Here is a 57,671-nt window from a genome sequence, read left to right as displayed (position 1 = left end):
TCCATGCTTACGCTGTTGCATGTGATGGCTTTAAAAAGTTTATCCCATGCTTGCACTTCCGCTATCTGTTTGCGGAGTCCAAGAAGTGATGCTGGAACTTTGTACTTTCATTTCGTTTTTGTTTACCGTGATGGTAAATAGATAATTGTTTCCGGATGCTAATTGACTGTCCTTAAACACTAGTTTGCAATTGTACGGCTGTCCGTTCAATGTAATTTTTAAGGTGACATCTGTGGCAGCCTGTGGATAGAGTATTAGTGACGGGAGAGTTGTTCCGCTGGCAGCACTACTAACGTTTATAGCCAAGGTTTCAGGAGAAGAACCGTCTTTTGCTTTGGCTTCACCGGTAGCCGTGTTGAATGTGCCTTCCATTTTCAATCCCTCAATGGAATAAGCGGTCAAGCTGCTGATATCCGTGTCTTCTCCATTTTGGAAAGTCAGTGTCACTTGGCTCATTTTGTGTGCAAAATTGAAAGTTACCTTCGGATTTCCGTTATTTCCTGTAGCTGAGGCGAAAAGATAATCTATTTTTGACTGTACACTTTGCGGGCCATCGGTTTTCTGGTTGTCTATTTTTGTATTGTTTTCCAATATACCGGGTGCAGTGTCTTCCGTTCCGTTAAAAGGGTAATAGGCAGTGAATATCACGGTAGTCTGTGAGTCTTGAAAATAGATAGGTGCCCCAGTGAAATTGCCGGTAGTGCTTCCTGCGGTGTATTTAATGTTGGTGTAGTTTTTGGTGCCGTTGTTTGCCGTTGTGATACCGATTCCATCGCCGGTTTCCCAGGCTGTACCTGCCGCACGGCTGACTGCTGAATTTTCAATGTTGGCGGTAATTTGAGCTACTATCGGTCCGTTGTCTGTTGGATTAAGTTCATCGTTGTTGCAAGCTGTTAGGAGTAAAGTGCATCCAAGAACAATATATACGCTGCTGTATATCAATAATTTGTGGGTATTCATAATCTGATTCTTTTTATGTTTTTATTATTCTACTTTTACTGTTTTATTGCATATCTGCATCGGTCTCATAGCTGTATTCCGTCCACTTGGAGATGCTGCAATCGCCTATGCTCAGTCCGGTCTTGTTCACATTGATGGTGATGTTGTACTGTATACCGGGTTTTAGTTCGTTGGCGTTATTATTTTCCGGGATTTGGTTCAGTTCAATTGCTGCTGAGAAGTTTTGCGGATCTGTAGCTTCGCCGGTAGTCACCTTTGCGGTAAAAGTCAGAAGAGATTCCGGCGTAAAAGTTTGCGGTGTAAGTATCAGCCCGTAGGTGACTGAGTTCTTGTTGTCGTCAGTCGCTATATCAGGAGTATTATAAGACTGGTTAGCTGTATTGTTGGCGAAAGCCCATTCTGCCGATTGATTACCTGTGGTGGTAGCGGTACCCGCTTCGCGGTCGAATGTCCCTTGATGCTGATGATTCTTCAGATAACATACAGCAGCTTTTACTTCTTCGCATGTGATGTCGTTACCGGCTTTGACGGTGATAGCTATCTTGCTCATTTGATGAGTGAATCCAAAATCCACTTTCGGACTATTTTTGCTTCCTTTGCCTTGTGCCCAAAGGAAATCGAAATCTTTTTGGTTAGCCTGTTCGTCGGTGCTAAAGGCGATGGTTGTAGATGCGGTCAAAGCCTCCTTCCATGGATAATATGCCGTGAAATTCACTTCATTCATATCCTGATAATAGATTTTATCCCCAGCCTCAAATTCAAAATCGTTACCCGATCCGTTTGAGGTCTTGTAGCATACGTTGGTATATGGTTTCGTGCCGCATGTTCCCGATATACCGATTCGGTCATTGTTGTCCCACTTTGCGTTGGAGGCGCGTGTCACTCGCTGTCCGTCAATAGAAGCGGTGAAGAGGGCAGTTCCGTCATTGCTGCTTTGGGCGGTTCCTGATTCGTCATTGTTGCAGGCTGCTAAGGTGAGAAGCATACCTACTGATAGAATAACTAATTTTTTCATTTTATTGTAAGTTTAATATGATTACTGTGCGTCAATCTCGAAATCGTCTGTTACTATCCAGTCGGTTATCGTTCCGTTGAAATGCCCGTCTTGCAGTGCTTCCACCGTTTGGGTCAGTTCTATTGGCTTCATATCGGCGTTCAAGTTTTTCAGATAGTCCGTTAGGTCGGAAACGATGGTGCTTTTGTAGCTGTCATTCATGGTGACGGTGACAGTTAGCAATTGGTGTTCATTCGAATTGACGCCTACTACACGACATCCCATTTTCAGCTTTCCGGTTGCATAGTCATATACTTTGTTGGCTGCCTGTTGTACGTCTAGCGTTACTGTCAGGTTTTCGTTTCCGGTTACGTTGTTCTGTAAATCAATGGAATTTATGATACCGCTTAATGTGGCGTCTATCCTGGCTATTTCTTTTGCATTTTCTCCCGTGAGCGAGAGGTTCAGTACGATGGGACAGAGTCTCCGTATCATCGAAACAGTGATATGTAAAGTATCGTCCTGCACTACGTCCAGTTCTTTCTTTGCTGAAAATAGATACTCCGGAAGCGGTTTCAGCGTTCCGTCTTCGCGCAGGTCGACGGTAGCGGTTGTGCCGTTGATAGTCATCCCTTGCGGTTCGTTATACACTAGCAGACTATGTCTTCCCGGTGTCAGCAAGTCGGAATAACTGTAAACTTTTCCTTCCGCTTGTTTTATGGTTTCGTCCATACGCAGGTTATAGGTGGTCGGAATATCTGTCTCGCTTAATGCGTCCATCCAGTCGGTGGTGATTACCACGGCTCCTTTTTCGGGATGTGGGGTGTTGTAAAGGTCATTTTTCACGCATCCGGTCACTAAGATAAGGATGGTCCCTGCCAGAAACAAACCTGTTTTCTTGATACAGGGGAATTTCTTCTGAAAGTCGGCTGTGTGCTGTTTCTCCATATTATTTTTCATTGTTTTTTTATTTGAGTTGCCATACAAGGGTGATTCCGGCGTGGTTCACGCCCCAATAATTCTTATTCTCTTTGCCTTGTTTCACCCGTACACCGTCGATGACGACATGCTTCTCGTAGTCGGCATGGGTGCAGCCGATGCCTAGTGAGAAATCAAAAGCCAGATTTTTATTTAGTTTCAGCTGGTAACCGCCCGTCAATCCGCCACCCATGAGGTTGCCCTGCTTGCCGGTATCACCTAGTTTATAGTTGAATTCTCCTATCTGGTACATTGCCCCCAGATAACCCCGTTTTTCCGTACCTATATAATAGCGTACTTCGGGAGATACTTCCCAAAGGGCATAACGGCGTTTTTTATCGTTCCAACTCCACGAAGTCCATGAACCGTTCACCTGAATACTCCAGTCTTTACTAATACGCCATTCGATACCAAAGTCGGGTGTGAGTGTTGCCCAACGAAGCAGGTTGGCGCGTAGTGCTATATTATATTCTTTTTCTTGTGTGGTCACGGTCGGAACCGGAATATCTTCAGTATTCTTTTCCGGTGTGGGTTGTGAAACGAGAAGATTGGAAGTCTCAGTTTTGCACCTTTCTTTTTGTGCTGTTTGTTTCTGTTCGGTTTCCTTTTGGGGGTTCTGGGTTTCTGCTTGATCTTTATAGTAAGCGTGTACCTTTTCCGCTGCTTGTTTTCCAGCAATTTGTTCTATCCTCTCCAAGCTGGCAGGGAAGGTGACTACTACTACATCGCGAAGTTTATCCTTGCTATAAGGTGTTGAAATGTGCTTGTCGGTCAGAAACATGGACTCGGTAATATTGTATCGGGTGATAAGTTCACTTTTTACCCGGCTATTGCGTAAATAGGCTGTCCGAACCGCATTTTGTTTTTTGTTGCTTGTTGCAGCATAACTACTTACGTCGATGTACATTGTACCTTGCTGCAGTTCGCTCAAGTGGCTTTCTAATACTTCTATCAATTGTTTGAGTTCCGTTTCATTTCCCTGATATGGCACATAAAAAGCATCACTTCCGGACTTGAACCGAAAAATATAGGTTGTATCCTGTATGTATTGTGCCCATAGTGGGAGCGCGAGGAGAACGGATAAAATTGTTAACCAGGTTTTCTTAGTCATATATGAATGTTATTAGAGGTGGATACGAAAATGGCATGACAATGGTTGTATCCTCTTGTTAAAGGATACATACATAGTCTTGAAAATAAGATATTATTTGAATTGTATAAAGGATAGCTGCAATAGTTACCCCTTTGATATTTAGGAAATAAATTGTATACTACGCGCGGTGAGAATGTGTGTGTGTGTGTGTGTGTGTGTGTGTGTGTGTGTGTTTAAATAAAATTCTGACATACACAACTTTTTAAGGGATAATTTGAATGACTCATGACATTTTTTATCAGCCATAAAGCTTCTTTTTTGCATTTGTTCGGGAGAAGAACTACTTGTTCTTTTTTCCGAAAAAGATAGTGGATGATTATAATAATATGTCATGCTTGTATTTTTTTACAAAAATAGTATTTTAACAAATGATAATCAGTGGTCTTCTCTATAAATAGATTGATAATTGTTATTATTTAACATTCTTAGCCTCTCGTGGCTGAGATCCACGTACTCCTAAGAATATGAATCTATTTAGTACTTCTTCCTTATAACCTTCTCCTATTTTTAGTATATGATTACCTATGATCAGTGATTGCCCGGCTAGCTTCTTCACGTGTTCGATGTTGACTAAATAAGAACGCTGGATGCGTATGAATTGACTTTTTGGTAGGCGTTCTTCTATTCGTGCCAGTGGATAGGACATGGTAAATTTACGATTTTCCGTGGCATGGATACAGCAATAGCTGCTATTTGCTTCTATCCACATGATGGCATCCAAAGACAAATGTTCATATTCATTCTGATGCCAGATAAGTACATGCTGTTTTTCTGTTGACGGAGATTTTTCTTTTCTTGTTTCTGTCAGATTGACTATCTTGATATTCAGTTCATCTGATTGATCATCTCTGACAATACGTACAGGCACATCTTTCATCCCTTCCGGAAGAATGATCACTAATTCTTGTTTTGTCTGTTCCATAATTATTATGATTAATTTGCACAAATCAAAGAATTTATAACTGGTAACAGCCATTTATTTTCTGAATTCCGGAAAATTCTTTCTAAATAAGTTCGCTTTATATCCTTTATTTTACGTCATAGTCAGTAAATTTGGTGTAATACTTTCTTCCGTACAAATCGACGAGGCAGTAGCCGTAACGGTATTTTCCTTTTGGAACAGTGGTTGTCCTGACTGATAGGTTGCTTCTGTCCTGTTGAACGATAATTGTGTCGGTGGACTGAATATAATTGATGGAGTCATTGTCGTCAAACTGCTCATACCGGAAGGTGATGGCATCATTGGCTTTGATTTCAAGCATTCCTTTACCGGGAATCAATTGATTACTGGTTTGTCTGGCACCATATATACTACCAGATTTTTTAATGTTGTCGTATTTTATGATTAGATCGCAAGGCTCGTTATTCAGTGTAACGGGAACTGTATAGACAAGTGAGTCTTTTCTGGCGGATAGCATCATGTACGCAGTGACAGGCTTATCCCCGATGCAAATCCACTTTTGATCCCATGCCTCTACTATTTTCTTGTCTTTGTCCGTCTTTATGATTGCTCCTTCGTCATTTAGTGTCACATCTGCGCCATCCAGTCCGTAGGATATCCATCGTCCGTCTTGTGCAACTTGTACGGTAGTATATATCTTTCTCAATTTCAGAATCATCTCTGTAGAAAGAAGAGTGGATGAATTGTTTTTGACCACATTTGCCACTTTCTCTTTACTTCTTCCTGTCACCAATTCTTGTGCAAATGCTGTTACGAGATGGAAATAGCCATCTTCAGAACCGAGACCGCAATATCCTGTTAAATTTTTAGCGACATTCAGGTTATAACAGGGAAAGTAAACGGATAATCCGCAAATTGGTTCGTTTTTCAGGTTGTCGGATGTTCTTGAATAGATAACGGTTTCCTCTATATTCTTTTTGATGGCTTCTGTCAATGGGGCGGTTTTGCTGATATGTCGGCAGAAATCCAATACATCCACCATGTCAGGCCCATAATAGGTTAATGCCGGCATGCCGAATGATTTGGATGCGATACGGTAACCGGATATTTTCTTGTAACTGTTTGAACTCATTGTTGTGTTGGGGGATCCAAATGTTGCATATACCTTTTCCGAAAGTTCTTTGATATTTTCAGTCAGTGCGTGTACTTTCTTTAAATCAGTAACAGATAAAGTAACCTGTTCCTCCTTTTTGTCTTGGTAGCCTTCGATGAATGAATCAACGATAAGCCGGCACAATGCTTCATCCGGAATTTTTGGATCGGTGCATAATGAACTGATGATACTTTTGTAGTTCCATCCTTTCCCGGGCTCCAATTCTTGAGAGGCCACCAGATACTTTGCGTAGGGTGAAACGGACTCAGCGGTTTCCAACGTTGCCATCAGGCAGGCATCAAATCCGATGAAAGCAAATTGGGGAATGGGCTGAGCGGAATCGGAAATGGCTAGACCTGACCGGATTTCTGCCAGTGATAAGGAGGTGTTGGCGGGATTTAGTTCATCATATCCGAAACCGGTTACCGAACCTGCTCCGTGGTTCCAGAAAATAAGTCCATACCTTTCTGCCGGGAAATACTCCGTGCCATATCGGATAAATTCTTTCAGAGTAGACGGATCACCGATACTTTGATTTTTCAGCGAACGGATTTTTTGAAAACCGTCATAGGTGATCCGGACATAAACGATGCTGTCACTCGGAATCGGTTGCGAGGATATATTTTCACCCAGATGCCATTGCTTGGTGCCTCCCATTAGCAACAGTATGGTGAGATGATGATAGTCTGACGTTTCCTTTGGCAATGTGATACTCTGTGCAATGTCCTCTATATTGCTGGTAGCTAGTTTGTATTTGCTTTCCAGATTGGAACCGTTCATGTAGATGAACAGGGTAAAATTGCTTTTGTTCTCACTTCTCAAGGAAGTGCAGCAGAGCAGAATGGTAATAAAACAGATTATTCTATTGGTTATCTTTGATGTTTTCATTTTTGCATTGATTTATTGTTCAAACGTGTCTTCTTGATTTCTGAAGCGATAGAGGGATATGCCAAATGTCCTTTTTAAGTTTTCGGCGGTTTCTCCTTCTTTGTCTCCCAAATGTTGTTCGATAAGCCTGGAAAGGTCGTTTGCGTATTGTTCGTTGGCCTCTTCCGCACTCCTTTCGGTTTCAGCGTCTCTTGATCTCATAGAGCTGCGTTTCATTTCCATATTTCTTTCTACTCTGGAGAACAAAGACTCTCTTTCTTGGGCTCTTTTGGCACGGTACTCTTTTTCTGTCCGTATGGTTTTTACCGTGTGGAGCAGGTTGTCCATTTTGTTTTCCATTTCTTCGGAGATGTTGGCACGACTGGTCGTCTTTTCCTGGCGGATAACCTGAATTACATTATCCAGTGATTCTACAAAATCGTCGTCAAATGCATCGCTGTGTTGCTTATGGAAAATTTCTTCTTCCCAGCGGAGCTCTGTCAGATGACATGCATTCTCTCTCTCGTCCGGATGCTCTTCGTTAAAAGCGTCAAAGTAGGCGTTGTTTGAGTCTATGAACAGGTCATCTGCTGCATCCTGTAGCAGTCGTAATTCTTCATATCTTTTCTGGTTTTTATTCAAGTCACAGTATTCCTGAACAAATGCCAGATCTATCTCGCTGTCCGGAGTGGCTTCGATGGCTCGAGTTACTTTACCGTTCTTGGCATCTTCTATCAACTTGTCGGATTTTTCCTTGACACCTCCCGATACGAAGTTCTTGATGTTTTCGACCAGTCCCGTCAAATTCAGCTCTCCTGCCAGCCGGACGTCATTGCCTAAGATGGTCAGAACAAGTTCTGCATTGATTTTCTGTATCTGGGGAGTAGCGGTAATACCTAGCTCAAAAGACTTGATCCAAAGAATCTGAGTGGCAGCTTCGATTATATAGGCTACTGATTTAAGCACGCTACTTACTATCGCCCCTCCTAGTTTCAAGGCTGCTTTGGCCACTTCCAGAGCACCGTATGCCACACCAATGGCTACATAGACTCCGGCTTTAGCTATTTCCAGACCGGCTATTTCCAGACCTCGGGCTATTTTTTTACCTATTTGATACCATTTGGCACTCGAAATCTCTCTTTTGCACTGATTGATTCTGTCGTTGTAACCATCGATCTTTCGTTGCAGGTTGAGTACGTTTTGTTGGGCTTCATCCACTTTACGAGTCGCTTCTTTCACTCCTTTTTCAACAGATTCGGCGGCACTCCTCAATGCTTTCTGGGCTTTTTCTAATATTTCGCGGAAACCGGATGTGTCGAAAACGACTCTTGCCGTGAAACCGCTTTCACTAAAGTTTTGATAACTGCCTTGTAGATTGAAAGTGGTCTTGAAGCCGGCCAATTGGGTCTCAATATTGATATATACAAGCTTGTCCTTGATCAATATCAATGTGTCGAAGTCGAATATTTTTAGTATGGAAAGGTGAGCACTAACATAAAACGTCAGTTCCCCTTTGTCTTTCTGAATATTCAGATATAGGGTGGCACCTTGGTTGTTGGGTTTAACCAGTTGTCCGGCTACGCCGCCGTTTATCGGCTCAATGGGTAAAGGTTTCTGGGATTTTTCAATTACAAAGAGTCCCTTAAGTATGTTTATCTTATCCATCTGAACAAGGGCGATAAGAGATTTTCCTTTATCTGCCAGGAATAAGAATCGTATTTTGGTTCCGAAAATCTCCATTGTTCCACAGATGAAGAATCCGACAGGCATATCATAGTTGCCGAGTTTGGTTGGTTGTGAACAGACATAGATCTGGCAGTTTAATGAGATTTTGCCGCTGCGGTCAATCCGGTAATGGCGCATGGTACCTTTGTCTGTCAGAATATACTGTCCGGTATTGTTACCTAATGGCGTAAGTTGGGCATCTCCTTCAATTTTTAGGGCGCTCATTTTTTCATTGAAGTCCTTTTTGGTGTTTGTTTCAATGCTTCTCTTGCTCTCATTATAATCTTCCGCCTTGTTGTTTGTTGGAAAGTTATTGATTCCTCCGTTTGACAAGGAAATGTTTTGGATATCAAAATCGCCTATGGCGACTACATCAAGACAGTTGACCGCTTCCCATTGAATATCGGCTATTTCAACCACCAGGTCCTTTAGTGAAATACGTCCGGTAGTAGAGGTGAGGGCTGCTGTAAAAAGAGTTATTTTGGGTGGATTGATGGCAAAGCCTGCAAAGATAGACAGGTTGTTGGTGTTCAATCGTCCGGTCATTCCGAATGATACTTTCCCGGAGTTGACACCGATGCTGAGTGCCAAGTCTGAAAAGGACAGTCGTGAATTAAGTGGTATCCTGGCATCGGATGATGAGGCGGCGGATAGCATAAATGAACCGGGAGATACTGCACCGGAGAGTATGAAACAGATGTTTCTGTCTTCCAGTTTGAAAGTGAATGTTCCGGTAGCAAGACAATAGAAGCCTTTGCTTGATCGTTGTAGACCGAACATAAAGTTCTCCAGAATAAATGTGTCGGTTTCTATTTTTTCACTGATCAACTGTGCGCCAAAACTTTTCTCAGTAAAACTTCCTCCGACGGCAAATAGCAGTTGGTTCTGTTTGGTTAAAGTTGATATGCATTGGCCAAAATCGGTTCGGCTCAGCTCGAAGATGCCGGTGGCTATGAGTTGATACTTCTCATAGCTTTTCGGAATCATTACTTTGTCGAAGCCTTCCGACAGTTGTTGAAGGAAAGAATAGCTCATGCCCCCTTTATTGCGGATAATAAGGGTCAATTCACTGATTTCTGCCCATTCTGCAACATCGGAAACAAACTGTTCGAACTTATTTCCACTCTTTAGTCTGGAGGTGTTCAGAGTAAGTAGCATCTGTTTACTTTCCTCTGTCAGTAAGATACCGCAAAGTATTCCTGATGATGTCAGGGCGAAGGCGGTTTGTTTGGGTTTCCTGGCAAAAGAAACAGAAAACTCTGTGCCGGATTCGGGAAGAATGGTTAGTTGGTCGGAAAGTTCGGTTATACCCAGTTCTTTGTTTTGAATGAAATCACCGGGATTTTTTCCTTTAGTGTTTAAAGATCCGATGATTGTTGTTTCGTTGTTTATACGGGCTATGCCGAATTCGGCAGGGAAACCGAATACTTCTCCGTTGGCAATAAGGCTTATATTTGTTTTTTTGCTCATAAGAAACCGTTTGATTGTTGAAGGTAAAGACTGGCTGTAAAGTCAAGTTTTTTATGATTACCCCTCCTGCAAATGTTTGTAGGAGGGGTGAATACTGAACTTTTTTGACTTCTGGGTCAACCGGATAAAAATTAAGCGTTCAGGTTAGCTAGCATCTTGGTGATATTGCCGGTTCCGATTTGCTGTAATACAACTTCTCTTTCAGTGTTCCATACAGCAATAAACAAACTGTTTAGTTTGACAAAACCTAAGTCGGGCAATGCATCGGCCATATTTACTGCTACGGCAAAAGCGTATTCTGTTCCTCCGGCTGGTTGCTGACTGTCTTCCGCTCCTTTTTTAGGCATTTCCTTATAAAGAAACGCTGCTTGCAATTGGAAAGTGATAGCGTCCGGATCAAACTTGCTACCATCTTTCTGCGCTGCTTTCAGGCTGTTTTCAATTTTCTCTGAATCTTCTTTGCCCATGCCGAATGCATTCTTGAAATCTTCTACCATTTCGCCCAATGTAACGGGAGTCGGAGAATCAATCTTGGTCGGAAGAAGTAAAATCTTACTTCCATTGTCATCTTTCTCAAACATTGCTGAAAGGTTGGTTTTCAGTAAATCAAAATTTGCGCCTAAAGCTAAATTCATGCTCTGTGTCATAATACTACTGTTTTTAAGTGAATAAATAAATATATGAAAGACTGTCTTTCCTATTATATTGAACTTTATGCGGTGAATGTAGTGCATGAGTATGGATAAGTGATTATCCGTTTTCTAAATCGTCGGTAATTTTTTTCAAGAGTATCTTTGGAGAACAATTAGACTAAGATACTTTTATGCTTTTCTCGGGATCATTTTGTACATTTCCGGTGCGGCTTTGAGCTAATTCTCTTTGCAGATGATAATTATGTCCCCCACGTGCTATAATTATTCCGAGAACATACTAAATATAATCACTGCGACTGCACAACTTTATTCGTTGGACTATAGTCCGACGCAAAGTTGACTATAGTCTCTCTTTTGAAGGACTATAGTCAAACGCAAGAAAGACTACAGTCGAACGAATTAATCTGTGCAACCGGAGTTGTTATTTCCTACAGAGACGGCAAGTAAAATTAGCACATGTATTCCTTGACCAAAATAAACTCAAATCCGCACCAAAATGCACAAAATGATTCCGAGAGAAGTATAGGTGTTAGAGTTGTTTAATCTTCTATGATGTTCTATTTTTAAGATTGAAGCTAAAGAAGAATGTTTGAATTTTGCTCTAAAGGAAGAATTATTGCATGAAATGATGCAATAATATGCATAATTGAGCTTATTTCTTGAATATAAATAGGACAAATATGCATAATTCTTGGCGGAATTGGGAATGTTTCTTTAAAAGGAAGATTCTGTTCCTTTTAAAGGAACGACTCGAAGGTCGGTGAGTAACCCTTCTTTGCTTCTAAAAGAAGGAGATAAGTGCCATTTTAAGTGCTTGCTTTGCTCTGGTTGCTGCAAAATGAATGAAATAGTGATAATGTTAACTTGAACTGTGAATGATTGTAAACTGTGCTAATTGTGCCGATTATGACATTTGCTATATCGAATAGTGTGGTTTTATGCGTATTTTATATGAATATGATAACTGTCAATGGGAAATCCATCCCGTTTTTTGTTTTGCTTTATACTCTTGCTGTATATTTCTAATTCTAAGAAAGAATTTTGTTCTTTTTCTGTATAAAAGTTCTTTTTTGTTCATATTGTAAGATATGGATAGTAAATAGATATTATATATTTCCGCATAGATTTCTCCCCTTTTTCTTTTATTTATCTCGTAAGAAAGAATATATTTGTATTCAAGTTAAACGAAAACCAAAGCATGATATGATAACAACCCAGTTGCTTCGTCCTGAAAGCATTGTCGTAGTAGGGGCATCGAATAATGTACATAAGCCGGGTGGCGCAATATTAAAGAATTTGATAAACGGAGGTTATCAGGGAGAACTTCGGGCGGTGAACCCGAAGGAGAAGGAAGTACAGGGAGTTCCTGCCTTTGCAGATGTGAATGATCTGCCGGATACGGATTTGGCGGTGTTGGCTGTGCCTGCTGTGATGTGTCCCGATATTGTGGAAACATTGGCTAGTACGAAGCAAACCAGGGCATTTATCATACTCTCCGCCGGTTTTGGCGAAGAAACTCACGAAGGAGCACTGTTGGAAGAACGTATTTTGGAAACAGTCAATAAATACGGAGCTTCATTGATTGGTCCTAATTGCATCGGATTAATGAACACATGGCATCATAGCGTGTTCAGCCAGCCGATTCCTAATTTGAACCCGAGAGGGGTGGACTTGGTTTCAAGCTCCGGTGCTACGGCGGTATTTATTCTTGAAAGTGCCGTTACAAAAGGCTTGCAATTCAATTCAGTCTGGTCGGTGGGAAATGCCAAGCAGATCGGTGTGGAAGATGTATTGCAATTTATGGATGAGAACTTCGATCCCCAAAAAGATTCTCATCTGAAACTACTTTATATTGAAAGCATTCAGAATCCGGACAGGTTGTTATTTCATGCTTCTTCTCTGATTAGAAAAGGATGCAAGATCGCAGCAATCAAAGCCGGAAGTTCGGAGAGTGGAAGCCGGGCGGCCTCTTCTCATACAGGCGCAATCGCCAGTTCCGATTCGGCAGTAGAAGCGTTGTTCCGTAAAGCGGGGATTGTGCGTTGCTTCTCTCGTGAAGAATTGACTACCGTAGGTTGTGTATTTACTCTGCCTGAATTGAAAGGAAAGAACTTTGCTATTATCACTCATGCCGGTGGACCGGGAGTGATGCTGACAGATGCACTGAGCAAAGGCGGACTGAATGTGCCGAAGCTCGAAGGCGAACTGGCGGAAGAACTGAAAGCACAACTTTTCCCCGGTGCTGCCGTTGGAAACCCGATTGATATTCTTGCTACGGGAACTCCCGAGCACCTGCGTCTTTGCATAGATTACTGCGAAGAGAAATTTGAAAATATAGATGCCATGATGGCTATCTTCGGGACACCGGGACTGGTCACCATGTTCGAGATGTATGACGTACTCCATGAGAAGATGCAGGTGTGCAGCAAACCGATTTTCCCGATCCTGCCTTCCATCAATACAGCCGGAGCGGAAGTAGCGGCATTTCTGGCAAAAGGACACGTGAACTTTGCAGATGAAGTTACCTTGGGAACAGCCCTTTCACGCATCGTCAATGTTCCTAAACCGGCAGTTCCAGAAATAGAACTGTTCGGAGTAGACGTCCCAAGAATTCGCAGGATTATCGATTCTATCCCGGAAGACGGCTATATCGCCCCTCATTATGTACAAGCTTTGCTTCATGCAGCCGGTATTTCACTTGTCGATGAATTTGTATCGAATAATAAAGCAGAAGTAGTAGCTTTCGCTCGTAGATGCGGATTTCCGGTAGTGGCAAAAGTCGTTGGTCCGGTGCATAAATCAGATGTCGGCGGTGTGGTATTGAACATCAAAAGCGAGCAACATCTGGCTTTGGAATTTGAACGTATGATGCAGATTGCTGACGCGAAAGCAATCATGGTGCAACCTATGTTGCGAGGTACGGAACTCTTCATCGGTGCGAAGTACGAAGAGAAGTTCGGACATGTAGTGCTTTGTGGTTTGGGCGGTATCTTTGTGGAAGTATTGAAAGATGTCTCTTCGGGTTTGGCTCCGCTCTCATACGAAGAGGCTTACTCAATGATTCATTCCTTGCGTGCCTATAAAATCATTCAGGGAACGCGTGGACAGAAAGGAGTGAATGAAGATAAATTTGCGGAGATTATTGTTCGTTTATCTACCTTGCTCCGCTTTGCGACAGAAATCAAAGAAATGGATATAAACCCTCTTCTGGCGACTGAAAAGGCTGTTATAGCAGTCGATGCGCGTATTAGAATAGAGAAATAGGACGATTCTTTCATTCATTGAGACGTATTTTCTATCTTTCCGTTGTATTTTTGCCTACATTTGGTAACTCAAACGGAAAGCTAGAAAACACGTATTATGAAGAAAGTCTTGATACTTTTAATCTGTCTCATTTTTTACCCGATACTCTGCTGCGCACAAGTAGCAGATGAACATTATTATTTCAAAAACTTAAGCGTACAGAACGGATTATCTCAAAATACCGTCAATGCAATCTTGCAGGACAAGCAAGGTTTTATGTGGCTCGGTACGAAAGATGGACTGAACCGGTATGATGGATTATCATTTCGTAAATTCAAACATGACGACCGTAGCCAACGGAGTATCGGAAATAACTTCATCACTGCGCTTTATGAAGATGCGAAAGGAAATATCTGGGTAGGTACGGACGTAGGGCTTTATATCTATGACCCGGAGAAAGACTTCTTCCGGCACTTTACGGAATTGAGTGCAGAGAGTACAAAGATAGAACATACTGTAACCGCAATATCAGGGGATAATCAAGGCTGTGTTTGGGTAGCGGTTGAATCTCAAGGACTCTTCTGCTATGATTTGGAGAAAAGGCAACTTCAGAATTATACCTTAAAAGATTTTTCTTTCCTCACCACTAATGTACAGACCTTCGTTTTCGACAATAGCGGAACCCTTTGGATAGGTTGTTATGGTGACGGACTTTTCTATTCGAAAGACCGTCTGAAGACACTTCATCCTTATCTTTCCCCTACAGAGAATAAAGAAACTTATGCGAACGATGTAGTGATAAGCCTTGTGAAAGGAGCATATAACTGCCTGTATGTGGGCTCTTTGAAAGGTGGAGTGAAGGAACTGAATCTGACTTCAAACAAATTGCACGATTTACTCTTGGCAGATGAACATGGGGAGTCGGTCTTTTGTCGGGAACTGCTGGTTGCCTCTGACAATGAATTGTGGATCGCTTCCGAATCAGGGCTTTATATTTATAATCTCAGGTTGGGAAAATATGTTCACTTGCGCAGTTCGATCAATGACCCTTATTCCTTGTCCGATAATGCTATTTATTCGCTGTGCAAGGATCGTGAAGGTGGCATTTGGATTGGCTCTTATTTCGGTGGCGTAAACTATTACCCCCGTTTCTATACGAATTTTGAGAAATATTATCCGAAAGGGACAGAAAACGGGCTGCATGGAAAGCGGGTACGTGAGTTCTGCCAGGATAATCAGGGAATTTTGTGGATTGGTACTGAAGACGGTGGCTTGAATCGCTTTAATCCGAAAACCAAGACCTTCTCTTTTTTCGCCCCGAGCAATGCTTTCACCAATGTACACGGGCTATGTCTGGTCGATGACTACCTTTGGGTAGGCACTTTCTCCAAAGGAGTAAAAGTGGTAGACACACGCACGGGAGCTATTGTGAAAACATATCAGAAAACAGATTCACCGCGTTCTTTGATAGATAATAGTGTTTTTTCCATCTGCAGGACAACGACGGGAGATATTTATTTGGGCACATTATTCGGCCTGCTGCGTTATAATAAACAGTCCGATGATTTTGACCGGATTCCGGAACTGAACGGCCGGTTTGTATATGACATCAAAGAAGACTCCGGCGGAAACCTCTGGCTGGCAACTTATGCAAACGGTGCTTACTGTTATAATGTGAGTGAGAAGAAATGGAAGAATTACCTGCATGATGAAAGCAACCCGAAAAGCCTTCCTTACGACAAGGTAGTGAGTATCTTCGAGGATTCCCACCGGCAGGTTTGGCTCACGACACAGGGCGGCGGCTTCTGTTTGTTCCATCCGGAGACGGAAACCTTCACCAGTTATAATCTGGCGGACGGATTGCCAAACGACGTCGTTTATCAGATTGTGGAAGACAAGGCCGGGCTTTTCTGGCTGACAACCAATAATGGCTTGGTATGTTTCCAGCCTACCACCGGAGCAATGAAAGTATATACCACTTCCAACGGTTTGCTGGGCGACCAGTTCAATTATCGTTCAAGTTTTGAAACGGAAGACGGTACAATCTATCTGGGAAGTATCGACGGTTTTGTGGCTTTCAATCCCAAGAACTTTTCAGAGAACAAGTCGCTTCCGTCTATCGTGATTACAGATTTTCTGCTCTTTGGCAAGGAAGTGTATGTAGGCGAACCGGGCTCTCCGTTGGAGAAGAGCATCACTTTTTCCGACGAACTTGTACTTCAATCCAATCAGAACTCTTTCTCTTTCCGTGTGGCGGCACTGGACTTCCAGGCTCCGAGAATGAGCAAGATAATGTATAAGCTGGACGGCTTTGATGCAGACTGGCTGACGGTAGGCGAAAGTCCTTTTGCCACTTATTCCAACCTGCGGTATGGCAATTATACTTTCCGGGTGAAAGTCTCCAATAGCGACGGGGTATGGAATGAAGAAGGAATAACCTTGAAAGTACATATTCTTCCGCCTTTCTATCTTTCTATCTGGGCTTATATTGTGTATGCCTTGTTGATTATAGGTTGTTCCTTGTATACGGTTATGTATTTCAAGAGACGCAGTAACAGGAAGCATCGCCGGCAGATAGAGAAATTCGAACAGGAAAAGGAACGCGAAGTGTATAATGCGAAGATTGACTTTTTTACGAATGTGGCTCATGAGATACGTACTCCGTTGACATTGATTAAAGGTCCGTTGGAAAATATCATATTGAAAAAACAGGTGGATACGGAAACCCGCGAGGACTTGAACATCATGAAGCAGAATACGGAACGGTTACTGAACCTGACCAATCAGTTGCTTGATTTCCGCAAGACGGAGAGACAGGGATTCAGGCTGAACTTTGCGAAGTGTAATATAACGGAAGTACTGAAAGAAACGCATGTGCGCTTCACTTCCCTTGCCAAGCAGAAAGGGTTGGATTTCACCTTGCAGATGCCGGAAAAGGACTTTTATGCCCATGTTAATCAGGAAGCATTTACGAAAATCATCAGCAATTTGCTGAACAATGGGGTGAAATATGCGGAAAGTTACGTGCATATATCGCTGGAAGTGCCGGATACGGACGGAGGTAATTCATTCCGTATCTGCACGGTGAACGACGGGGTAATCATTCCTGATGCGATGAAAGAGGAGATATTCAAGCCTTTTGTTCGTTTCAACGAGCAGGAGGATGGAAAAGTAACTACTGGAACCGGCATCGGGCTGGCTCTCTCCCGCTCGCTTGCCGAACTGCATCAAGGGACTTTGACTATGGGAAAAGGGGAGGAGAATAATACTTTCTGTATGACTTTGCCGATAGTACAGGATACGACAATCACCCTGACATCGGAAGTGGAAGTGGAAACTGACAAGATGAACGAAGCTCCTGCAGAGCAAGCAGTAGAAAAGGATAACCGCCCGACTGTGTTGGTGGCGGAAGATAATCCGGATATGCTTGCTTTTGTGGTTCGCCAACTGTCGAAAGATTACACGGTGCTGACAGCTACCAATGGCGCGGAAGCATTGCGTGTACTGGACGGCAATTATGTGAATCTGGTGATAAGTGATGTCGTGATGCCTGTAATGGATGGCTTCGAACTGTGCAAGACGATTAAGTCGGATTTGAATTACAGCCATATCCCTATCATACTGCTGACCGCAAAGACTAATATACAATCGAAGATAGAGGGAATGGAACTGGGTGCGGATGCCTATATTGAAAAACCCTTCTCTGTGGAATACTTGCAGGCGTGCGCTTCCAATCTTATTCAGAACAGGGAGAAGTTGCGCCAGGCTTTTGCGGAATCTCCTTTTATAGCCGCCAATACAATGGCATTGACGAAAGCCGATGAAGAGTTTATCAAGAAACTGAACGAGGTTATTCAGGTGAACTATGCCAATCCGGAGTTTAGTATGGATGACATGGCAGATAACTTGAATATGAGCCGTTCTAACTTCTATCGGAAAATTAAAGGAGTGCTGGATCTCAGCCCGAATGAGTTCCTTCGTCTGGAGCGTCTGAAAAAGGCTGCCCAACTGCTGAAAGAGGGTGAAAACAGGGTCAATGAAATCTGCTATATGGTAGGATTTAATTCACCGTCCTACTTTGCAAAATGTTTCCAGAAGCAGTTCGGAGTGTTGCCAAAGGACTTTACGAATGTAAAGGAGTAGCGGTTTGCTTTTGAGTAGAAGTGTTTTAATAATGCAATAAGATATGATGACTAGGCAAAAGACAATGTGGTTCATCGTGCTGATATGTTGGTTCAGCACAAACCTTTTATATGCCGGTGGAGTTGCACGATGGACTATCGTCTCACCGGATAGTATTTATTGGAAGATAAACGGCGCTCATAATGACCATATTGAGATGAGTGGTTTGAAAGTTTCGACTGTATTGCGTTATGGTATTAATGCAGCAGGGGAATGGGTGATTGACCGGAATATGGTTCTGCCGACTTTCCGTACTATTCCTAATGACACTCATGGTAGTTTGCAGCATCATTTCAATGGAGACTGGGCGCACCTGTGTCTTGTGAACGGACAGCCGCTGGTAGGCGAAAAGGTGGAAACCGTATCTTTAAGCGGGGTTATGACTGTGAAGAGTATATATGGCAATAAAGGCGTTTCGCTGACACGCACGCTTTTCCCTTCTACATCACAGCCGGCTTTTTGTGAGAAATATGAATTGGAGAATGTGACCGAACATCCGTTAATCGTCCAATTTCCTGCGAATACTCTTTCTTATCATACGGATGAGGCTAAAGGAGTGGAAGGCAGTTATACATTAACGGCTGTTCTTTCATCTCCGGCTGGAGAAGGTACTTTTCAGTTAAAAGCCGGAGAGAAGGCTTGGTTTCAAGTGATTTATGCAGGATATAAAAAGAATGAACGGGAGCTGGCTCTGGATGTTGATAAAGAACTTGTTGCACGTCGGGAATTTTTGCAGCAAGTACAGGGTAATCTGGTGCTTGAGACTCCGAGTGATGTGATCAATACAATGTTCTCGTTTGCCAAGATACGCGGTTCGGAAAGTATATTTGATACAAAAGGCGGATATATGCAAAGTCCGGGAGGGGAAGCTTACTACGCGGCTATTTGGGCGAACGACCAGGCAGAATACATCAATCCGTTTTTTCCTTATTTGGGCTATCCGGCGGGAAATCGTTCGGCGATGGATTCGTTCACCTTATTTATGCGTTATATGAATGACGAGTATAAGCCTTTGCCTTCATCTATAATCGCAGAGGGAATAGATTGCTTTGGCGTGGCGGGCGACCGTGGAGATGTGGCGATGGTCGCTTATGGTGCGGCACGTTATGCTTTGGCGTCCGGCAACCGTCATGAGGCGGAAAAATTGTGGGCATTGATTGAATGGTGTCTGGAATATTGCAACCGGAAACTGAATGCTGAAGGAATAGTGGAATCTGACTCCGATGAACTGGAAAACCGTTTCCCAGCGGGGAAAGCTAACTTATGTACCTCTTCATTGTATTATGACGCTCTCATTTCTGCTGTTTATTTGGGAAAGGCACTGAAGAAAGATCGTGAATGTATAAAATCCTATCAGGACAAGGCGGCTGAACTTTATAAAAATATTGATAGATATTTTGCCCATAATGTGGAAGGTTATGAGACATATCGTTATTACGATGGTAATACGGTGCTTCGTTCATGGATTTGTATTCCGTTGACTATGGGGATTTATAATCGGGCAGAGGGCACTGTGGCTGCCCTGTTCTCAGATAAGTTATGGATGGAGAACGGTTTGTTGACTCAATCGGGTACTTCTACGTACTGGGATCGCTCCACGCTCTATGCTTTTCGGGGAGCTTATTCTTGTGGTGCCAGAGAGATAGCGACCGAATATCTGGAAAAATATTCTGCAACCCGTTTGCTGGGCGACCATGTCCCTTATGCGGTAGAAGCATGGCCGGAAGGGAATCAACGCCATCTGTCCACGGAAAGCGCTTTATATTGCCGCATTATGACAGAAGGCTTGTTTGGCATACGTCCCATTGCGCTGGATGCTTTTAAACTGACGCCGCAACTTCCGGAAGGTTGGAATACAATGTCTTTGAAACGCATTTGTGCATTTGGCGCAACATTTGATATTGAAGTGAAACGCAACAAAGGCAACGCATTACTGGTTCTGATAAAGAAGGCTAATAAGGTTATAGGAAAATACAAGGTTGGGAATGGAGAGCCAATCGAAGTGCGTATTAAATGAACAAAACAAGCAATGCGGACTATTTTTGCAGAAAATGTCGCTAATTAATTAAATATGCTATTATATGAAGAATCTATTTATCGTATTTTTTTGTCTGGTATCAGTTTTGGCTATAAAAGTAAACGGACAAGAAAGTTTGTGGAAAATACAGGCTACTGATTATCGCGGAACTTATTATGGAGCAGCAGTAGCGAATGGCGGTATCGGTATCTTGCCGTGGAAAGAACCTTTTTCCGTTCGTCATGTCATGTTGAATCATGTATTTGATGCTGCCGCTCCTCAAGACGTGAGTCGGGTGTTGCGAGGAATCAACCCGTTCAATTTGCAAATGCAGATTGATGGACAGGGAGTGAATGGTGATAATATCTCGGGATGGGGACAATGCATAGATATGAAAGCCGCCACACATAATACTCATTTCACTTATGACGGAAAAGCCGATATCTCTTATAGTATCTGTGCTTTGCGGAATATGCCTTATGCGGGACTGGTGCGTGTAGAGGTTACTGCATTGGAAGATATGTATTTGTCTGTGGCAAACCCCATTGAAGTGCCTGATGAATATAAGAACCCCGATTCAAGACAGGTAAGCGTGCATGTCGATGGAAACGAACTGAAAATAGTACGTACCTGGGCTTTATCCAAACACCGTGAACAGAAGGTATCGGCATCCTCTGCTTTTATATATGATAAAAATTCGAACGTGCAGCAACAATATGACGGAACCAACCGGATTTCGGTTTCATTGAAGAAAGGAGAAAAATTCAGCTTCGCTTTACTGGGTTCCGTCTGTACCGGACGTGATTTTATAGACCCGTATAATGAATCGGACCGTGAAGTGATTTATGGTGCGAAAGAAGGTTTGAACCGCCTGATGGATGGACATCGGAAACTTTGGAATGAGTTGTGGGAAGGGGATATTATGATAGAGGGAGATGACGAGGCGCAGCGTGCCGTACGTTTTGCTCTTTATAATCTTTACTCTAATGCGCGCAAGGGAAGCCGCTTGAGTATTTCTCCTTTCGGGCTTTCTGCCCAGGGATACAACGGGCATATTTTCTGGGATACCGAGTTCTGGATGTATCCGCCTATGCTTTTCATGAATCAGGGAATTGCAAGGACAATGATGGACTACCGTACAGACAGGCTGAAAGCCGCTTGTCAGAGAGCATTGAGCTATGGGTATGACGGAGCCATGTTTCCGTGGGAAAGTGATGATGCCGGAGAAGAGTCATGTCCGACTTGGGCATTGACCGGAGCTTTTGAACATCATATCACTGCCGATATTGCTATCGCGGCCTGGAATTACTACTGTATGAATGGTGATAAACGGTGGTTGCGTGAAGAAGGTTTCCCTTTGATGGAGAAAGCTGCGGAATTTTGGGTAAGTCGTGTAGAAAAGAATGAGGATGGTTCTTATTCGATTCGTAATGTGGTGTGTGCCGATGAATATGCTGAAGGGGTGGATGATAATGCATTTACCAATGGTGCCGCTATGCGTGCTTTGCAAGATGCTGCTAAAGCTGCTGCGGTATGCGGTGTTAAGGCACCTGAAATCTGGAAGGAGATAGCCTCGAAGTTGCGGCTCCCGAAATTCGAGAATGGAGTGACTATGGAGTATGAAGGCTATAATGGGCAGACAATAAAACAAGCGGATGCCAATTTGCTGGTATATCCATTAAATCTGATAACCCGTCCTGAAGAAATCCGTAAGGACTTGGAGTATTATGAAGATAAAATAGATAAAACGGGACCGGCAATGTCTTTCTCTGTGTTGGCTTTGCAATATGCACGCCTTGGCGAAGGCGATAAAGCTTATGACTTGTTTGTGCGAAGTTTCCGTCCTAACCAGTTACCTCCGTTTGGCGTTATTTCCGAAGGTGCAGGAGGTACGAATCCTTATTTTGTAACTGGTGCGGGAGGACTTTTACAAACTGTCATTAATGGTTTTTGTGGTTTGGAAGTTACAGATAATGGCATCAAACAGCTTTTCTCAAAATTGCCGAAACATTGGAAGAAATTGACAATAACGGGAGTCGGACCGGATAGAAAGACTTATGTCCGGATGCAAAAATAACATTGTTAAATCCTAGTGTAATGAGTATATATGTCTAGCGTGGTGGGCATATATATTCATTGCGATAGCCATATATATCTATTGAAGTATACATATATACACACTGTATGAAACATTACGCATTGATTTCTACTTTCATTTGGCTCGATTGAGACTAAACTTTCATTTATTGACCTGTTTTTAATATCTGAAATAAGTGTAAACCCCTATTTTTGCTGCAGTAATAACTTAGTATTAACACAGAACCAGTATCCTTTACTGATTCATATAATTAGGTTTGCATGAATTTTAAATGTTTGTTTTGCGGGGCGCTTATTACACTGTATGTCGGAGTTGCTGAAGCTGTCAACTATGTTCCGGAAAATATTTCAGCGTCCATATCGTTGAAAGTGCCGGGAAATGTAGCTGAAAGATATTCACTAGACTTACAGCAATTGGGGAATGACCGTTCATCCTATTTATTGGAAGCTTCTGAAAGCATTCCGGTTACAATCACTCAGAGGGTGGCAGATGTAAATGGTAAATTACGGGTAAATGTCTGTATAACAGCACTCGAAGATATTTATTTTAATTATAGTCAACGGCTATCAACAGGCTATCGCCATGATGATTGTCAATTTTATATGCCGGGTTTCTGGTATCGTAGGAATCTCCGTTCTCCTAAAGATGCGCCTTCGTTCCATTCTTCAGATAGTTGGTTGGTGCGTGAAGACAGACTAAGCGCACCGCTTACAGGTGTTTATTCGGAAAAAGAAAAACACTTTGTGACTGTGAGCCGTATCGATAAGTTTGCAGACGAAGCCTTGAGCACTCATCGGGAAGGAGAAATTATCCTTTCAGGTAAAACGTCTCTAGGATTTACCGGATTTGAGAATCAAAACGGAATAACTGCGCTCTCTTTTGGCTTTCCTTATCGTGAAGCTCCCAAGAGTTATATTCGTAAGTTGACATTGGCACCTGCGGCAGAAGCTTTTCAATTCTTGAAAAAGGGGGAAACTGTTTTATTAACGTGGGAGATTCTGGAGAATAAAGCTGATGATTATTCTGATTTTATACGCCATGCATGGGAATATAGTTATGACACTTATGGACCTAAACCTGTGGAGACTCCTTATTCCATAACGGATATGAAGCAAGTTCTTAGTGGATTCTTTGTAAGTAGTTTCGTAGAAGGACATCCGTTGGTTTATAATTCGGGAATACATCTAATGACAGAAAATTGCCAGAGTAACGGGCAGGCGGAAGTAGGTTTCATTGGTCGTGTGCTTCTTAATGCATTCAATGCTTGGGAATATGGTTACCAATCTGATAGGGAGGATTTGAAAGCAAATAGTATGAAAGTGTTTGATAGCTACTTGAAGAACGGTTTTACTCCGGTCGGTTTCTTCAAAGAGTCGGTCGATTTTGATAAAGGGACTGAAGAACCCATACACAGTATTCGTCGCCAATCAGAGGGAGTTTATGCAATGCTTCATTATCTTGCTTATGAGAAGGAAAACGGTCGCCGTCATCCTGAGTGGGAACAGAAGATAAAGAAAATGCTCGATATATTCTTGCAACTGCAACAGGCTGACGGTAGTTTCCCCCGCAAGTTTCGTGATGATTTTACGATAGTAGATAATAGTGGAGGGAGTACTCCTTCGGCCACATTGCCGCTGGTGATGGGATACAAATATTTCAAGGACAAGCGATACCTTGCCAGTGCTAAGTTAACGGCTGATTATCTGGAAAAAGTCTTGATTTCTAAAGCCGACTATTTCTCGTCCACACTTGATGCCAACTGCGAAGACAAGGAGGCATCTCTGTATGCTGCTACGGCTACCTATTATCTTTCATTGATTACAAAAGGAGATGAGCACCGGCATTATGCAGACCTGACGAAGAAAGCTGCTTATTTTGCCTTGTCATGGTATTATGTATGGGATGTTCCTTTCGCGCAGGGACAGATGTTGGGAGATATTGGTCTGAAAACCCGCGGTTGGGGCAATGTGTCGGTGGAAAACAACCATATTGATGTATTTGTGTTTGAGTTTGCTTCTGTGTTGCGATGGCTGTCAAAGGAATATGCAGAACCCCGCTTCTCACAATTTGCAGAAGTCATTTCTACTTCTATGCGCCAACTTCTGCCTCATGAGGGACACTTATGCGGAGTGGCTAAGTCTGGTTACTATCCGGAAGTTGTTCAGCACACAAATTGGGATTATGGGAAAAACGGGAAGGGATATTATAATGATATTTTTGCACCGGGTTGGACGGTAGCTTCTTTGTGGGAGTTGTTCACGCCGGGGCGTGCGGAGTATTTCTTGAAATGATAGCTGCCTGATAGAGAATATCAGATAAAATAACAATATATAATTAACTCTTATTATTTAATACTTATGAAACATTTTTTTTCAGCATTGGCGTGCTGTTGCTGTCTGTGTTTGTTGAGTTGTAGTGAAAACGAGAAAAATACTGCAAAATGTGATCCGTCGCGGCCAGTTGTTTTTACAGACTTCTCTCCAAAGGAAGGTTCAGTTCGCACCCGCCTGTATATTACGGGTGATAATTTCGGCAATGATGCATCGAGAATCCACGTAAATGTAGGTGGAAAAGAAGCGAAAGTTATTGGTGCGAATGGGAAAGAAATTTACTGTATGGTTCCCAAACGTTCTTACGATGGGAATATAACAGTAAAAATTGATGGTGACAACGGTGAAACGATTACTGATTTCACTTTTGAAGACGAATTCACTTATCATGCGAAACAAACTGTAGGAACATTAATAAGAAAAGTGGATGAGAATGGAAACTCCAGTTGGATAGAAGGACCTTTTGAGAAAGCGGCTATTGCTTCTGGAGATTGGATGGTAATGGGACATCCGAAGTATGGGAAAAAGGCGTATTTGGGTTCCTGGCACGATGGGTTGTATGTACTCGATATGGAAACCGAAACGCTTTCCAAGCTATTCGGCAATATGCACAGTAAAATGGAGTCATTCACTTTTACCTCTGAAGGAGACACACTTCTTATACCCGATGATAACGGAAAGGGAGAGGGCAATGAGCGTCCGACAGTCTATTACGCATTGCGTTCCGAAGGCTTTCGCAAACATCGTGTTTATTGTTACGGTCCTTGCAGCTATTCTTGTGTGTCGCATCCCGACGACCATACACTGTTCTTTACCAGCTGGAAAGAGGGAGGTGTCTGGAAGAAAGACGGTACGTACGATGCGACAAATGGAAAATGGATACCTAAGCTTTGCTTTAAGTTGTCCACTCTGGTTCAGGTAGACGGTTCAAATTTGCATCTCGTCATGCATCCCAGCGGTAAGTATATGTATATTGTGGGCGAAAAAGTGTCGGCTATTCTTCGTTCGGACTATGATTTTGACAAGAAAGAGTTTACAACCCCTAGAGTAATAGCCGGTCATTTATCTCAAAATGGTTACGCTGACGGAGTCGGGGAATCCGCACGTCTCGATGCGATTTTTCAGGGTGTGTTTGTGAAAAACAGGGAATATGAAGAAGCTGGAAAGGAAGATGTCTACGATTTCTACGCAACCGAGAAATGGAATTGCTGTGTGCGCAAGGTTACACCCGAAGGAGTCGTTACTACCTATGCGGGAAGAAGCAACATAACAGCTGACGGCAAGCACTATGGATATGTAGACGGAGACTTGCGTAAGGAAGCACGCTTTAATCAATCGACAGGTATTGGCTACGATGAAGATACGGAAACCTTCTATGTCGGAGAGGTGGAAAATCACAGCGTTCGTTACATTACTACTGAATAATACTAAAAACACTTTATATGAATAAGTTTATACTATTTTTATTTCTGTTGTCGGTAGGATGGAACATCTCCGGCTATGCTCAGGAAAAAACACAAGTGGAAGTGACGGGAATCGTTACGGACTCGAAAACCCATGAACCATTGATTGGCGTGAATATTACCATAAAAAATTCTCCTGGACTGGGGACGATGACTGACATAAACGGTCATTACCGGATAAAGGTTGAACCTTATTCTTACCTCATATTTTCATATATTGGTTTTGATAAGCAGGAGGTGTTATTCAAAGATAAGCACATCATTAATGTAGCTTTGAAAGAGAGCGAAGCCAATGTGCTCGATCAAGTGGTCATTACCGGTACTGGCGCTCAAAAAAAGATTACCGTTACGGGAGCTGTGACTACGGTGGACGTGAAGGATTTGAGAACTCCCACTTCTAGTGTCACCAACGCATTGGCAGGTGTTGTGCCGGGCATATTGGCAAGACAGGTTTCCGGTCAGCCGGGTGATAATGTTTCCGAGTTTTGGATTCGTGGTATTTCGACTTTCGGGGCCGGTTCCAGTGCTTTGGTACTGGTGGATGGCTTTGAACGTGACATCAATGAACTGAATGTTGAAGACATCGCTACATTCACAGTGCTGAAAGATGCTTCTGCCACTGCTATCTATGGTTCGCGGGGTGCGAACGGTGTAGTGCTTATTACGACCAAACGTGGTAAGGAAGGAAAAGCTCATATCAATGCGAAGGTAGAAACTTCTTATAGTACACGTACTCAAACTCCTGAATTTGTAGATGGTGTAACTTATGCTCGCATGATGAACGAAGCTTTTACAACCCGTAACCGGGAAGCAGCCTATTCGGAAGATGACATTAGGTTGATTAGCTCCGGTCTTGACCCGGATATCTTCCCGAACGTAGACTGGATGGGGATGTTATTGAAAAAAGGTGCTCCCACTTATCGGGCCACTGTAGATATAAATGGAGGCGGCACCTTGGCGCGTTACTTTATTTCCGCCAGTTATGTAGACGAAGGTGGTATGTACGAGACAGACAAGGCGATGAAGGACTTTAATACCAATGCCAATTACCGCCGTTGGAACTATCGTATGAATGTGGATATTGACTTGACAAAGACAACTTTGATTAAGGTCGGTGTATCCGGTTCTTTGGGAAAACAGAATCAGCCGGGCGGTGATTATAAAGAGATTTGGGGTGCTTTGTTGGGATATAATCCGATTACCGTTCCTGTGAAATATTCCAATGGATATGTGGCTTCTCAAGGATATGCCGAGATGCAAAATCCGTGGGTGTTGGTTACGCAACAAGGCTTCAACGAGACTTGGAACAACAAGATACAGAGTACTGTGAGCTTGGAACAAGATTTAAAATTCATCACCAAAGGGTTGAAGTTTGTAGCTCGCTATGGATATGATACGAATAACAAAAATTATAATCGCCGCATGAAATGGCCTGAAGGTTGGAAAGCAGAAAGGCAACGTGACTCGGAAGGAAATCTGCAACTGAAACGGGTGACAACCGAGCAAATGATGATATCAAAAAGTGGTTCCAACGGGGAACGAAAAGAATACCTGGAGGCGGAATTGCACTATGATCGTACGTTTGGTGACCATCAGATAGGTGGGGTGCTGAAGTATACGCAAGACAAATACATTGATACATCGGAGAATTTATCTAATGACTATATCCAAACCATTGACCGTCGTCATCAGGGGCTTGCCGGACGGTTTACCTATGGATGGAAATATCGTTATTTCTTTGATTTTAACTTCGGATACAATGGTTCCGAAAACTTTGCTCCCGGACATCAGTTCGGTTTCTTCCCGGCTTTCTCATTGGCATGGAACATTGCGGAAGAATCTGTAGTAAAGAAAGTCTTTCCATGGATGGGAATGTTTAAGCTACGTTACTCTTATGGTAAAGTCGGCAACGACAATACGGGTGATAAAGGTGCTAAAATCCGCTTTCCTTATCGTCCGACGTTTAAGACTGATGACTTGTTTGGATATCACTATGGTGACATAGGGACGAACATTTACTACTATACGGGATTGACTTATGCCACACTAGCCTCCAAAAACGTAACGTGGGAGGTGGCGGAAAAACACGACTTGGGATTGGACTTTTCGCTGTTTGACGATAAGGTGAGCGGTACGATTGATTACTTCCATGAGCAGCGCAATGGTATCTATATGACCCGTAGCTATTTGGCGCCAAGTCTTGGACTGAATACATTGAATACTCCCCCTGCGGCAAACATCGGTTCTGTACTTTCTAAGGGATTTGACGGAAATATCGCATTTAGACATAAAATAGGCGAGGTGGATTTGACTTTGCGTGGAAATATGACGTACAGCAAGAATGAGATTCGTGAATATGATGAGGAGTACAGTCACTATGGATATACAAGACAGGCAGGTTTTCGCGTCGATCAGGCACGTGGACTGATAGCTGAAGGTTTGTTCAAGGATTATGATGACATACGCCGAAGCCCGCAACAGATGTTTGGTGAGGTGGCACCCGGAGATATTAAATATAAAGATGTGAATGGTGATGGACGAGTTGACGATAACGATGTGGTACCCATTGGGGCTACCACCCGCCCAAACTTGATTTATGGATTCGGACTTTCTACCTTTTGGAAAGATATTGATTTTAACGTACATTTTCAGGGAGCAGGAAAGTCTTCATTTTTCATAGATGGCTATACGGTATATCCGTTCAGTAAGGGGGCATGGGGAAACATATTGACGGATGTGGTTGGAAAATATTGGTCGCAAGGTGTCAACGAAAACCCGAATGCCGAGTACCCACGTCTGAGTTATGGCGGAAATAGCAATAATTACCGAAATTCTACTTATTGGTTACGCGACGGGTCGTATATGCGTCTTAAAACGCTAGAAATTGGCTACAGCTTACCGAAAGCGTTTGTTAACAAACTCCATTTGAGTAAAGTGCGTCTCTATTTCTTGGGTACTAACCTTTTGACTTTCTCTGGTTTCAAACTATGGGATCCCGAATTGGGGAGTTCTAACGGACAGGAATATCCGTTATCGAGAGCGTATACATTAGGATTGACTGTTAATTTATAATCAAGAAAAATAGTATGAAGACAAGAAAATATATTTTATTGGGAGCAGTGATCGTGACCCTCGGACTGGGAGTCACTTCTTGTACGGATTATCTGGACGTGCAACGTTACTTCAAGGAACAACAGACCGAAGACCATATCTTTGAGGACAAAGATTACACCTTACAATGGCTATCATATTGTTACAGCGCTTTACAGGGAGATAACCTGGAAATAGGACACAGTGAGGTGTGTCCCACGAATTTTTCTGATGACATGGTGTTCAATGAGGGAGGAAACGGGGAACGTTACCGTAAGTTCAAACTGGGCGAATATGGTTATGGATATGCATACTCAGATCATTATATCAGCTCTTGGGCGAAGTCTTACGAAGGTATTCGCCAGTCATCCATCCTTATTAATAATGTAGATAAAAATTTGGATCTCACACCTGCTGAGATTACTGACGTGAAAGGGCAAGCTCGTTTTGTACGTGCTTATCTCTATTGGTTGCTGATGCGTAAATATGGCCCGGTGCCTATCATGCCCGAGGAAGGTGCGGATTATACGGAATCATATGACAATCTGTCTTTTCCCCGTAACACGTATGACGAGTGTGCTGAATATATTGCTAAAGAAATGTTACAGGCAGCTAATGAACTGGTGGAGAAAAGAGATAACGTTAACATTGCCCGTGCTACAAAAGGTGCTGCACTGGCGGTGCGTGCCAAAGCTTATCTTTTTGCAGCTAGTCCGCTGGCAAATGGAAACAAGGAAATGGCAGACTTTATGGATAAAACAGGACGCGTCCTGATTTCTCAGACTTATGATGAAACCAAATGGGCGAAAGCTGCCGCTGCGGCCCGCGATGTCATTGAATTGGCGGAGAGCCGTAATCTTTATCGTCTCTACACGGCTTCATTTCGTGACCAGACAACGGACGAGGCTTATCCAAATACCATTACTCCACCCGAACATTCAGTTTACTCGCACCAGAATTTTCCTAATGGATGGCAGGATATTGATCCGTTTGAGTCTTATCGTTCGGTGTTCAACGGTGAATTGTATGCAGCGGAGAATCCTGAGCTTATTTTTACCCGTGGAAAGAATGCGAGTAGTAACAGCGAAGTCAAAGACTTGGGGGTGACTGATTTGGCGAAACACCAGTTGCCCAATACAGCCGGTGGTTGGAATGTTCACGGTGTAACTATGAAACAATGCGATGCGTATGCTATGGCAGATGGAAAACCGTTTGACCGGGCTACTTGTCGTAAGGAATTTACCTCAGATGCAAATAAAGATGACCATCCTTACGATCACTTACGTAACGGTGTATTTTTTGAATATGCCAATCGCGAACCTCGTTTTTATGCTTCGGTAGCGTTCAGTGGTAGTGTCTGGTATTGCTTAAGTGCCAGAGAGAATGTGGATAAGTATAAACAGATATTTTATTATAGAGGGCATGATGACGGAAGGGTCAATGGTAATGAACGCTGGATTCCTACCGGTATAGGTGTAATGAAGTTTATTCATCCAGAGGATTGCAACAACAATGAGGGGAAAGTAATCGACAAGATAGATACCGCTATTCGTTATGCTGATATTCTACTGATGTATGCCGAAGCGTTGAACGAACTGACTGGTACGTATCAAATTGCTTCATGGGATGGAAGTACGACTTATACCATTCGCCGTGATGTGGTGGAGATGCGTCGTGGCGTGAAACCTGTGCGTATGCGTGCCGGTGTGCCCGATTATGATGAAGAAGAGGTTTACAATGATCCGGTCAGCTTCCGCAAACATCTGAAACATGAGCGTCAGATAGAATTCTTTGCTGAAAACCAACGTTTCTGGGATTTGCGTCGCTGGAAAGATGCTCCGGTAGATGAGGCCGAACAGATTTATGGTTGCAATACGTTGATGAATGAGGCGCATGCACTGCAATTCTATACACCGGTCCGCGTACCTTATTTGCAGACTGCTTTCTCTCGCAAACAGTATTTTTGGCCGATCACTTATGACGAGTTGAAACGCAATAAGAATATGACACAGGCTCCCGGATGGGAAGATTATGATTAATCCGATAATAAATTGAATGATATGAAAAAACTATATATAGGAATTATGTTGTTGGCATGTGCCGTATTCACTGCCTGTAACGACGAATGGAAAGATGAATTGTACGAACAGATGATTTCCTTCAAAGCTCCTGTAGATGCAACAGGGGTATCTAACATCTACCTGCGCTATAATACTGAGGGTTTAAACTCTTACGAGCTTCCGGTGATTGTGAGTGGTACGACAGATAATATCCGTGATCTTGATGTGAAGATTGGCGTGGATAATGATACGCTCGACTTGCTCAATATCGCAAAATACCTCAACCGTACTGATTTGTATTACAGACAACTACCCGAGAATTTCTATTCGTTTGCTTCCGAAACCTGTCACATTCCGGCAGGGACGAATGTGCAGCCTTATACGATTGATTTTAACTTCACCGGTTTGGACATGGTAGAGAAATGGGTGCTTCCGCTGACCGTTGAGCCGAGTGGTGACTATCTTCCCAATATGTGGAAGGGATGGCGCAAGGCTTTGCTAAAGATCAACTTGTTCAACGATTACTCCGGCGTATATTCGGCCACCAGCATGAATATCTATATGGATGGAGAAACAAATGACCCTGCTACGGTTTCTACACGCACCGCATTAGTGGTAGATGAAAACAGCGTGTTCTTTTATGCAGGTACGGTGTGGGAAGAGGACGTGAACCGTAATAAGTATAAAGTTCTTGTTACCTTTAATCCCGGTACGACGGATGATAAGGGTGTCATTTCTGGTACGTTGAGTTTGCGTCCGGGTGATGCGGCGAATGAGATGGAGCTACAACCTGTCGGTGAATGCAAATACGATATACGCACTAATATGGATGAAACGAAGCCGTACTTGAAACATTACTATGTGACGATGCGATTGGAATACAACTACACAGATTTCACTTCCGATCCTACAAATCCTGTTACTTATAATGCTCGGGGAGCATTGGTCATGGAACGTAAGATTAATACATTGATACCGGATCAAGATCAAGCAATTGAGTGGTAACTTTTAAGGCTAAACTAAGGTATAACCTGATTATACAGTAGTTTAGCCTTAATTTTTGGACATTTCTTTCATTTATTGGAATGTTTCTTCTATCCAATATTTGTTATGTTGCCTACTTTTGCCCCACAGAATCGAGATAAAGTTATTATTATGAGATTTTTAAATTTAATATTATGGATTTAAAGAAAGCATTGTTTATTTGCTTATTATTGTACTATGGAACAAGTGCCAACTCCGCTTTACCTGAACATTCGATGTCCGGTAAGGCGAATATGTCGGAGCAGGCGAAAGGTATTCGTATCAGTGGTACGATAACCGATAAGGAGAAGAATCCTCTTCCCGGTGTGAACGTGCGTGTCATGGAACAGGGAGGTACTGGAGTTATAACGGATATGGACGGTCACTTCTACCTGGATGTGCCGGGAAAAAGTTCCGTCATAGAGATTTCGTATATTGGTTTCAAAACCCAGCAAATAAAGGTTGGAAGTAAGATTAACTTTGATGTGATTCTTGAGGAGGATATTGAAGCGCTGGATGAAGTAGTAATCACCGGTTACGGCAGCCAGAAAAAAATGTCGGTTATCGGTTCTATTGAGACATTACAGCCTAAGAAACTGCAAGTGGGCTCTTCCCGTTCCGTTACTAACAATCTGGCGGGACAAATTGCCGGTGTGATAGCCGTCCAGCGTTCCGGTGAACCTGGCTACGATTCTTCTAATTTCTGGATTCGTGGTATTGCCTCTTTCTCTGGCGGACAGTCGCCACTAGTACTGGTTGATGGAATTGAACGTGATCTAAATCATATCGACCCGGCGGAAATAGAATCATTCTCTGTATTGAAAGATGCTTCGGCAAGTGCCATGTATGGTGTACGTGGTGCGAACGGTGTGATTGTTATCAATACAAAACGTGGTAAAATAGGCGCTCCTTCGGTGAATCTCCGGGTAGAACATTCCATTTCAGAACCTACAAAACTTCCTGAGTTTATCGGTGCGGCCGATCATATGGCATTATTGAATGAACTTACGGAAGACAGGACACGCTTGCCATTCAGCCAGGAGCAGATTGACAGGACTCGTTATGGATATGACCGGGATTTGTATCCGGATGTAAATTGGCTGGATCAAATAACGAAAGATTACGCTTACTCTACTCGTGCTAATTTAACGGTGTCGGGTGGATCCGATTTTCTCCGGTACTCATTGGTAGGTTCTTATTTCGGTGAGAAAGGAATTATGGAAACGGATAAGACATTGCCTTATGATACCGGAATGAAGCTGACCCGTTATAATATGCGTGCCAATGTCGATTTGGATGTTACCAAAACGACAGTACTGCGTTTGAATGTCGGTGGTTTCTTGCAGACGCACCGTAAGCAGGCTTTTAGTACGGACGATGCTTTCGACAGGGCATTTATAACTTCTCCTTTTGTGCACCCTGCCCGTTATTCTGACGGAACAATTCCTATCATGAGCATCAATGGAGTCAATCCTTGGGCTGCCGTGACACAAAGTGGATATGATGTGGTTACAGCTTCACAGATTCAATCTTTGTTTGCTGTCGAGCAGAACCTGAAAATGATAACTCCGGGACTGAAAGCAAAAGTGACCTTCTCGTTTGACCGCTGGAATCAGAGCTCGATAACCAGAGGCAAGAATGCGACTTACCATACTATTGCTACCGGTCGTGATATAGAGGGTAACCTGATTCATTCGGTGTTGAAATACGGAGATGATTCTTTGGGACATGGCAATAAAGGTGAATATGGAAATTCGAGGGTCTACTTTGAAGGAACGCTGACTTATGCACGTACTTTCGGAAAACATGATGTGGATGCATTGTTCCTGTATAATCAGCAAAGCTATGATGATGGTAGTGTGCAGCCTTATAGAAAGCAAGGTATAGCCGGCCGTCTTTCTTATACATTCGACAGCCGCTATGTGACGGAAGTCAACTTCGGTTATAACGGTTCGGAGAATTTTGCCAAAGGAAAGCGCTTCGGCTTTTTTCCCTCTGTCGCAGTTGGTTGGCTTATATCCGAAGAGCCTTTTATGGATCAGTTCAGAAACACTCTGAGCAAATTGAAGTTGAGAGGTTCTATAGGAAAGGTGGGTAATGATAATATCGGCGGACGGCGTTTCGCTTATATGACCACATTGAAGACAGATGCGGATACCTACCACTGGGGTGATACGGGACAGATTGAGCGTAAAGGTATCTCCGAAGGAGAAGTGGGAGTAGAGAACCTGACATGGGAAACTTCCTTGAAGATGAATCTCGGAGTAGAACTGGGCTTATGGAACGAACTGGAGCTGCAAGTGGATGTATTTAAAGAAAAACGTACGAACATCTTTATGCAACGTGCCATTATTCCGTCACAAACCGGATTCTTGACGAATCCATGGGCGAACTTTGGTGAAGTGACCAATCGCGGTGTGGAATTCTCTTTAAACTATAATAAACAAATCAATAAGGACTGGTTTATTGGCTTCCGTTCTAACTTCACTTATGCTATCAACCGAGTGGACGAGTATGATGAACCGGAATCTGTAAAAGGTACATATAAAAGCTTGACAGGACGTTCATTGAATACTTTGTGGGGATTGCAGGCGGAAAGACTGTTTACGGCAGATGACTTTGATGCGGATGGCAATTTGAAATTCGGTATACCGACGCAAGAGGTAGGAGCTTCCGAAGTCCGTCCGGGGGATATTAAATATGTGGATATGAACGGTGATGGTTTAGTTTCTGATGCAGATGAAGGTTTTATTGGCGGAACAGTTGACCCGCGTATCGTTTACGGATTCGGTGGTAATGTAAATTACAAGAATTGGGACTTGAATTTCTTCTTTCAAGGGACAGGCGATACGTATCGTGTAATCGGTAATACTACATACTTTATTCCGGGTAGCGGACAAACGTTGCAGGGCAATGTCTATTCCAACTATAATGACCGGTGGACTGAAGAAAATCCTTCCCAAGACGTGTTTTGGCCGAGATTGTCGGAAGAGCCTAACCGGCAAAACTATCGGAGTTCCACCTGGTGGAAAAAGAACATGCGATTCTTGCGTCTCAAAACCTTGGAGTTAGGATATACTTTGCCGAAAGCGATAACCGAGAAGATACATTCGAAGTCGATTCGTTTCTACGTGAGCGGTAATAATCTTTTCTGTTTTTCTCCGTTCAAACTATGGGATCCGGAATTGGATACCGATACCGGTTTACGTTATCCCGCTATGCGTTCTGTAATGTTTGGAGTTGACCTGAATTTCTAATTAAAAAAAAAGACGATTATGAGTTTAAAAAAATATATACTTGCCGGTTTGATGGGCATCGTATCGTTCGGTTCCTGTACATATCTCGACAAAGAACCGGATACAGAGATTGATCTGGGCATGGTCTTTGAAAATAAGACCAAAGTGGAATCTTGGCTAGCCAATGTATATAGCCGCATCCCCAATCCGGGAAATGATTGGTTGAACACATATGGCTGGGAAGTGTTTGCAGATGACCTGACAGCTTCTGCACGTTGGCAACAATGGGACTGGACTAATATTACTAAGATTCTCGGCGGTTGGACGCCCAATACAAAATGGGATGGCAATTTTTGGGATGGACTTCCACGGAAGATACGTCAAGCTTATATCTTTATCGAGAACGTGCATGCGTTGCCCAATGCCGATCTGCCTCAAAGAGAAGTGGATTATATGAAAGCGGAAGCACGTTTCCTTGCGGCCTATTATTGGTGGCAATTGTTGGAGACTTATGGACCGATTCCTTTTAGACCCAATTACATTGCTCCTACTGACTTTACTCTTTCAGACTTGATGGTGGGACAGAGACCGTTTGACGAGATTGTCAGTCATTTGGATAATGAAATGCTGGAAGCGGCAAAGCAACTGCCGCCCGTATGGCAAAGTGTAGAGAAATATGGTCGTATTACTTCCGTTATGTGTCTGACTATTCGTGCAAAAATGTTATTGTTTGCTGCCAGTCCGCTTGTGAATGGTAATGAGTGGTACATCGGGCATAAGAATAAGGAGGGAGAAGAACTGTTTAATTCTACTTACAGTCAGGAAAAATGGGTAAAGGCTGCTGAGGCATGTAAACTTTTGCTTGATGAGGCAGAACAGGCTGGTTACCGTTTGTATGTGGAATATAATGCAGAAGGAGAGATTGACCCTTTCACTTCGCTTGAAAATGTTTGGTTTACCAAGTTTCAGGATGGGAATAAGGAAATTTTATTCCCTTACACAAAGCAGGACGCTTATCAAAGTTATCAGTTCTATACCAATAAGGTTGTGACTAAGGAGTATGGTGGTGGAAATGGTTTGGGAGTATATCAAGGGCTGGTAGATGCTTTCTTTATGAAGAACGGGCTTCCGATAAAGGATAACAATGCAAAGTATGTGGAAGAAGGTTTTTCTTCAGAAAAAGAGACAAGAGTCACTGAGTGGACAGGTGGAACAGGACAAAAGGGAGAAGTAACTGCCGAAGGGACTTATAATATGTATTGCAACCGCGAACCGCGTTTCTATACAACGGTAAGTTATAATGGTTCTTGGTATGCCTTAGCCGGACGTAAATATGAGTTCTTTAAGAACCAAAAAGATAACGATTACACACACGATGCTCCTCAAAATGGTTATTTGGTTCGTAAAAAAGTATATCCTCAAGATAATCCGAAGAATGGCAGTTACAAATGGCGGCAAATGTTCTTGTATCGTTTGTCGGCTTCTTTCCTTGATTATGCCGAAGCGATCAATGAGGCTTATGATGATAAGGTATCCCGTGAGGAAGCGTTGAAATATGTAAATAAGGTGCGTGAACGTGCAGGCGTGCGGCAGTATACATTGAATACTGTTTCATTGGATGACCCTAAATATATTCATGTAGATGACAATCAACTGGCAGTACGTGAGGTGGTCCGTATGGAACGACGTGTTGAACTTTGTTGCGAAGGCTCACGCTGGTCGGATATTCGCCGTTGGAGAATCGTTGAGAGTCTTCCTGAAATGTGTGGAGATGATTATGGTATGAATTATGGTGGAACGAACAGTAATGAGTTCTATAAGAGAACTGTATTCCAGACGCGTGTATGGAAAAGGGCAATGTATTGGATGCCGGTATATTTCGCGGAAATAAACAAGAATACTAACCTTGTTCAGGCTCCTTTCTGGAATTAATTAAATGAAAAGCATGATTATGAATAAGATAATGAAATTAATATGCTTGCTCTTTCTGGCATCGATAGTAGCGAGCTGTAATAAAGATCCGGAGTACTACACACTGGAAACGCCTGCAGACCGGATGCTATTAAAGGCTTCTTCTGCTGACCTTACTTTGGAGAAAGAGAAGGAGAACGAGACTGCGGTTACTTTTACGTGGAATGCTGCAGCACAGCGTGGTGGTGCTGACGCCAGTATTGCTTACTTCTTTAGAATGTATATGGCGGACTTACATTCCAATGTCACTAACTTATATGAAATTGAAGCTGGAGAACGTTCTATTAGCTTTACGCATAATGAGCTGAATGATATTTTGGCTTCTTGGAGCATACTTCCCGGAGATAAAGTTACTGTTGAGGCAGAGGTAATCGCTCAAGTGAATTCGTCTGCTCAGTATTTGAAACCGGAATTGTCGAAAACACAATTGGATGTGGTCGGGTATGATAAGAATGCTACTGCGATTTATATGGTGATGGTGGATGATGCCGGAGAAAGAACAGTTCGAAGAATGACGGAAAAAGTTGTCGGTTCGGGAATCTACCAGTCACAGGCAGAGTTGAAACCATGCAAGTACTTCTTTGCGCTTAGTGCGGAATCGGATTATCCATGTTACATGAAAGGCGAAAATGGAGATAACTCTTTGCAATATGTAGCGGAAGCTGGTGATTATGAGATGCTGGAGAATACAAAGAGCGGTACATATACGGTAATAACCGATTTGAATATGTTGGATGTGAGTATAATTCAATTGTTCTCTTTACCGCAGAATGGCATTTGGATTGTGGGTAGTGCGTGTGATGCAAAATGGAATCTTGACGATGCCCGTAGTAAGTGCGCACTTGAGAATAAGGATCCTCGCCGTCCGAATCTTTGGGCATATACTGGTAATTTCTACTCTAAGGATGGAGATAATCCATCTGAGTTTAAACTCACTTTGGATTTTAATTGGGATGCCGGTAAGGGGCTTTGGTTCTTTGCTCCTTATGCAGCGGCTAATCCGGCGGTAGAACATGAACTCGGTGAGATGAGAGTCCAAAATGATGGTGGTGACTTGAAATGGACCGTAGCATCGGACGGTAAATACACCTTGACAGTAGACCTTGACCAAATGAAGATATATCTGGATCCTGCCGAGTAATCTTCATAATGAGTTAATTAAAATATGGAAATCATGAAAAAACTGTTTATTATAATCTGTTTGCTTGCCAATATAGTTGTGTTGGGAGCCTGTGGCGACGTAGAAAGTGCGGGTGATCCGCAGCCGCGTGTACCGAGAGTGGAAGTGGAATCTGAAAATTACTATGTACAGATTGTGCAGGAAAATATAGATGGAGTTGCTTTCGTCTACCGTTGGCTGGATATGGAAACAGCATCGAAATATGTCATAACCCTGGGGTTGGAAGTGGATGGAGAAACGACTGAGACAATAGGAGTAGAGGATAAGAGTATATTGACCTATGACGGAGTGCGTGAACTGCTTTTTACTAATCGGCAGATCATGGAATACATGAGAGCTTTTGAATTGGATGGGAAGGAAGCTCAACTGGGCATTACTCTGGAAGCGTTTCAGGCAGACGGTGTGCCAATCACTTCCGAAATAGCTAAGGCATCAAAGACCTCTAAGATCGATATTATATTGGGTCCTGGTGTGGAGTTAAATCCGGACTTGGAATAGAATAGTAACAATTAACAAGAAAAACTCAAAACTTATGTATATGCAAAATATAATCGCGCTTGGAATGATTTCCCTATTCACTTGGGGGTGCGGTAATAGCGACAAGCAGAAAGGTGAAACGGTACAAACTCCGTTGGTAGACAAAGTGTGGTATTCAAATCCGGTTATAGACTCCGACAATCCGGACCCGACAGTGATAAAGGCGGAAGATGGATATTTCTATCTGTACGCCACCGGAGGCAACACGTGGATACATAAATCCAAGGATTTGGTGCACTGGACTTATGTGAGTGGTGCCTATGAGGAAGATAAGAAGCCGTCATGGGAGCCGGACGCTGGTATCTGGGCGCCGGATATTAACTACATCGATGGTAAATATGTAATGTACTACTCTTTGTCCAAATGGGGCGGTGGAGAAACTTGTGGTATTGGAGTTTCCGTTTCGGATAAACCGGAAGGGCCGTTTACAGACCAGGGCAAGCTGTTTCGGAGCAATGAAATTGGCGTACACAACAGTATCGACCCTTTCTATATTGAAGATAACGGCAAGAAGTATCTTTTCTGGGGAAGTTGGTATGGTATTTGGGGAGTTGAACTGAGTGAGGACGGTCTTTCGCTGAAAGGTGGAATAGAGAATGCGAAAGCAACAAAAGTTCAAGTTGCTGCCAATACCGGAAACACCAATGCTTACGAAGGATCATATATATTGAAAAGAGACGATTATTATTACTTATTCTGCTCTACCGGTACTTGTTGTGAAGGTGCGAATAGTACTTATCAGACGGTAGTATGCCGTTCTACGAATCTTTTTGGTCCTTATCTTAATAAAGCCGGTGAAGATATGAACGACAACAAGCATACGGTATTGATACATAGAAATGATGCATTCCTGGGTACAGGGCACAATGCTGAAATAGTACAGGATGATGAAGGTAAAGATTGGATACTCTATCACGCTTATCGCACTGCCGATCCGTCTTTGGGTCGCGTAGTCTTGCTTGACAGAGTGTATTGGGATGACAACGGATGGCCTTATCTCGTAGGGGATGGTCCGGTTGTAAAGGCGGAAGCGCCCGTTTTTAAGAATAATAAGTAATTGGTATAGGATAATTGCAGCTATGTAGTTGCAATTATCCTAATTTTGTTCTCGAATTTTAAATTTATAGGTTTTAAAAATGTTATGAAAAAGAAATTACTACTGAGTTTGCTCTGTATTTTACAAAGTTTTCTATTTGCATTGCAAGCACAAAACACACAACGGAATATCGCATATACGGATGATAACGTGAGATTCACAGTCATCTCCGATGGAACTCTCCGCTTGGAATATGCTCCGGATGGGAAATTTGTGGATGACAGGTCCCATATCGCTATCAATCGTCTGTATCCTCAAACGGATTACAAGTTAAAAACAAGAGGTGGATGGGTTGAAATAACGACTTCTAAGATGAAGATGCGTTATAAGAAAAACAGCGGACAGTTCACGGATAAGAACTTAATCATCACCGCTGCTAAAGAAATGCTGCCTTTTTCCTGGAAACCCGGTATGCAACAGAAGGGTAACTTGAAAGGTACTTATCGTACATTGGATGGCATGGACGGTGATACGCAGACACAGACTTGGGTGGCGGACACAAAGAAGGGTGATAAACTGAAACTGGAAGATGGTCTGCTGGCTACAGACGGCTGGACTTTCATTGATGACTCACAAGGGCTTCTGTTTGATGATGATAAGGATTGGGATTGGGTGAAAGAGCGTCCGGCTAATGGTGGGCAGGACTGGTACTTCATGGCTTATGGGCATGATTATAAAGCGGCTCTGAAAGATTATACCCTTTTTGCCGGAAAAGTGCCATTGCCGCCCCGCTATGCGTTCGGTTACTGGTGGTCACGCTATTGGTTGTATTCTGATAAGGAATTCCGCAACCTGATTGACAATTTCCATACGTATCAGATTCCTTTGGATGTATTGGTCGTAGATATGGACTGGCACTATACGGAACAAGGAAAAGGCGGCTGGACTGGTTGGACCTGGAACAGAGACTTATTCCCGGATCCGAAGGGATTCCTCGGATACCTCAAACAAAATGACGTGAAAATAACCCTCAACCTGCACCCGGCAGATGGAGTGGCTTCTTATGAAGAGAAATATCCCGGACTGGCAAAGGACATGGGAGTTGACCCTCAGTCCAAACAGACGATTCCATGGATAAACTCAGATAAGAAGTTTATCAAGAATATGTTCAAGAATGTATTGACTCCGATGGAGAAAGACGGAGTTGATTTCTGGTGGCTGGATTGGCAGCAAGGGATATATGACCCGAAAGTGAAGAATTTGAGTAATACCTGGTGGATCAATTACGCATTCTTCAGCCAAATGGAAAAGAACAGGGATACGCGTCCGATGCTGTACCATCGTTGGGGCGGTTTGGGAAATCACCGTTATCAGGTTGGTTTCTCTGGGGATGCGGTTGTGTCATGGAAATCATTGGATTTTCAGCCTTATTTCAACTCTACGGCTTCTAATGTATTGTATGGCTATTGGAGCCATGACTTGGGCGGACATATCGGCGAAAGTATCGATCCGGAAATGTACACTCGTTGGCTGCAGTTCGGAGCTTTAAGCCCGATTATGCGTACACACTCTCAAAAGAGTGCCGGTTTGAATAAGGAACCGTGGGTGTTTAACAAAGAGTATTGTGATATTCTTCGTAAGACAATCCGGCAGCGTTATGAGATGGCTCCGTATATTTACACAATGGCTCGTAAAGGGTATGATGAAGGATTGTCACTTTGTCGGCCGATGTACTATGACTATCCGGAAAGTAAAGAGGCTTATGAATTCCGCAGTGAATATATGTTTGGAGATGATATTCTGGTTGCTCCCGCTACGGCTCCGGCAAAGGATGGTTATGTACAGGTGCGTGCATGGTTGCCCGAAGGTGAGTGGTATGAAATGCATACCGGTACTTTGCTGAAAGGCGGTCAGGTTGTGGAACGTCCTTTTGCTATCGACGAATATCCGATTTATGTAAAAGCAGGCGCTGTATTGCCAATGTACACAAGCAAAGTAATGAACTTGAATGGCAATGATGAAGAAGTTGTAATTACTGTATTCCCCGGTGGAAATGGGACGTCTTCCTTTAGTTTCTACGAGGATAATGGAAACGATAAGAATTATGCGTCAGAATATGCTGTGACCAAACTGGCGGCTTCCCGCCAGGGACAGGAACAAACAATTGTTATCGGTAAGCGTGAAGGACAATATCAGAATATGCCTGCTTCCCGTTCTTTTAAAGTGAAAGTGCTTTCATCGCTTGTTCCGCAATCCGTCACCGTCAACGGACAACCTGCAAAATACGAGTACTTGGGTGAAGAATTTGCCCTTTCTGTTGATTTGCCGGTTTTGTCTTGCGATCAGGAAAAGGTCATTAAAATAGTTTATCCTGCGGAAACGGCTGATATGAACGGTTTATTGGGCGCATCGAGACGAGTTGCCAAATCTATGGAGCAGTTGAAATATCGTGATTCATATATTTGCTTTAAAGAAGAATTTGGCAAGATGGGAAGCCTTAGCGAAGCGATAACTTATTCACCGGAAAAAATATCTTCCCTGGTTTCCGATTTCTGGAAAAGTTATCATGAATTTCCGGAAGTTCTGAAACGCCAAGGCGTGAATGACGATAATAAAGCATGGTTCTTGCAGTCTATTTGCTGGAAATAAGAGTATAGATGAACAGAATAATGAAGAGGAAATCCTTTTCGGACACTTTCCTCTCTTGTTTTTCAGGCTGAAACTTGTCAAGGGCTTGACAAATGCATTTTAATGTTGTATCTTTGTAGTTCAAGGAAATGGATTTCTGCCTGATAATAAATGAAAAATTAGATAAAAATGAATATAGAAGTAGTATAATATAGTGACAATTCTCCTCTCTCTTCTTGGGATATACCAAAAGATGGAGTGTCTGATATAGGCTAAGGCTGCGAATTTTATGGGATTCGCAGCCTTTTTTGTTGTAAAAGATGGACGATAAAGGTCGAATTTACAATTTGAGAATTTATAATAAACTTGGATACCGTTTATAATAAACTACTCAAAAGTTTATTATAAATGCACCATACGTTTGTGTGCTAAGCTGTAATTATTTTTGCTAGAACGTATTCCCTTGTGTGGTATCTCTCAAGTTTGAGGTAATTATAGTATACAAATAGTGTAGTATCTTACTTTTACAAGATGGAGCGGAAGGAGACTCTCTATCCTGCCCAGTTCTCCCTATCCAGATTCCGATAACTTATGGCTTCTGCCAAATGGGAGGGAAGTATTTGTTCGCTTTCCTCTAAATCGGCAATAGTCCGTGCCACCTTTAGTATCCGGTCGTATGCGCGGGCAGAGAGATTGAGCCGTTCCATTGCATTTTTCAGTAAGGCGAGTCCCTTGTCATCCGGGCGGGCATATAGTGATAGTAACTTACTGTTCATCTGTGCATTACAATAGATGCCGGAGCATCCGGTATAACGCTTCTCCTGTATCTGGCGGGCTTTGATGACCCGTTCGCGGATGGATGCGCTGGATTCTCCTCTTCGTTGGTCGGAAATCTTATCAAAAGGGACCGGGATGATTTCAATCTGAATATCAATCCTGTCAAGCAAAGGGCCGGAAATCTTATTTAAGTATTTCTGTACCTGTCCGGGGCTACATACGCAAGCCTTCGTGGGGTGATTGTAATATCCGCAAGGGCAAGGATTCATCGAAGCTACCAATGTGAAACTGGCAGGATAGTCTACACTGCTTTTTACACGTGAGATGGTGATTCGTCTGTCTTCCAGTGGCTGTCGTAGTACTTCGAGTACGTTTTTAGAAAATTCCGGGAGTTCGTCAAGAAATAAAATCCCGTTATGAGCCAGGCTTATTTCTCCCGGTTGGGGAAAGCTGCCGCCACCTACCATTGCAGATTGCGAGATTGTATGGTGGGGAGATTGAAACGGACGTTGGGTTATTAACGAAGAGTTCCGGTTCAACTTTCCGGCTACCGAGTGTATCTTGGTCGTTTCAAGACTTTCTCCCAGCGAGAGTGGGGGGAGGATAGACGGTAGCCGTTTAGCCATCATTGATTTTCCGCTTCCCGGAGCACCTACCATAATTATATTATGTCCGCCGGCAGCGGCTACTTCCAATGCCCTTTTTACATTCTCCTGCCCTTTTACATCGGCGAAATCAAACTCAAAGTTACTTTGTTGGGCGTAGAACTCTTCCCGTGTATTGACAATGGTCGGCTCTAATTCTCGTTCGTTATTGAAGAATTCAATAACTTCTTTGATATTGCTGACTCCGTAGACTTTCAGTTGATTGACAACAGCGGCTTCACGTGCGTTCTGCTGTGGGATAATTAATCCTTCAAAACCATCTTCTCTAGCTTTGATGGCAATGGGGAGTGCTCCTTTGATGGGTTGTATGCTTCCGTCGAGACTTAGCTCTCCCATTAGTAAGTAGCGGGAGAATTTCTCGGATGATATGGTTCCGCTGGCGCCTAGCAGACCGATAGCAAGTGGTAAGTCGTAGGCTGAACCTTCTTTGCGGATATCTGCCGGTGCCATGTTGACGACCAAGTTACTGGTCGGCATCTTGTAACCATTGACCTGCAAAGCGGAAATAATACGTTGGTGGCTTTCTTTGACCGCAGAATCCGGAAGGCCGACGAGATAGAACATACAGCCACGCGAGCTGTTTACTTCGATTGTGATGAGTGTTGCATCAATACCTTGAACAGCCGCTCCGAATACTTTAATTAACACGTTTGGTTGCTGGTTATTTTTTCTTTTTGTTGTCTTTCTTGTCTTTTTCTTCTGCCGCGGAAACGACTTCCTCGATTTTCTTTTTCAACTCTTCTCCACGAAGATTCTTTGCCAGAATCTTGCCGTCTGCTGATAGGAGAATATTAGTTGGTATCTGTTTGACGGAGTATTGTTTGGCAACTTCTGAGTTAAGTCCGCCGAAATCACATACTTGTTCCCAGTCCAGTGTATCACGCTTGATGGCATCTTTCCATTGTTCCTTGTCTACGTCGAATGAAATGCCGAGCATGCCTACATACTTATTCTTCTTATATTTTTTATAGAGCTCTTTTAGCTCGCTGTTACTGCGGTAGTTGGAAGCACTGTCATTCCAGGAAGCCCAAAAGTTGATTAGCAGATTTTTCTTTTTGAAATCTTCGGATGAACGGGTTATCTTTACTCCTTTTGCATTGGGGAGGCTGAAGAACGGTGCATATTTCCCAATTTCCGTTTTTTCCGCTTGTGAGATGCTTTCGTTCAGCCGTTCGATATAAAGTTTATCTTGCAATATACCTGTCATGACTTCAATCAGCTTCTTTATCTTATTGAAATCGGGGGACTCCTTTTGGACAAAGTATTTGTCTAAAAGGTAGAGACTGACAAAGGAAGAATGGTGCTGTTTTATAAATTCCTCCGCTTTTTGTTCTAATGCTTGTTCGGACGGGGTACCCAGCTCATTTAGTTCTTTCTGGAAAGCTGTAAATTCTTGATTGTATATATTCCCGTCGATAGTCAGAACTTCGGGGTTGCTGATGTCTCCTTTAATCTTGATCTTATTTCCTTTATCAAGGAATATGGGGTATTCAGTCTGATTCTTGATGAGAAGAAAAGCTGAAGTAACCGTATCTATCGGAGTTGAATAAGAGAATTTATCGTTTTTCACAAAAATAGTATCTATACGGTCACGTATCTCGTCCATTCCATATAGATAAAGCGTATCTGTACCCAGTCCCTTGATTTCTCCGGCTATGCTCACTTCTTTTTGGGAAGTCTTGCCACAACCGGATAAACAGATGGCTATAAGGATTAAAATGCTGCTCTTTTTCATTGTTTTGATTTCTTTTCTGCGAAAGTACGGTTTTTACGGATAAAAAAAAAGAATTGCCCGTCATTTATAATGACAGGCAATTCTTAATATTTAAAATAGAGTGGTAATTCTATTATTTAACGATGCTCATGAAATCTGCATTTGTGAAGTATTTTGCAAATTCCAGGTCAGTAGCTGCTTTCTTAGCTAATGAAGAATCTTTAGCAACTGCGCTCTTCAAGCTGCTTGTTACCATAGAAGAATTGTTAGTTCTAGCACCTAAAACTGCCATCAGGTAGTCTGTGTAAGCATCCGGTCTTTCTACGTTAGCCAAAGTGTTTTTAGCTTTGTTGTAGTCCTTAGCAAGGATCTGAGCCAAAGCGGCACTGTTGGTCTTAGAGTCACCGAATGAGTTTACTGCTCTTTCATATTGACCTTGAGCGATGTACAGGTTACCCATAGATTCGCCAAGTTCTTTAGTTCCGGCAGCTTTACCGAATGATGCTTCTGCAGCAGCTTTGTCACCCTTCATCAAAGCGATCAAACCTAAGTTCATGTTAACTTCAGGAGTAGCGTTTACGCTGGCAGCTTTCTTGAAGTAAGATTCTGCTTTGTCAATGTTACCAGCCTGGTAAGCTAATTTACCCAAGTTGTTGTAAGCGCGGTAATCGTTCGGGAATTGTTTTGTAGCCTGAGCGTAGATAACTTCTTGTTTTGCAGGATCGTTAGTCAGTGTTGCAGCGTACAGCAACTCTTCGATATTCAATTCTGAAGGATTAGAAGAAGCCAGTTTAGCGATTTCTTCGTCAGACTTACCGATGATTTCGTAGTTCAATGTCAAACGAGAACGACGCAACTGAGGAAGGATTTCGTCAGCCAAAGTCTTGTAAACAGAAGAAATGTTTTTGATTTCTTGTTCTCTCTGTGCAGGATCCTGGTACATTGACAATACGCGGAGAATCAACTCTTTGTCTTGGATGTTGGATTTAGAAACCAGTTCTTGGAAACCTTCCCAGTCCTGTGCAGTATATTTAGCGTCAACCGGAGCTTCGATTTTTGCTTTCTTCAGGTCTTTGTTCAACATCTTGGTTGTGTTGCTTTCACGGTTTTCAGCAAGAGTAGTATTTAAGCTTACACCACCATCAGGAGAAGCATATGAAGATACTTCGATGTTGCTGATCTTCTTGTTGGCAGCTTCGTTTACGTTAGCAACTTCTTTGTTGAATTCTTTAGCAGTCTTCAACTCGCTTGAACGAATGTTAGCTTGTTGGATCAAGAACATGATGTTAGCATCGTGCTTTTCTTTGATGATACGTTGGAAAGCGTCTTCGCCCAGTGCAGGGTTTGCGTTACCTAATGTATTGTTCACCAACTCAGAAGTAGAAATTACACCATCAGCTACTTTCACAGCAGGGATAGTAACCACTTTCTTACCGATAGTAGCTTTAAATTCGAGGTACAATTCTGACTTAGCCATTTCAGGAACATAGTCGAAAGAAGTTTTCATTGTGTAGCTACCACCCATCTTGTAAGAGATAGATTGATCGTTACCTTCTACTTTTTCGCCTTGGAAAGTAGCTGGTTGGCCTTTAGCTTCGCCGCCATTCCATTTCAAAACCGGAGTAACTTCTACAACAGCTTTCTTGTTGAAATACTTTTCAGGAAATTTACCATTGATGGTAGCAGGAACTTTACCTCCTACTGCCTCCAACACCTGCGGAGTAACAGTGAAGTAATCAGCTGACAGTGGACCCATTTTTTTGTTGCAAGAAGAGAATAATGCAACAATCATTGCCATGAGTAAAGGCAAGTACAACTTCTTAGTCATTTTAGGTATAAATTAAATGTTTGTAATTGAAATTTCGCCTATTCGCAAACCTCTTTCTGTTCAGCACGGAAAAAGTAACGCAAAGATATTAATTCTTAATATAATTATATGGATAGAGGGGCGATTTTATCATAATTTAATGAAATAACGACTCTTTTTCTTTCCGATACTTGATATTTCGGGGATGATGCTCAATAATCTCACTACGAAGCATGTTACGGTCGATGTGCGTATAAATTTCGGTGGTTGCAATGGACTCATGGCCAAGCATACATTGAATGGCTCGCAAATTGGCACCACCTTCCAGTAAATGAGTGGCAAAGGAATGCCGGAAAGTGTGCGGACTGATATTCTTGGTTATGCCTGCCTTTTGCGCTAATTCTTTTATCATGTGGAAGATCATGATTCGGGAAAGTCCTTTGCCTCTCCGCTGGCTGACGAAAACGAAATCTTCGTGCCCTTTCTTTACTTCTATTTGGTTACGGTCTGTAATGTAAAGTTTTATTTCGCTAATTGCCCGGGGAGAGATGGGGACAAGGCGTTGTTTGCTTCCCTTCCCTTCCACTTTGATGAAGCCTTCGTCGAAGTAAAGATCGGACAATTTGAGGTTGACAAGTTCTGAAACACGAAGTCCGCAACTGTATAATGTTTCCAGAATGGCCCTGTTCCGTTGTCCTTCGGCTTTGCTGCGGTCAACGGCGGAGATGATCCGGTCGATTTCTTCTACTGTTAATACTTCGGGGAGCTTGAAGCCAAGCTTAGGACCTTCCAGTAGCTCGCTGGGGTCTGCCTCCAGATACTCTGCCATGATGAGAAAACGGAAGAATGACTTGATTCCCGATAAGATGCGGGCTTGTGAACGGGGATGGATGCCTATGTCGTGCAGTCCGGCTGCAAAGCGTTGAAGGTCAGACAGGCAGACATCTAGTACGTCTATCTCTTCCAGTATCAGAAAACTCATCAGTTTGTCCAGATCCGTGAGATAGGCATCCAGCGTGTTGGGTGATAAGGACTTTTCGAGTTTGAGATACTGCTGATACTTCCTGATTATCAGTGCTTGTTGCTCCTTCTTCTTCTTTTTTTCGTTGATTTCCATTTCTTTTTTCTACCTTTGTAGCCTGAAATATTGTTCTTTGGATACAAAGGTATAAAAAAACAGGATTGCGCGATGAAGATACAAATTATTAATGGCCCGAATATTAATCTGTTGGGTAAGCGTGAACCTTCCATTTACGGAAGCGTTACATTTGAAGATTATCTGGCTGAACTTCGCAAAAAATATGCTGACGTGGAGATCGGCTATTTTCAATCGAACATTGAGGGAGAAATGATAGACTGCATTCAGCAAACAGGATTTGATGTGGATGGTATTATTCTGAATGCCGGCGCATATACGCATACTTCTATTGCTTTGCAGGATGCCATTCGCTCGGTGACGGCTCCGGTGATTGAGGTGCATATCTCTAATGTGCATAGCCGGGAGGATTTCCGGCATGTATCTATGATCGCTTGTGCTTGTAAAGGAGTGATTTGCGGCTTCGGGCTGAATTCATATCGTTTGGCTTTGGAAGCGTTGTTAGAGAATAAATAAGGTATAATATATAAATAGGTAGAAAGACTATGTTATTGAAACAGACTAAAATTGTGGCTTCCATCTCGGATAGGCGTTGCGATGTGGATTTTATAAAACAGCTGTTTGAAGCTGGAATGAATGTGGTGCGTATGAATACTGCGCATGCCAGCCGTGAAGGCTTTGAAGCTTTGATTGCAAATGTGCGCACTGTGTCCAATCGTATTGCGATTCTAATGGATACAAAAGGACCGGAGGTTCGTACGACAGCTAATGCTGAACCGATTCCATATAAAATAGGTGAGAAAGTGAAGATTGTCGGCAATCCAGAACTTGAAACTACTCGTGAATGTATCGCCGTTTCATATCCTAATTTCGTGCATGACTTGAATATTGGCGGCACAATTCTGATTGATGACGGTGACCTGGAACTGGAAGTTATTGATAAGACTGCTGATTATCTGCTTTGTGAAGTGAAGAACGAAGCTACTTTGGGCAGCCGCAAAAGCGTGAATGTGCCGGGTGTTCGTATCAATCTTCCTTCATTGACAGAGAAAGACCGCAATAATATCCTTTATGCGATTGAGAAGGACATAGACTTTATCGCCCACTCATTCGTGCGCAACCGTCAGGATGTGCTTGATATTCGTGCAATTCTGGATGCTCACAACAGTGATATCAGAATTATTGCTAAAATAGAGAATCAGGAAGGTGTGGATAATATTGACGAAATCCTTGAAGTGGCTGATGGTGTGATGGTTGCCCGTGGTGACTTGGGCATCGAAGTACCACAGGAACGTATACCGGGAATCCAACGCGTATTGATTCGTAAATGTATCCTGGCTAAGAAACCGGTGATTGTTGCCACACAGATGCTTCATACAATGATTAACAACCCTCGTCCGACTCGTGCGGAGGTTACTGATATTGCGAACGCGATTTATTATCGTACAGACGCTTTGATGTTGAGCGGTGAGACTGCCTATGGTAAGTATCCGGTGGATGCGGTAAAAACGATGACTAAAATCGCGGCTCAGGCTGAAAAGGATAAACTGGAAGAGAATGACATTCGTATCCCATTGGATGAGAATAGCAATGATGTAACAGCGTTCCTTGCCAAACAGGCTGTGAAAGCTACCTCTAAATTGAAGATACGTGCTATCATAACTGACAGTTATAGTGGGCGTACTGCCCGTAATCTGGCTGCTTTCCGTGGGAAATATCCGGTGTTGGCTATCTGTTATAAGGAAAAAACGATGCGTCATCTGGCTCTTTCTTACGGAGTGGAAGCTATCTATATGCCGGAATTGGCAAACGGACAGGAATATTATTTCGCTGCATTGCGCCGATTGTTGAAAGAAGGACGCCTGCAGCCAACTGACATGGTAGGATATTTGAGTAGTGGTAAAGCGGGTACAAAGACTTCATTCTTGGAAATCAATGTAGTAGAGGACGCATTGAAACATGCGGATGAAACCGTATTGCCTAATAATAACCGTTATCTGTAAAAGCAGGGCTTTATGCAAGAGACTGAATCTATTGACGAATATATTTTGCAACATATTGATCCCGAAAGTGACTATTTGAAGTCACTTTACCGGGATACGCATGTAAAGCTGCTTCGTCCCCGTATGGCTTCCGGGCATTTGCAGGGGCGGATGTTGAAAATGTTTGTAGGGATGGTTCAGCCTCGTCAGATATTGGAAATCGGAACGTATAGCGGATATTCCGCTCTTTGCCTGGCAGAAGGACTGCCGGAAGGTGGAATGTTGCATACGTTCGAGATAAATGATGAGCAAGAGGACTTTACCCGCCCGTGGCTGGAGAAATCGCCGTATGCAGGTAAAATCCGTTTTTATATTGGTGATGCCTTAGAACTTGTTCCAAACTTAGGTGTTACCTTTGATATGGCTTTTATCGATGGTGATAAGCGTAAGTATATCGAATATTACGAAATGACGTTGACACATCTTTCTGAGGGTGGATACATTATTGCTGATAATACACTATGGGATGGTCATGTGTTGGAACAGCCTCGTAGCAACGATGCCCAGACAATTGGAATAAAGGCTTTCAATGATCTTGTTGCCGCAGATAAACGAGTGGAGAAAGTGATATTACCCTTGCGTGATGGGTTAACAATTATAAGAAAAAAATGAAGGAGTAGATTTATGGAAACAACAAGACAGAATAAGATCTCTCGCCTGTTGCAAAAGGAGTTAAGCGAGATATTCCTGCTTCAGACAAAAGCAATGCCGGGTATATTGGTATCTGTTAGTACAGTTCGTATCAGCCCTGATATGAGTATTGCCCGTGTTTATCTCAGTGTCTTTCCGTCAGAGAAAGCAGAAGAAATGGTGAGGAATATAAATGATAATATGAAGTCCATTCGTTATGAATTGGGTACTCGTGTCCGTCATCAATTACGTATTATCCCCGAACTGAAATTCTTCGTGGATGATTCATTGGATTATATCGAGAAGATTGATTCATTGCTGAAGTAAAATAATTCATAGCAGAGGTGAATTTCCCCTTCTATATAGCCCGGCGTTATCTTTTTTCAAAAAAGAAGCATAATGCCATTAATATCATATCCGGCATTTCTGTGTGTGGAGTGGCTCTTGCTACGCTTGCGCTGGTTTGCACACTTTCCGTATTTAATGGATTTCAGGATATGGTGGCTAGTTTCTTTACCGCATTCGATCCGCAACTGAAAATCACTGTCCGTGAAGGGAAAGTCTTTGACGGGCAGGACGAACGGATTCGTGCAGTCTGTGCGCTTCCTGAAATTGATGTCTTTACGGAAACGCTTGAAGAGAATGCGATGGTGCAGTATAAAGACCGCCAAGCTATGGTTGTATTGAAGGGGGTAGAGGATAATTTTGAAGAATTGACCGCCATTGATAGTATCCTCTATGGCGCAGGTGAATTTCTTTTGCATGACTCAATTGTGAATTATGGCGTGATGGGAGTAGAATTAGTATCGACTTTAGGTACCGGTTTACAATTTGTCGATCCTCTCCAGATTTATCTTCCCAAACGGAATGCCAAAGTAAACATGGCAAACCCCGGCGCATCCTTTAATCGTGATTATCTTTATTCTCCCGGTGTCGTATTTGTAGTAAACCAACAGGAGTATGATGGAAAATATATTCTGACCTCTCTTGCTTTCCTTCGTCAATTGCTGGACTATACAACGGAAGTATCTGCTATGGAACTGAAACTAAAACCTGATGCGAATATTTCATCTGTACAATCTAAAATAGAAAAAATACTCGGCAATGATTTTGTAGTTCAGAACCGCTCTCAGCAACAAGCTGATGTTTTCCGTATTATGGAGATAGAGAAACTGATTTCCTATTTATTTCTGACCTTTATCTTAATGATTGCCTGTTTCAATGTGATCGGTTCTCTTTCCATGTTGATTTTGGACAAGAAAGATGATGTTGTGACTTTACGTAGTCTTGGAGCTGACGACAAACTTATTTCCCGTATCTTTCTATTTGAAGGTCGGCTTATTTCTCTTTTTGGTGCTGTCACCGGCATTGTCTTAGGACTGCTCCTTTGCTTCATCCAGCAGAAGTTTGGTGTAATTTCGCTTGGTGGAGGTGGTGGGACTTTTGTAGTGGACGCCTATCCGGTAAGTGTTCATGCTTGGGATGTAGTGCTTGTCTTTGTAACAGTTTTAGCTGTTGGCTTCCTTTCCGTCTGGTATCCGGTACGCTATTTAAGTAAGCGACTCCTATAATCGGGTATTATAGTATTTATTGTAGAAACTTTTCTATAATTGATAACTTTTTATTCGATGTTTATTTTTATATTTCCTAATATACTACTATATTTGAACCAATTTTGTTAATTAGAAATAATCTGTAAAACACTTCCGTGAAACTTGAAAGTAATGACATAGACAGAATTATGAACGGTGACGAGGCGGCTTTTTGTCGTTTTATGGAATGTCATTCTTCACGTTTATATCATTATGTTTATGCTCTGATTGGTCAAAAGGAACCGGCTGAAGAGGTTGTAAGTGATGTTTTCTATGAAGTTTGGAAAAATAGAAGTGGTTTGGCTGAAATAGAAAACATGAATGCCTGGATACAAACAATAACTTACCGGAAGGCTATTTCTTATCTGAGGAAAGAAACAGGAAAAGCTGAAGTCTTACTTGATGATATAGGAGACTTTATATTCGCTCCGATTCAATCGCCGGACGAGGAAATGATAAGTAAGGAGGAGATGGAAAAAATAAATGATGCTATCCAAAAACTACCACCTAAATGTAAACACGTCTTTTTTTTAGCAAAAATTGAGGGATTGCCTTATAAAGAAATTGCTAATTTATTGGATATATCTGTGAAGACTATCAATAATCATATAGCTTTTGCTTTAGAAAAAATTGCTGAGAATCTCAATATTCGTTCTCGAAGATTATAATTTTATTTTATTTGTATTATATCTCTGATTATCAGATCCCTGATGAGGAAATTGATCTGCTTCTCGTATTTCTTTTGATGAATTTGAAAAAAAGTTTGTTTTAGGCTAGGAGATTTTTTTTGAGGTTGCGTCTTTAATAATAGAACAACATTAAAAAAGATTATGAACTTGAAAGAATACTTTCGCCTTGCTGGATTATTTGGTAAACTGAATTCTCAAGAAAAACTTGGGGATGATTTTACTATTATGCCTGAGGGTGAGAAACTAAGATTCTTTTGGGAAAGCTGCAAACAAGAAAAAATAGATGCTTCTTCCATTATAGAGAAAACACGCCTGAAAATACGAAAAGATGCAATGAGACGTAGAAGAAACTATTTCTTGATAACTTCTGCTTCTATTGCCGCTTCTATTCTAATTTGTATTTCGGCCATTTATTTTTTGAATCAAACTATAAATGATGATATTGATCTTCAAGCCATTGCAGAAGGAATGGACAGTCAGACTGTTGATGAAGTGACTCTCATAACTGCTAAAAAGCAATTGAACTTGGATGAAGATGCTTTTATCAAATATTCAAAAGAAGGGAAAGTTGCAGTGAATTCTCAGGTTATTAAAGAAGATGAGGAAAAAGTTAAGGATGAACAGGAATATAATCAGTTACTTGTCCCGCCCGGTAAGAGAGCACGGATAGAATTGTCAGATGGGACTCTTTTAATTGTAAACTCTCAATCTAAAGTCGTTTACCCTCGTTGTTTTAAGGGTGATATTCGTAAAATATACGCTCAAGGAGAGGTCTTTTTAGAGGTTGCTCATGATAAAAAACATCCTTTTATTGTTGAGTCCGAAGATTTTAACTTGCGGGTGTTAGGTACGAAGTTTAATATTTCCAATTATAAGGGGAGCGCAACTAATATTGTATTGGTAGAAGGCTCGGTAGAAGTTACAGATAAAAATGAGAAGAAAGCACAATTAGCTCCATGTGATTTGTTGAATATAGCTGGTGGGGCGATTGCTTATCAGAAAAAAGTGGATGTGGCTGAGTATATTAGTTGGGTAGATGGAATTATGCTATTGAATGGTAATGATTTGTCACAAATTATCCAGAAACTAAGTATCTATTATGGTATATCCATACAATGTGACCCGGTTGTGGGTAGTGAAAAGGTGTATGGAAAACTCGATTTGAAAGATGATATAGATGAGGTGATTGAATGTATTCAGCAGACACTGCCATTTACGATAGAAAAAAGTGATACTAGTATATACTTGAATAAATAAAAACTTTTTAATTAATCTTTTAAATATGCTTGCCTATGAAGAACAGACAACCGTTATGACACACAAAAAAAATCGGATAAATATTGCCGTATTTACCCGATATTAATTCCTTAGTTAAATCAATAAATCCAAAATTGTTAACCTAAAAAGAAATTTTTATGGTAAAGAAAAGTATTTTTTTACACTTAAAGAAAAGACTTAAGCTTTTTTGCATTATAAACGTCTTTTTTATGATTCCACTTTCTTCGTTCGGTGCTAACTCCATTCGTTGGAATTCCGAAGAAGATCTATTCTCTGTACAATATGAGAATGCTACAGTTAAAGATATTTTAGATTATATCGAAAAGCATAGTAAGTATATTTTTATTTACTCTGCAAATGTTCAAAGAAATCTGAATAACAAAGTCTCCATTTCAGTTTCCAATAAGAAAATAGATGCTGTATTGAAAGAATTGTTCTCTGAAACTGGGTTAAATTATAAGATGTCGGGAAGGCAGATTACAATTTCAGTTCCGGAAGCTCCTAAAGTACAGCAAGCTACACAACAAAAAGGTATAAAGGTAACAGGTAACGTTTCAGATGAAAAAGGCGAGCCGTTAATTGGTGTAACAATCATCTTAAAAAACGACTCTACAGTGCATTCATTGACGGATATGAATGGTAATTATAGTATCATTGTCCCAACAAAAAAGTCAGTTCTTTCTTTCCGTTATATAGGTTTTGTACCTAAGGAAGAAACTGTTGATAACCGGAAAGTGGTAAACGTACAGATGGTAGAAGATGTAGGACAGTTGGACGAAGTCGTAGTCGTAGCTTACGGTGCACAAAAGAAAGAGTCTGTAGTAGGATCTATTACTACAATTGAGCCTGCAAAACTCAAAGTGTCTACTAGTCGTTCGTTGAGTAATAACTTAGCGGGTACAGTTGCGGGTGTATTGGCTGTACAACGTTCTGGTGAACCAGGATATGATAATTCTACTTTTTGGATTCGTGGTATTAGTACTTTCCAGAAGGTGGGTGGTGACCCATTGGTATTGGTTGATGGAATTGAACGTGAATTAAATAATATTGATCCGGAAGAAATTGAATCTTTTTCAGTGCTGAAAGATGCTGCTGCTAGTGCTGTTTATGGGGTACGTGGTGCAAATGGCGTTATTTTGATTAATACAAAACGTGGACAAGTTGGTAAACCTCGAGTAACAGTAAAAGCTGAGTTTGCTGCGACACAACCTATAAAATTACCGGAATATATTGGAGCTGCTGACTATATGCAGTTATTGGATGATGTTTTAATTGATACAGGACAGAGACCTATATATACTGATAAAATCGCAAAAACACGGGCTAACTATGACCCGGATTTGTACCCGGATGTGGATTGGGTCGATGCAGTATCTAAAGATCATGCTTCCAATCAACGTGTGACAGTAGATATTTCTGGTGGTACAGAGATTTTACGTTATTCATTTGTGGCTGCAGTTTACAATGAACGTGGTATTTTGGAGCGTGATAAAAAACGTGAATGGGACCCTTCAATTAAACTGCAGAGATATAATGTTCGTTCAAATGTTGATTTAAAACTATCTCCTACTACACAGCTACGTTTTAATATCGGAGGATATTTGCAGGACCGTAATTCTACAACACAGAGTGTTAGTGAAATTTTTAATAGAGCTTTCCGCTCTGTTCCATTCCAGTTCCCTGCACAATATTCTACAGGACAGATTGCGGGAACTGAAGAATCTAATGTGTGGGCAATGGCAACCCAGATGGGATACCAGCGTACTAGCGCCAGTAAAATTGAAACATTATTTTCACTTGAGCAAGATCTGAAATTTATAACACCGGGATTAAAAGTTAAAGGTGTCTTTTCTTTTGACCGATACTCTACGGGAACAGTAAAGCGTTCAACGAAACCTGATATATATAATGCAGCTTCCGGAAGAACAGAAGAGGGTGAATTAATGTTGACAAAAAAAGAAAACGGTAGTAATACATTGGGACATGAATCTACAGGAACCTATGGAACTAAAAGTCTTTATATGGAAGCGACATTATCCTATGATCATACATTTGCAGAAAAGCATGCAGTAGCCGGTATGTTGTTATTTAATCGTCGCCATTTTGATAAAGGGGAGAAATTACCTTATCGAACACAAGGTATGGCAGGACGTGCATCATATACATATTCAGGAAAATATATAGCGGAATTCAATTTTGGGTATAATGGTTCTGAGAATTTTGCTAAGGGGAAGCGTTATGGTTTCTTTCCTTCAGGCGCTATTGGCTGGATTGTTTCGGAAGAATCATTCATGCAGCCACTTCGTAAGACCATCTCAAAATTGAAATTACGTGCATCTTATGGGCAAACAGGTAATGCTACGTTGAATGGACGACGTTTTGCATATCTTTCTACTATCAACGATTCATGGGATGACTTGAAACAATACAACT

The 57,671-nt window shown here is 42.2% G+C and carries 35 protein-coding genes (1 of these 35 only partly in view); 23 read left to right on the top strand and 12 right to left on the bottom strand.

Annotated elements, in window-relative coordinates:
- Positions 1–39: 39 nt before the first annotated feature.
- The 8 genes from BacF7301_RS03465 to BacF7301_RS03430 form a co-directional block, all read right to left on the bottom strand.
- Complete coding sequence (locus BacF7301_RS03465; protein ID WP_167960236.1) at positions 40–960, bottom strand: fimbrillin family protein; 921 nt, start codon at positions 958–960, stop codon at positions 40–42.
- A gap of 43 nt (positions 961–1,003) precedes the next feature.
- Complete coding sequence (locus BacF7301_RS03460; protein WP_167960234.1) at positions 1,004–1,975, bottom strand: fimbrillin family protein; 972 nt, start codon at positions 1,973–1,975, stop codon at positions 1,004–1,006.
- 21 nt (positions 1,976–1,996) lie between these two features.
- Positions 1,997–2,914, bottom strand: coding sequence for a FimB/Mfa2 family fimbrial subunit (locus BacF7301_RS03455; protein WP_245208333.1), 918 nt, complete (start codon positions 2,912–2,914; stop codon positions 1,997–1,999).
- 7 nt (positions 2,915–2,921) lie between these two features.
- Positions 2,922–4,043, bottom strand: a complete 1,122-nt coding sequence (locus tag BacF7301_RS03450; RefSeq protein ID WP_167960232.1) for a DUF3575 domain-containing protein — start codon at positions 4,041–4,043, stop codon at positions 2,922–2,924.
- A 454-nt stretch (positions 4,044–4,497) separates the two neighbouring features.
- On the bottom strand, positions 4,498–5,007 hold the full coding sequence (locus BacF7301_RS03445; RefSeq protein ID WP_167960230.1) for a LytR/AlgR family response regulator transcription factor: 510 nt from the start codon (positions 5,005–5,007) through the stop codon (positions 4,498–4,500).
- A 106-nt stretch (positions 5,008–5,113) separates the two neighbouring features.
- On the bottom strand, positions 5,114–7,027 hold the full coding sequence (locus BacF7301_RS03440) for a clostripain-related cysteine peptidase (protein ID WP_167960228.1): 1,914 nt from the start codon (positions 7,025–7,027) through the stop codon (positions 5,114–5,116).
- 12 nt (positions 7,028–7,039) lie between these two features.
- Positions 7,040–10,201 carry a hypothetical protein gene (locus tag BacF7301_RS03435; RefSeq protein WP_167960226.1) on the bottom strand — a complete coding sequence of 1,054 codons (3,162 nt, stop codon included), beginning with the start codon at positions 10,199–10,201 and terminating at the stop codon, positions 7,040–7,042.
- Between the two features lie 131 nt (positions 10,202–10,332).
- Positions 10,333–10,848: a hypothetical protein gene (locus BacF7301_RS03430; protein ID WP_167960224.1), complete on the bottom strand. Its 516-nt coding sequence runs from the start codon at positions 10,846–10,848 to the stop codon at positions 10,333–10,335.
- A 1,209-nt stretch (positions 10,849–12,057) separates the two neighbouring features.
- Here BacF7301_RS03430 and BacF7301_RS03425 point away from each other — a divergent pair.
- The 15 genes from BacF7301_RS03425 to BacF7301_RS03355 all read left to right on the top strand — a co-directional run bounded on the left by BacF7301_RS03425 (position 12,058) and on the right by BacF7301_RS03355 (position 42,969).
- Positions 12,058–14,118, top strand: coding sequence for an acetate--CoA ligase family protein (locus BacF7301_RS03425; RefSeq protein ID WP_167960222.1), 2,061 nt, complete (start codon positions 12,058–12,060; stop codon positions 14,116–14,118).
- Positions 14,119–14,214: 96 nt separating this feature from the next.
- On the top strand, positions 14,215–18,240 hold the full coding sequence (locus BacF7301_RS03420; RefSeq protein WP_167960220.1) for a hybrid sensor histidine kinase/response regulator transcription factor: 4,026 nt from the start codon (positions 14,215–14,217) through the stop codon (positions 18,238–18,240).
- 43 nt (positions 18,241–18,283) lie between these two features.
- Positions 18,284–20,296: a hypothetical protein gene (locus BacF7301_RS03415; protein ID WP_167960218.1), complete on the top strand. Its 2,013-nt coding sequence runs from the start codon at positions 18,284–18,286 to the stop codon at positions 20,294–20,296.
- Between the two features lie 64 nt (positions 20,297–20,360).
- Positions 20,361–22,373, top strand: coding sequence for a kojibiose hydrolase (locus tag BacF7301_RS03410; protein WP_167960216.1), 2,013 nt, complete (start codon positions 20,361–20,363; stop codon positions 22,371–22,373).
- A gap of 281 nt (positions 22,374–22,654) precedes the next feature.
- Positions 22,655–24,685 carry a hypothetical protein gene (locus BacF7301_RS03405; protein ID WP_167960214.1) on the top strand — a complete coding sequence of 677 codons (2,031 nt, stop codon included), beginning with the start codon at positions 22,655–22,657 and terminating at the stop codon, positions 24,683–24,685.
- Between the two features lie 66 nt (positions 24,686–24,751).
- Positions 24,752–26,149 (top strand): IPT/TIG domain-containing protein, encoded by a 1,398-nt coding sequence (locus BacF7301_RS03400; protein WP_167960212.1) that lies wholly within the window; start codon positions 24,752–24,754, stop codon positions 26,147–26,149.
- Between the two features lie 17 nt (positions 26,150–26,166).
- Entirely contained in the window at positions 26,167–29,259 is a 3,093-nt protein-coding gene (locus BacF7301_RS03395; RefSeq protein ID WP_167960210.1) for a SusC/RagA family TonB-linked outer membrane protein, read from the top strand.
- Between the two features lie 14 nt (positions 29,260–29,273).
- Positions 29,274–31,316: a RagB/SusD family nutrient uptake outer membrane protein gene (locus BacF7301_RS03390; RefSeq protein ID WP_167960208.1), complete on the top strand. Its 2,043-nt coding sequence runs from the start codon at positions 29,274–29,276 to the stop codon at positions 31,314–31,316.
- Positions 31,317–31,337: 21 nt separating this feature from the next.
- Positions 31,338–32,342, top strand: a complete 1,005-nt coding sequence (locus BacF7301_RS03385; RefSeq protein ID WP_167960206.1) for a DUF4973 domain-containing protein — start codon at positions 31,338–31,340, stop codon at positions 32,340–32,342.
- Between the two features lie 173 nt (positions 32,343–32,515).
- Positions 32,516–35,617, top strand: coding sequence for a SusC/RagA family TonB-linked outer membrane protein (locus tag BacF7301_RS03380; RefSeq protein ID WP_167960204.1), 3,102 nt, complete (start codon positions 32,516–32,518; stop codon positions 35,615–35,617).
- 18 nt (positions 35,618–35,635) lie between these two features.
- Positions 35,636–37,528: a RagB/SusD family nutrient uptake outer membrane protein gene (locus BacF7301_RS03375; protein ID WP_167960202.1), complete on the top strand. Its 1,893-nt coding sequence runs from the start codon at positions 35,636–35,638 to the stop codon at positions 37,526–37,528.
- Between the two features lie 19 nt (positions 37,529–37,547).
- Positions 37,548–38,708, top strand: a complete 1,161-nt coding sequence (locus BacF7301_RS03370; RefSeq protein WP_167960200.1) for a SusE domain-containing protein — start codon at positions 37,548–37,550, stop codon at positions 38,706–38,708.
- 24 nt (positions 38,709–38,732) lie between these two features.
- Positions 38,733–39,245: a hypothetical protein gene (locus tag BacF7301_RS03365; protein ID WP_167960198.1), complete on the top strand. Its 513-nt coding sequence runs from the start codon at positions 38,733–38,735 to the stop codon at positions 39,243–39,245.
- A 34-nt stretch (positions 39,246–39,279) separates the two neighbouring features.
- The gene (locus tag BacF7301_RS03360; protein WP_167960196.1) at positions 39,280–40,341 is read left to right on the top strand and encodes a family 43 glycosylhydrolase; all 1,062 of its coding nucleotides are present in this window, start codon (positions 39,280–39,282) and stop codon (positions 40,339–40,341) included.
- Positions 40,342–40,425: 84 nt separating this feature from the next.
- On the top strand, positions 40,426–42,969 hold the full coding sequence (locus BacF7301_RS03355) for a glycoside hydrolase family 31 protein (RefSeq protein WP_167960194.1): 2,544 nt from the start codon (positions 40,426–40,428) through the stop codon (positions 42,967–42,969).
- Between the two features lie 530 nt (positions 42,970–43,499).
- Here the strand turns inward: BacF7301_RS03355 and BacF7301_RS03350 are convergent.
- The 4 genes from BacF7301_RS03350 to xerD form a co-directional block, all read right to left on the bottom strand.
- On the bottom strand, positions 43,500–45,038 hold the full coding sequence (locus BacF7301_RS03350; protein WP_167960192.1) for a YifB family Mg chelatase-like AAA ATPase: 1,539 nt from the start codon (positions 45,036–45,038) through the stop codon (positions 43,500–43,502).
- A 13-nt stretch (positions 45,039–45,051) separates the two neighbouring features.
- Positions 45,052–46,125: a TlpA disulfide reductase family protein gene (locus tag BacF7301_RS03345; protein ID WP_167960190.1), complete on the bottom strand. Its 1,074-nt coding sequence runs from the start codon at positions 46,123–46,125 to the stop codon at positions 45,052–45,054.
- 112 nt (positions 46,126–46,237) lie between these two features.
- Positions 46,238–47,932: a tetratricopeptide repeat protein gene (locus BacF7301_RS03340; protein WP_167960188.1), complete on the bottom strand. Its 1,695-nt coding sequence runs from the start codon at positions 47,930–47,932 to the stop codon at positions 46,238–46,240.
- Positions 47,933–48,068: 136 nt separating this feature from the next.
- Positions 48,069–49,028: a site-specific tyrosine recombinase XerD gene (xerD, locus tag BacF7301_RS03335; RefSeq protein ID WP_167960186.1), complete on the bottom strand. Its 960-nt coding sequence runs from the start codon at positions 49,026–49,028 to the stop codon at positions 48,069–48,071.
- A 72-nt stretch (positions 49,029–49,100) separates the two neighbouring features.
- Here xerD and aroQ point away from each other — a divergent pair, with 72 nt between their 5' ends.
- The 8 genes from aroQ to BacF7301_RS03295 all read left to right on the top strand — a co-directional run.
- A complete protein-coding gene (gene aroQ, locus BacF7301_RS03330) occupies positions 49,101–49,523 on the top strand; it encodes a type II 3-dehydroquinate dehydratase (RefSeq protein WP_167960184.1) in 423 nt (140 codons plus the stop codon).
- Between the two features lie 29 nt (positions 49,524–49,552).
- On the top strand, positions 49,553–51,010 hold the full coding sequence (gene pyk / locus BacF7301_RS03325; RefSeq protein ID WP_167960182.1) for a pyruvate kinase: 1,458 nt from the start codon (positions 49,553–49,555) through the stop codon (positions 51,008–51,010).
- A 12-nt stretch (positions 51,011–51,022) separates the two neighbouring features.
- On the top strand, positions 51,023–51,661 hold the full coding sequence (locus BacF7301_RS03320) for an O-methyltransferase (RefSeq protein ID WP_167960180.1): 639 nt from the start codon (positions 51,023–51,025) through the stop codon (positions 51,659–51,661).
- A 12-nt stretch (positions 51,662–51,673) separates the two neighbouring features.
- Positions 51,674–52,006, top strand: coding sequence for a 30S ribosome-binding factor RbfA (gene rbfA / locus BacF7301_RS03315; RefSeq protein ID WP_167960178.1), 333 nt, complete (start codon positions 51,674–51,676; stop codon positions 52,004–52,006).
- A gap of 17 nt (positions 52,007–52,023) precedes the next feature.
- Positions 52,024–53,250, top strand: a complete 1,227-nt coding sequence (locus BacF7301_RS03310; RefSeq protein WP_167960176.1) for an FtsX-like permease family protein — start codon at positions 52,024–52,026, stop codon at positions 53,248–53,250.
- Between the two features lie 137 nt (positions 53,251–53,387).
- Positions 53,388–53,939, top strand: a complete 552-nt coding sequence (locus BacF7301_RS03305; protein WP_167960174.1) for an RNA polymerase sigma factor — start codon at positions 53,388–53,390, stop codon at positions 53,937–53,939.
- Positions 53,940–54,101: 162 nt separating this feature from the next.
- Positions 54,102–55,217 carry a FecR family protein gene (locus BacF7301_RS03300; RefSeq protein WP_167960172.1) on the top strand — a complete coding sequence of 372 codons (1,116 nt, stop codon included), beginning with the start codon at positions 54,102–54,104 and terminating at the stop codon, positions 55,215–55,217.
- A 158-nt stretch (positions 55,218–55,375) separates the two neighbouring features.
- Positions 55,376–57,671: the 5' portion of a TonB-dependent receptor gene (locus BacF7301_RS03295; protein WP_167960170.1), read on the top strand. The gene runs 1,106 nt beyond the window's last position; the window shows 2,296 of its 3,402 coding nt (coding positions 1–2,296); it begins with the start codon at positions 55,376–55,378; the stop codon falls past the right edge of the window.

The sequence above is a fragment of the Bacteroides faecium genome, from assembly GCF_012113595.1.
In the GTDB taxonomy this organism is placed as follows: domain Bacteria; phylum Bacteroidota; class Bacteroidia; order Bacteroidales; family Bacteroidaceae; genus Bacteroides; species Bacteroides faecium.
The sequence above is the reverse complement of the archived record's forward strand: the minus strand, read 5'-3'. Positions and strand labels throughout refer to the sequence as shown.

What these genes read in the sequence shown, in the direction of transcription:
- BacF7301_RS03465 (WP_167960236.1), bottom strand. Translation starts at nt 960, where the DNA reads ATGAATACCCACAAATTATTGATATACAGCAGCGTATATATTGTTCTT.
- BacF7301_RS03460 (WP_167960234.1), bottom strand. Translation starts at nt 1,975, where the DNA reads ATGAAAAAATTAGTTATTCTATCAGTAGGTATGCTTCTCACCTTAGCA.
- BacF7301_RS03455 (WP_245208333.1), bottom strand. Translation starts at nt 2,914, where the DNA reads ATGAAAAATAATATGGAGAAACAGCACACAGCCGACTTTCAGAAGAAA.
- BacF7301_RS03450 (WP_167960232.1), bottom strand. Translation starts at nt 4,043, where the DNA reads ATGACTAAGAAAACCTGGTTAACAATTTTATCCGTTCTCCTCGCGCTC.
- BacF7301_RS03445 (WP_167960230.1), bottom strand. Translation starts at nt 5,007, where the DNA reads ATGGAACAGACAAAACAAGAATTAGTGATCATTCTTCCGGAAGGGATG.
- BacF7301_RS03440 (WP_167960228.1), bottom strand. Translation starts at nt 7,027, where the DNA reads ATGAAAACATCAAAGATAACCAATAGAATAATCTGTTTTATTACCATT.
- BacF7301_RS03435 (WP_167960226.1), bottom strand. Translation starts at nt 10,201, where the DNA reads ATGAGCAAAAAAACAAATATAAGCCTTATTGCCAACGGAGAAGTATTC.
- BacF7301_RS03430 (WP_167960224.1), bottom strand. Translation starts at nt 10,848, where the DNA reads ATGACACAGAGCATGAATTTAGCTTTAGGCGCAAATTTTGATTTACTG.
- BacF7301_RS03425 (WP_167960222.1), top strand. Translation starts at nt 12,058, where the DNA reads ATGATAACAACCCAGTTGCTTCGTCCTGAAAGCATTGTCGTAGTAGGG.
- BacF7301_RS03420 (WP_167960220.1), top strand. Translation starts at nt 14,215, where the DNA reads ATGAAGAAAGTCTTGATACTTTTAATCTGTCTCATTTTTTACCCGATA.
- BacF7301_RS03415 (WP_167960218.1), top strand. Translation starts at nt 18,284, where the DNA reads ATGATGACTAGGCAAAAGACAATGTGGTTCATCGTGCTGATATGTTGG.
- BacF7301_RS03410 (WP_167960216.1), top strand. Translation starts at nt 20,361, where the DNA reads ATGAAGAATCTATTTATCGTATTTTTTTGTCTGGTATCAGTTTTGGCT.
- BacF7301_RS03405 (WP_167960214.1), top strand. Translation starts at nt 22,655, where the DNA reads ATGAATTTTAAATGTTTGTTTTGCGGGGCGCTTATTACACTGTATGTC.
- BacF7301_RS03400 (WP_167960212.1), top strand. Translation starts at nt 24,752, where the DNA reads ATGAAACATTTTTTTTCAGCATTGGCGTGCTGTTGCTGTCTGTGTTTG.
- BacF7301_RS03395 (WP_167960210.1), top strand. Translation starts at nt 26,167, where the DNA reads ATGAATAAGTTTATACTATTTTTATTTCTGTTGTCGGTAGGATGGAAC.
- BacF7301_RS03390 (WP_167960208.1), top strand. Translation starts at nt 29,274, where the DNA reads ATGAAGACAAGAAAATATATTTTATTGGGAGCAGTGATCGTGACCCTC.
- BacF7301_RS03385 (WP_167960206.1), top strand. Translation starts at nt 31,338, where the DNA reads ATGAAAAAACTATATATAGGAATTATGTTGTTGGCATGTGCCGTATTC.
- BacF7301_RS03380 (WP_167960204.1), top strand. Translation starts at nt 32,516, where the DNA reads ATGGATTTAAAGAAAGCATTGTTTATTTGCTTATTATTGTACTATGGA.
- BacF7301_RS03375 (WP_167960202.1), top strand. Translation starts at nt 35,636, where the DNA reads ATGAGTTTAAAAAAATATATACTTGCCGGTTTGATGGGCATCGTATCG.
- BacF7301_RS03370 (WP_167960200.1), top strand. Translation starts at nt 37,548, where the DNA reads ATGAATAAGATAATGAAATTAATATGCTTGCTCTTTCTGGCATCGATA.
- BacF7301_RS03365 (WP_167960198.1), top strand. Translation starts at nt 38,733, where the DNA reads ATGGAAATCATGAAAAAACTGTTTATTATAATCTGTTTGCTTGCCAAT.
- BacF7301_RS03360 (WP_167960196.1), top strand. Translation starts at nt 39,280, where the DNA reads ATGTATATGCAAAATATAATCGCGCTTGGAATGATTTCCCTATTCACT.
- BacF7301_RS03355 (WP_167960194.1), top strand. Translation starts at nt 40,426, where the DNA reads ATGAAAAAGAAATTACTACTGAGTTTGCTCTGTATTTTACAAAGTTTT.
- BacF7301_RS03345 (WP_167960190.1), bottom strand. Translation starts at nt 46,125, where the DNA reads ATGAAAAAGAGCAGCATTTTAATCCTTATAGCCATCTGTTTATCCGGT.
- BacF7301_RS03340 (WP_167960188.1), bottom strand. Translation starts at nt 47,932, where the DNA reads ATGACTAAGAAGTTGTACTTGCCTTTACTCATGGCAATGATTGTTGCA.
- xerD (WP_167960186.1), bottom strand. Translation starts at nt 49,028, where the DNA reads ATGGAAATCAACGAAAAAAAGAAGAAGAAGGAGCAACAAGCACTGATA.
- aroQ (WP_167960184.1), top strand. Translation starts at nt 49,101, where the DNA reads ATGAAGATACAAATTATTAATGGCCCGAATATTAATCTGTTGGGTAAG.
- pyk (WP_167960182.1), top strand. Translation starts at nt 49,553, where the DNA reads ATGTTATTGAAACAGACTAAAATTGTGGCTTCCATCTCGGATAGGCGT.
- BacF7301_RS03320 (WP_167960180.1), top strand. Translation starts at nt 51,023, where the DNA reads ATGCAAGAGACTGAATCTATTGACGAATATATTTTGCAACATATTGAT.
- rbfA (WP_167960178.1), top strand. Translation starts at nt 51,674, where the DNA reads ATGGAAACAACAAGACAGAATAAGATCTCTCGCCTGTTGCAAAAGGAG.
- BacF7301_RS03300 (WP_167960172.1), top strand. Translation starts at nt 54,102, where the DNA reads ATGAACTTGAAAGAATACTTTCGCCTTGCTGGATTATTTGGTAAACTG.